The sequence below is a fragment of the bacterium genome, assembly GCA_035527515.1.
Lineage (GTDB): Bacteria > B130-G9 > B130-G9 > B130-G9 > B130-G9 > B130-G9.
Window position 1 is genome coordinate 1 of sequence record DATLAJ010000157.1, and the last position, 57,671, is coordinate 57,671.

General features: G+C 56.1%; 36 protein-coding genes (1 of these 36 running past the window's edge). 16 read left to right on the forward strand and 20 right to left on the reverse strand.

Annotation, left to right across the window (positions count from 1 at the left end; translation table 11 throughout):
- From VM163_12830 to VM163_12900, 15 genes are all read right to left on the reverse strand, one after another.
- Positions 1-546 (reverse strand): GWxTD domain-containing protein (locus tag VM163_12830; GenBank protein ID HUT04763.1); only part of this gene is annotated, 546 nt, incomplete at its 3' end.
- Positions 547-666: 120 nt separating this feature from the next.
- Positions 667-3,732 (reverse strand): M1 family aminopeptidase, encoded by a 3,066-nt coding sequence (locus tag VM163_12835; GenBank protein HUT04764.1) that lies wholly within the window; start codon positions 3,730-3,732, stop codon positions 667-669.
- A gap of 148 nt (positions 3,733-3,880) precedes the next feature.
- Positions 3,881-4,852 (reverse strand): hypothetical protein, encoded by a 972-nt coding sequence (locus VM163_12840; protein ID HUT04765.1) that lies wholly within the window; start codon positions 4,850-4,852, stop codon positions 3,881-3,883.
- A gap of 103 nt (positions 4,853-4,955) precedes the next feature.
- A complete protein-coding gene (locus tag VM163_12845; GenBank protein HUT04766.1) occupies positions 4,956-5,393 on the reverse strand; it encodes a biopolymer transporter ExbD in 438 nt (145 codons plus the stop codon).
- Positions 5,394-5,404: 11 nt separating this feature from the next.
- Entirely contained in the window at positions 5,405-5,833 is a 429-nt protein-coding gene (locus VM163_12850; protein ID HUT04767.1) for a biopolymer transporter ExbD, read from the reverse strand.
- Entirely contained in the window at positions 5,830-6,720 is an 891-nt protein-coding gene (locus tag VM163_12855; GenBank protein ID HUT04768.1) for a MotA/TolQ/ExbB proton channel family protein, read from the reverse strand. Before VM163_12855 ends, VM163_12850 begins: the two co-directional genes overlap by 4 nt.
- 147 nt (positions 6,721-6,867) lie before the next feature.
- The gene (locus VM163_12860; protein HUT04769.1) at positions 6,868-9,381 is read right to left on the reverse strand and encodes a TonB-dependent receptor; all 2,514 of its coding nucleotides are present in this window, start codon (positions 9,379-9,381) and stop codon (positions 6,868-6,870) included.
- A 245-nt stretch (positions 9,382-9,626) separates the two neighbouring features.
- Positions 9,627-10,304, reverse strand: a complete 678-nt coding sequence (locus VM163_12865) for a MotA/TolQ/ExbB proton channel family protein (protein ID HUT04770.1) — start codon at positions 10,302-10,304, stop codon at positions 9,627-9,629.
- A 58-nt stretch (positions 10,305-10,362) separates the two neighbouring features.
- The gene (locus VM163_12870) at positions 10,363-11,355 is read right to left on the reverse strand and encodes a tetratricopeptide repeat protein (protein HUT04771.1); all 993 of its coding nucleotides are present in this window, start codon (positions 11,353-11,355) and stop codon (positions 10,363-10,365) included.
- A 3-nt stretch (positions 11,356-11,358) separates the two neighbouring features.
- On the reverse strand, positions 11,359-14,439 hold the full coding sequence (locus VM163_12875; protein ID HUT04772.1) for a tetratricopeptide repeat protein: 3,081 nt from the start codon (positions 14,437-14,439) through the stop codon (positions 11,359-11,361).
- A 122-nt stretch (positions 14,440-14,561) separates the two neighbouring features.
- Positions 14,562-15,725: an HD domain-containing phosphohydrolase gene (locus tag VM163_12880; protein ID HUT04773.1), complete on the reverse strand. Its 1,164-nt coding sequence runs from the start codon at positions 15,723-15,725 to the stop codon at positions 14,562-14,564.
- The gene (locus tag VM163_12885) at positions 15,718-16,932 is read right to left on the reverse strand and encodes a response regulator (GenBank protein ID HUT04774.1); all 1,215 of its coding nucleotides are present in this window, start codon (positions 16,930-16,932) and stop codon (positions 15,718-15,720) included. The genes VM163_12880 and VM163_12885 overlap by 8 nt, the downstream gene beginning before the upstream one ends.
- Positions 16,933-19,005, reverse strand: a complete 2,073-nt coding sequence (locus VM163_12890; GenBank protein HUT04775.1) for a PAS domain S-box protein — start codon at positions 19,003-19,005, stop codon at positions 16,933-16,935.
- Between the two features lie 837 nt (positions 19,006-19,842).
- Positions 19,843-21,021: a radical SAM protein gene (locus tag VM163_12895; GenBank protein HUT04776.1), complete on the reverse strand. Its 1,179-nt coding sequence runs from the start codon at positions 21,019-21,021 to the stop codon at positions 19,843-19,845.
- A complete protein-coding gene (locus VM163_12900) occupies positions 21,018-22,502 on the reverse strand; it encodes a radical SAM protein (protein HUT04777.1) in 1,485 nt (494 codons plus the stop codon). Before VM163_12900 ends, VM163_12895 begins: the two co-directional genes overlap by 4 nt.
- 145 nt (positions 22,503-22,647) lie before the next feature.
- Between VM163_12900 and VM163_12905 the strand changes: the two genes are divergently transcribed.
- The 3 genes from VM163_12905 (at position 22,648) to VM163_12915 (ending at position 29,964) form a co-directional block, all read left to right on the forward strand.
- Positions 22,648-25,332 carry a PAS domain S-box protein gene (locus tag VM163_12905; protein ID HUT04778.1) on the forward strand — a complete coding sequence of 895 codons (2,685 nt, stop codon included), beginning with the start codon at positions 22,648-22,650 and terminating at the stop codon, positions 25,330-25,332.
- An 82-nt stretch (positions 25,333-25,414) separates the two neighbouring features.
- On the forward strand, positions 25,415-27,340 hold the full coding sequence (locus tag VM163_12910) for an ATP-binding protein (GenBank protein HUT04779.1): 1,926 nt from the start codon (positions 25,415-25,417) through the stop codon (positions 27,338-27,340).
- Between the two features lie 179 nt (positions 27,341-27,519).
- On the forward strand, positions 27,520-29,964 hold the full coding sequence (locus VM163_12915) for an ATP-binding protein (protein ID HUT04780.1): 2,445 nt from the start codon (positions 27,520-27,522) through the stop codon (positions 29,962-29,964).
- Between the two features lie 256 nt (positions 29,965-30,220).
- Here the strand turns inward: VM163_12915 and VM163_12920 are convergent, their stop codons facing one another.
- The gene (locus VM163_12920; GenBank protein ID HUT04781.1) at positions 30,221-32,920 is read right to left on the reverse strand and encodes a M1 family aminopeptidase; all 2,700 of its coding nucleotides are present in this window, start codon (positions 32,918-32,920) and stop codon (positions 30,221-30,223) included.
- A gap of 888 nt (positions 32,921-33,808) precedes the next feature.
- On the opposite strand from VM163_12920, the gene VM163_12925 reads away from it, so the two are divergent.
- The 9 genes from VM163_12925 (at position 33,809) to VM163_12965 (ending at position 45,559) form a co-directional block, all read left to right on the forward strand.
- Positions 33,809-35,755 (forward strand): serine/threonine-protein kinase, encoded by a 1,947-nt coding sequence (locus VM163_12925; protein HUT04782.1) that lies wholly within the window; start codon positions 33,809-33,811, stop codon positions 35,753-35,755.
- Positions 35,730-36,917 carry a LysM domain-containing protein gene (locus tag VM163_12930; protein HUT04783.1) on the forward strand — a complete coding sequence of 396 codons (1,188 nt, stop codon included), beginning with the start codon at positions 35,730-35,732 and terminating at the stop codon, positions 36,915-36,917. The genes VM163_12925 and VM163_12930 overlap by 26 nt, the downstream gene beginning before the upstream one ends.
- A gap of 288 nt (positions 36,918-37,205) precedes the next feature.
- Positions 37,206-38,270 carry a PIN domain-containing protein gene (locus tag VM163_12935; GenBank protein HUT04784.1) on the forward strand — a complete coding sequence of 355 codons (1,065 nt, stop codon included), beginning with the start codon at positions 37,206-37,208 and terminating at the stop codon, positions 38,268-38,270.
- A gap of 85 nt (positions 38,271-38,355) precedes the next feature.
- A complete protein-coding gene (ispD, locus tag VM163_12940) occupies positions 38,356-39,063 on the forward strand; it encodes a 2-C-methyl-D-erythritol 4-phosphate cytidylyltransferase (GenBank protein HUT04785.1) in 708 nt (235 codons plus the stop codon).
- Positions 39,045-39,536, forward strand: a complete 492-nt coding sequence (gene ispF, locus VM163_12945; GenBank protein HUT04786.1) for a 2-C-methyl-D-erythritol 2,4-cyclodiphosphate synthase — start codon at positions 39,045-39,047, stop codon at positions 39,534-39,536. The genes ispD and ispF overlap by 19 nt, the downstream gene beginning before the upstream one ends.
- Entirely contained in the window at positions 39,499-41,406 is a 1,908-nt protein-coding gene (locus tag VM163_12950; protein ID HUT04787.1) for an amino acid permease, read from the forward strand. Before ispF ends, VM163_12950 begins: the two co-directional genes overlap by 38 nt.
- A 604-nt stretch (positions 41,407-42,010) precedes the next feature.
- Entirely contained in the window at positions 42,011-43,933 is a 1,923-nt protein-coding gene (gene dnaK / locus VM163_12955) for a molecular chaperone DnaK (GenBank protein ID HUT04788.1), read from the forward strand.
- A gap of 88 nt (positions 43,934-44,021) precedes the next feature.
- Positions 44,022-45,164, forward strand: a complete 1,143-nt coding sequence (dnaJ, locus tag VM163_12960) for a molecular chaperone DnaJ (GenBank protein ID HUT04789.1) — start codon at positions 44,022-44,024, stop codon at positions 45,162-45,164.
- A 17-nt stretch (positions 45,165-45,181) separates the two neighbouring features.
- On the forward strand, positions 45,182-45,559 hold the full coding sequence (locus VM163_12965) for a helix-turn-helix transcriptional regulator (protein ID HUT04790.1): 378 nt from the start codon (positions 45,182-45,184) through the stop codon (positions 45,557-45,559).
- Positions 45,560-45,691: 132 nt separating this feature from the next.
- Here VM163_12965 and VM163_12970 read toward each other — a convergent pair whose 3' ends face one another.
- Together VM163_12970 and VM163_12975 are read right to left on the reverse strand one after the other, a co-directional pair.
- Positions 45,692-48,895 carry an AAA family ATPase gene (locus tag VM163_12970; protein HUT04791.1) on the reverse strand — a complete coding sequence of 1,068 codons (3,204 nt, stop codon included), beginning with the start codon at positions 48,893-48,895 and terminating at the stop codon, positions 45,692-45,694.
- Positions 48,892-50,151, reverse strand: coding sequence for a DNA repair exonuclease (locus tag VM163_12975; GenBank protein HUT04792.1), 1,260 nt, complete (start codon positions 50,149-50,151; stop codon positions 48,892-48,894). Before VM163_12975 ends, VM163_12970 begins: the two co-directional genes overlap by 4 nt.
- 690 nt (positions 50,152-50,841) lie before the next feature.
- Between VM163_12975 and VM163_12980 the strand changes: the two genes are divergently transcribed.
- Positions 50,842-51,627, forward strand: coding sequence for a glycosyltransferase family 2 protein (locus tag VM163_12980; GenBank protein ID HUT04793.1), 786 nt, complete (start codon positions 50,842-50,844; stop codon positions 51,625-51,627).
- 30 nt (positions 51,628-51,657) lie between these two features.
- Here VM163_12980 and VM163_12985 read toward each other — a convergent pair whose 3' ends face one another.
- Complete coding sequence (locus tag VM163_12985; protein ID HUT04794.1) at positions 51,658-54,144, reverse strand: N-6 DNA methylase; 2,487 nt, start codon at positions 54,142-54,144, stop codon at positions 51,658-51,660.
- Positions 54,145-54,210: 66 nt separating this feature from the next.
- Complete coding sequence (locus VM163_12990; GenBank protein HUT04795.1) at positions 54,211-55,626, reverse strand: MATE family efflux transporter; 1,416 nt, start codon at positions 55,624-55,626, stop codon at positions 54,211-54,213.
- Between the two features lie 475 nt (positions 55,627-56,101).
- Between VM163_12990 and VM163_12995 the strand changes: the two genes are divergently transcribed.
- The 3 genes from VM163_12995 to VM163_13005 all read left to right on the forward strand — a co-directional run.
- On the forward strand, positions 56,102-57,271 hold the full coding sequence (locus VM163_12995) for a DUF4062 domain-containing protein (protein HUT04796.1): 1,170 nt from the start codon (positions 56,102-56,104) through the stop codon (positions 57,269-57,271).
- A gap of 121 nt (positions 57,272-57,392) precedes the next feature.
- The gene (locus VM163_13000; protein HUT04797.1) at positions 57,393-57,647 is read left to right on the forward strand and encodes a type II toxin-antitoxin system HicA family toxin; all 255 of its coding nucleotides are present in this window, start codon (positions 57,393-57,395) and stop codon (positions 57,645-57,647) included.
- A 2-nt stretch (positions 57,648-57,649) separates the two neighbouring features.
- On the forward strand, positions 57,650-57,671 hold the beginning of the coding sequence (locus VM163_13005; GenBank protein ID HUT04798.1) for a type II toxin-antitoxin system HicB family antitoxin. Its footprint extends 191 nt past the window's final position; the window shows 22 of its 213 coding nt (coding positions 1-22); its start codon is at positions 57,650-57,652; its stop codon lies off the right edge, out of view.

A 57,671-nucleotide genomic window follows, 5' to 3' on the forward strand; every position in this document is an offset into this window, starting at 1 on the left:
CGACGTATCCTTGATCGAGCCCGCAAGCTCATAGTCCCCCGTCATGTGAAGATCGACGAAGAGAAACTGTATGTCGGTCCCCACATAGGGAATGTAGTCGTAAGACCATTTCTCGAACGGCTTGGAATACCACCCGCCCATGAGCGCGACGTCGCCCATCGGTTTCAACTCCACGTCATTCGGAGACCCATATTTGATGAATACCTTGCCTCGGTCGGTTTTCCAGCCCGGCTTCCTGCCCCATTGGAACTTCTTCTGAGCGTAGCGCAGCCGCTTATAGTGTTCGAGCTTATACTCGTTGATCGGTGTGTCCGGCGTCGGGTCTCGCCGTTTCCAGAAGTCCTGGACCCACTTGGCCCGCTCACCCGGCTTCAGCTCGACGAACTCGCCCAGCTCCTTGTCCGTGGCTACGTAGCGTATCTCGTCGAACGTCCTCTTGCCAGATGCGTCAAGGCTGTCGTATGCCAAGTAGGTAACGCCGCAGCCTGCGCACAAGAGCGCTGCCAGAAACACCAGGCAGAACCTAATAGGAAAGCGTCTCAGCACATCTCTCACCACCAGGGCAGCGCTCCGGCCGCGAGGTGGGAACCACCCGGCAGCAAGAGTCAAATGGGGGGCAGCGTTCACTGCCCCCCAGGAATAGGAGGAATGCAAATGACCAAGTCTCTATTTTATCTTGCTATACTTCACTTTTTTGATCTTGCGTGTCAGAACCGCGCCAAATTCATCAAGGACGATCTTTTTGGCCGGGCCGCGAAGCTTGAGTTCGAACTCCTCTATCGGCTTCTCGCCAGTCAGAAGAATCGGGATCGCATATTTCTCGCCTGATTTGTCATAGACCCAGATCGGGATGCGGACCCGGAACTGAACGTCAATGTGTTTGATCCTGATCTTCGCGGTGTTGCCGGATATCTTGTAGCCGTATTCATAGCTGGGGATCCCCGTCCCATATATCCACTGGTCGAAGAACCACTGCATGTTGTCCTTGCCGAACAGGGCGAGCATGTTGTCCTTGCCGATGGTCTGTTCAAGCACGTTAACGAAGTCGCTGGTCGTTGCTCTCTTCCAATACAGGGATTTCACCAGATTGCGCTCATAGGACATGAATGCCTTGTCACCGATCATCTGGCGGATCATGTGGACGAAATAAGGTCCCTTGCAGTAGAAAAGCCCGTACCACGCCAGCCGAGTAAGACGGCTACCGCCCAGCGTCATTGGTGCTTCCTCGCCCTTGGCATTCATAATCAACGCAACACGCCGCCAATCATTCAACTTGCTCATGTAGTCCGTGTCACTCCGGGAAGCCTGCATGTACATCGCGCACTGCTGCTCGGTAAACGCCTCAGACCACCACTGATCCCGCGGGTTGGCCCACATAATGACGTGCCCCCAATACTGGTGACCGGATTCGTGTGACCAGAACTCGGCGCCCCAACGACCGGGGTGCATCTCATGTAATGCGGCATCCCCCGCCGAGAAGAATGAAGTGCCGTCAAGAGTGAGCATGGTCGGGAAGCCCTGCCCGTAACCACTAAACACAGGCAACTGGACCGCCGCTATCTTCCGGTAAGGCAATGAGGTATAAAGCGCCTGTTGGAACCTAAGGATGCTCTCGAACTCCGTAACTATGCTGTCTGGGGCCATGGTCCTGCGTTCTTGCATACGGATCCTGGTCATATCCTTCTTAGACCTTCTACGCGGATCGTCATCCTCTGCGTACCTTTGCCGCTCTGCGAAACTGTCAAAATCCGACAAGGAGATGTAATATCTCATCTTCGGATAGTAATAGAGCGATATGTTGAGCGGCTCACCGTTGGGCTTGGTGACCTCAACTTCGCGGACGCTGTAGTTTGAATACACGAATCCGATCATCCTGATACATTCATCCGACACCCAGCGCGAGAAGTTCCTGTTCCCCTCGGTCCATCTCTCCTCTACTGCGCCAACCGAGACGGACGTATGGGGTGTCGGAACACCCATTACGATCGCACAGGGCGTGCACTGGAAGTATCCATAGCTGGGCGCCCATCCGGTATTGCCCGAAGTGTAGGCTGATGAGGTGAAGAGCCTTGCACACACCGGGCCCTCATATTCGGCCGTGAATTTCACTCGCTGGCCAAGTGCTAACGGCGGATAGACAAGATCAAGCGTCCCGAACCGAAGGATGTCCAATCCTCTGTCATCCACTACTTTGCTGATGTTCATTGGGATAGCAGGCCTGGTGGCGAGAGAAGAAACACCGATACGAAAGAACCTAGCGCCTGATCTAGTTATCTCAAGCTCGAGTGTGGCCCTGATCTTCGCAAAAATGGCGGTCTGGGCGTTGAAGAACTCAACTGCGCCCATGCTGGCCAGCAGATCAACTGTCTGCTCCTTGTAACCGATGTTAATGTCTATCCTTCGGTCAAGCTGTCGGGCCTCTTCTGTGGGCTCATATTCGGCCTCGCGCCGTGTGAGACTCTCCCTCTGCTCTGGCCGGTTGTACGCACAGACGCCCCCGCCTTTTTTCTCCTCACCTATCATAAAACGTTTCTCTCTGTGCATATAAAGCCCTATTTCCTCCTGATTCCCCTGGTCCGCCGGATAATCGTAGTAACCAATCCATTGGTACTTAGGGCCATATACGTATAAGTCGCACAGTTCGTCATAGTCAGGAAGCTGATAGAGCATCAACGTGTGCTTTTCACCCTCGGGCTGACCTTTGTAGGGCAGTTTGACGCCGAAGTTGGTTTTGGCCAACCAGTCAATCTCGCTCTTGATGAGCTTCTCGGCCTCTTCGAGCTCCCCCTTGTCCGTGATCTCGAACTTCTGCAAACCGCTGAGCTTCACATACTTGTCAAAGTTACAAGGTGCGAAATAAAAGGGTATCTTTGTGAGCGGGGCGTCCTTGAGCTCATCGACGCCCTTCTGGCGCGTCACCTCGGCGGTTCGACGCCTCAGTGAATCAACCTCCTGGCTCGTCTCCCAATCCTTCGCCAGCTTGGTCGGCGGCCTGTAATTCATCTTGCCCTTGCCGATTACCGTGCCCCCGATTATCTTCGTGCCGGCATAAAGCGGATAAAACCTACCTTCGTCGATCGAGATATGCATGAGATCATGATCAATTTTGATCTCTTTGAAGGTATAAGCTGTGTTCTTCTTCACGTACATCACATGCGCGCGCTCGAATGAGTATTCGATCTCCCGGCCAGTGACAGTCCACGCATCCTTCTTTTTCGCCAGCTTCATCCGCCAGACCTCTATCCGGGGGTCGTCGAACGTGCCGCGAACAACGAACAGCGTCCCAGTCGGCACGCCGTCAACCTTGGCTATGTTGAGATCATCCTTGCTGGGTATGATCACGCCAGGGCAGGTCTCGGGGTCCTCATAGACCTCGTCCTCTTCCCATTTCTTCTGCTCGTCAGTTAGCTCCTTCTTCTCTTCCTCCTTCCCGACCTCCTCATCTTCCTCTATCTCAGGTGCCTTCCAGGGGAACTTCACGGAATCTAGGCCGTCCTTCTCCAGCTTCTTCTCCAGCGCCTCGAACAGTTTCTTTATCGCGGCCTTGTCATCCTTGCTGACCTGCTTGCTCTCGTCGAGCCACCATGTGCAGCTTCTGTCCTTTGAGATGCCGGTGTAGGTCCCGCCATTCTCCTCCTCCGTCGCAAACGCCGCCTGGCTGAGGCAAAACACGCTGGCTATCACAAGAGCCAGCAAACCAAACAACAGAGCTTGACTGCTAGAAATACGCATCAGACTTCCCTCCCAAATCGATGTATAGGTTAATTCCCAATGTGTTCTACTTGATCACCATCGGTGAAACAATCGGCCTCGCCCTGCGGTTCTTGCTAGTCTGCTTGGACTGGCACGAGAATCACGAGGCATCGGCGGAGATAGTTATCTATTTTACTATCTTGAATGGCTCCTTCGTCTCAACTCCCTTGCCGGCCAGCTCATCGCTGACCTTTATGAACAGGGTGTAGTTGCCGACCTTGAACTTGGACTTATCGCTGCCCTTGTATGTTGGCGTTAGAGAGAATGAATAAAGATGGCTCTGGTTTGCGCCCTCGACTCGCTCGCCCTCGACTATCTGCCGCATGATCCGCTTGTCGCCCTCGTGCTTGAACTTGTAGGTGATCTTAAACCGCGGCTTGCCGGCGTTATCGACCTTCAAATTGTACACGTTGAAGTACACCGACAGCGTGTCCCCAAGACGATACTGGCGGCTCGGCTGAGGCGTAACCACCATGTTGAGCGTGGGCTTCAGAAAGCCCGATTGTTCCTCTTCTTTGGCCTTTTCAACATCTTTCGCGAACTCAATGCTGCTAAGTGCCAGCTCGCCCTTCGCTATCGATTTGACCTCGAACTCCCTCTTCTGGACGCCGATCTTGCCGCTGAGGTTGTCCTTCACGCCAACCTCGAACACGTAGTGCCCGGGATCGAGGTTGAACGACGACACGAACTTCCCAGCGAGTTTCGGGTCGGCCGCCTCCTGCTGGTTCTTTACTCTCGTCGAACCGCGATTGGCCGCCTCCTTGACGGTCTTGCCGTCCTTGTCGAGTATTCTGACGGCTATGATCAAGGATGTAGCCAGCTCGCCGGAGACGATCTGCTTGAACTCGAGCGCGGGGTTCGCTATCTCGTAGTAAACCTCGATCTTGGCGCCCGGCGCGTCGTAGAGCTTGAAGGCCACTATGTCTAGCCCGAAATCGATCTTCTCGCCCTTGTAGCTCTTGATCAGCTCCAAGGGATTGTCCGAGGCGGCAAGCTCAGTGCCTGTGGATGGTTCCTGGGCGAGCACCGCAGCAGGGGCGATGAGCGTCCCCAGAATGATCGCAATAGCTGGCAACAACACATGATAGAACTGTCTCATGGTTAACCTCCTAGTTATGATGAATAAAGCTAACGTGTCTTGAGTGCTCGCATACGCTTCATAAACGGTTAAACGATGTCCCGCGCTGAAGGGCGACCTGCAATTATGACCCCCCACCCTCATATCGCCCCCATCGCTGAATCTCCCTCTGGGTCGGTATCGAGATGTTCTTAACAGCCGCTTGCCTCAACTCATCGATCACCGATACCAGCGCCTGATACTTGGCCGAGAGATCGGATTTTACCAGGACGAACTTGTTGGGGTTCCGCGCGAGTTTCGGTTCCAGATACGGCCTTATATCCGAGACCGAAGAGGGCATTCCGTCGAGGCTAATGCCTCCGTCTCGGTTTATCTCGATCAGAACCGCCTCCGTAGTGGCAGCCTCCTGTACCTTCTGCTTCTTGGGGAGGCTCATCTCCAGCCCTCTAGTCGTCCCGAAAGCTGTCGTAACCATGAAGAAGATTATGAGGAGAAAAGCTATGTCAGCGGTAGAGGTTGAGTTGATCTCCTCGTCAATCTTCAGCTTGCTTTTGAACCTCATGTCGCTCTCCGCTAACCAGCAGAAGTCCGTACCCTCTGAATCGTCAACAGCGAGATGTTGCGCGCATTGACGTCCCGCAGCTGCTCCAGAACCTTGTCAATATATCGGTATTCCACGTCCCTCGACGCCTTGATCGTAAACTGTGTCTGAGGCGCTCGCGCGACCAGGTTCAGGGCAAACACTGTTATGTCGTCGATGCCCCGAAGTTCGGGGTTTCGGTCCCCCCGAGAGAGAAATGTGTTGCCATCGCTATCAATGACGATAATGGCAGCGCCGGGCACAGTAGCCTCTCGCTCGAGGCTCTCCGCCAAGTTCACCTTGGTCTTATCCACACTGAATGTGGTGGTAACGATGAAGAAGACGATGAGAAGGAAGGCTATGTCCCCCATCGAGGCGGACGGGATGTTAGCCCGAATGCTGCCTCTGCGCTTGAACCTCATTGCAGTTGGTCAAGTAGCTGGGACGTGCTCTCATCCATCTGAAGCGCTGTCTTGGCGACAACGCTTGTGAAGTAGTTGTAGGCTGCAAGCGTCGGGATAGCGATAATCAGCCCCGACGCGGTCGTTATCAGCGCCTCGGAGATACCTTGGGCGACGAGTCCGGGATTGGATAGACCAGCCTTCGCAATAACCCCGAAGGACCTTATCATTCCTGTTACCGTGCCAAGAAAGCCCATCAGAGGTGCAATGTTGGCGACGCTGGCCAGAACGGGCAGCCCTCTTTCCAATTTGGACATGGCTCCCGCACCTACTGTCTCGATGGCTCTCTCAACGTGTTTACGGCCCTTGTCCCAGCGAAGAAGTCCCGCCTTGATAACCGCCGGGATAGGCCCCCTACTAGCATCGCACGCGGCCATCGCGGCATTCACATCGCCCTTGTCAATTGACGTATTGACCCGCATCATGAACACACGCGCGTTAATGCTGCCCTTCCAGAACACTACGCCTCGCTCCACCATGAAGATAATGCCGATCAAAAGCGACAACAACAGCGGCCACATCACTGGCCCACCGCTCTTGAAAAGCTTGATCAGCCCCAGTCCACCTGCCTTCTCCGCCACCGGCGCCGCTTGGCTTGGCGTGGCAGAGGGACTTGCCGTCGTCGGCGTGCCTGTGGTTGAAACAGTTGTCCATGTCGCCACGGCTGAGGTTGCGGTTGTCGTCTCGCCGAAGGCGAGGCCCGGCGGCGCGCCAACGGATGACGTGCTCTCGCCAACCTCCCCAGGCGCCTGTGCCCAGCAATAGCACGCCAGAAGCAGTAAGGCGCAAAGCAGAGCCAATGACGTTTTTATTGGCGACCCCGGGCCTAATGTGCTCGGTTCTCTCACTAAGTTTCTCCCTAATGCTCTTTTGATAGCTTCCTCTCGCCGTATATATTCTCGCCGATTAGCCGGGAACACAGAATCTCGCAGTCACCAGAACAACTCGATCATAACCCTCGGTCAAGTGTCAGGCGTTTCAGGCCCCCTAGACCCCTAGAACTCAAACTTCATGCCGAACACCAGCCGTCGCCCAGCACCGTATCCCTGAGGTTCGTCATTCAGGACATCCATGTATGATACGTTACGATGGTCAAACAGGTTGTAGGACTGCACCATCATGGTCAATGTGTAATCTCGAACCTTGAACTCTTTCATCACTGTCAAGTCGAAAGTGCTGTAAAATGGTTCGCGATGCTCGTTGATTTTGTCTTGCTCGCGCGTCAGCTGATCAGTCTCCTCGTCCCTAACCAAATACTCCGATGTATAAGGATAGCCAGAGTTCCAGCTGTAAATCCCATTCAAGTATATGTTGTAAGGCAGCTCCGCGTTGAACGAAACGGCCAACATGTGGCGGAGGTCCCAGTCCAGCCAGGCCTCTTTGCCGGTCATCTTCCCATAATTGTCCACACCGATTGACTTCGCCTCCTGATAGGTGTAGGAGAGTCGGCCCTCAAAGGCTTTGCTGAAGGCTTTCTTGACCTTGACCTCGACCCCTCGGGACCACGCCCCAGCCACGTTCATCATCTGCCACTCGTAGATCGCGGGGTCAGGATTGACGTCCACGTTTTGGAGCAGATCCTGCATATCCTTCTGATAATAGGTTAGTCCGAGCGTAATGTCCGGAAATACCTCACGCTCCAGGCCAAACTCAAAGGACTTGTTGATCGGGTTGGAGAGCCCGGCTGCTCCTTTGTAGGAGTCGAAAGTCAAAGTTCCCTCCAGGGAAGACCTCGCCCCATACTCATTTACGTAATCACTTGGCTGGGCCATCGCATCCATAAGCGGGATGACCTGGAAAAACCATCCATACTCGAACCGGAGCTTCGTCTTATCATCCGGCGTATAGGTGATCCCCATTCGCGGGGAGAACTCCGACCCACCGTTCGCCTCCTGCCAGTCAAAGCGCAGCCCATAATTCAGAAAGATAGGAAGATCATACTTCTCGTCGAGGCTCCATCTGTCCTGAACGTAGGCGCCGCCATAGTTAGTTGTCCACGTGTCCGCGTCCATGAAGAAATGCCGTTTGCGATAGAAGCTGATCTGCCCGGGATTGGGCGACCAGGCATCCGGAGACATTATCAAGTAATATGGGACAGTAACGAGCTCGCCATCATAATGGATGTAGTTGACGCTTGTGCCGGCCCTAAACACGTGGTCGTCCTTGACCCATGTCAGGTTTGTGCTGAAATAACCGATATCGACGTCACGCCACTGCCAGTTGGGATAATCACCCCTGCCCCCATATTGCTTGTCAAAACGGAAGAGGGCCTCCTCCCATAAAACGACACCCGCAAATGGCTCGTAGTCGTGCCAGTCCTTGTCCTCAACCTTCGCCTCAAGATACTGCCTCCCCGCGCCCAGGAACGATTCAAGGACCAGCTCGGGGGTGAACGTGTGAGTATGGCTGACCGATAAGAAGTTGTAGTCAAACCTCATGGTGGGCATGTGGACGGGCTCTATCCAGTCAGAGCCCCCCCTGGTCTCAACCGTGTTGAAAAAGTATTGAAAAACGAACTTGTCATCAATCGTCGCCTGCCAAGTGAACTTCGCCATCCCGCCAAGCTCCTTCCACGTGCTCGCCGCGAAATCGTCCTGAGGCCAGTCAGCGGCCGGGAACATTCTCTTGTTGTCCTCGACCTCCAGCGAAATGAAGAAGTTGAGCTTCTCGGGAATCACCGGGCCTTTTAACGTAATGCCCGGGTTGTATGACCGCCATTCATACGGGACGCCGTCCAGCTCGCTGTTCTCATAGTTGTAATGGACATCACCATGGAATGTGTCGGTTCCGCTCTTGGTTACGACATTAACCATACCTGACATATTGCCACCGTATTCCGCGTCGTAGCCGCCGGTGATGACCTCCATCTTCTCGACAGCGTTCATGTTGACGTTTGTGCCATAGCCGCCGGTCACGGGGTCCTGAGCGTTCATCCCATCTACTTTGAACCCGACCTCGCCAGTCCGGCCGCCCCTCATGTGAATCTGCTGGTCGCGATCGACGAGCGTGCCGGGAAGTATCTTCAGTGCGTTCTGATAGGCGCGACCCTCGATGGGCATATCCTCGATATAGTCGCCTTCAATGACGTCAGAAGTGCCCGAGACCTCCTTCTCGATCAAGGGGCTTTGAGCGATGACCTCGACCTCTTTCTCCAGGGCCACACGCTGCTTCAGCTGAACCTTGACAACAGCGATCCTATCCATTGTAACGTTTATATCCGTGATCTTCTTCTTCAGATAGCCAATGTAAACCACCTCTATCGTGTATGTTCCTGGCGGCAAGCCAGCCCTAACAAACTTGCCATCCTTGTCCGCCGAGAAGGCATAGGGTTTAAGAAGTGCGGGACCGGATATCAAGATGTCGGCAAAGGGAAGTGGCTCTGCGGTTGAGGTGTCCCTGACCTCGCCTTTAATGATGCCTGTTATTCCGCATTGGGCCGGCATCGAAAAAACGAGACCTAAGAACAATCCCAAGAACAGGACGAACAAACGAAAAAACTGGTCTTTCACCGAAAAGTCTCCTGTCAAGTTAGTGATATGGTTAATGCTCACCGCCCCAGCGAGAGCAACCTAGCAACACTGATTAAGCTCAAAAAAGCCCCCAGTTAACAATCTCGTTACCCAACTATTAGGCTATTATAGCTTGAGTTCGGCTTTCCGCCGAATTCTATGAACATGGCCAACCCCTGTCAACAGTTTTGTTCAGGAGCGTTTCCCCAGCGGCAAATCGGGGGGATGCGGGGGGCATTGACCGCCTAATCTCCTCTGTCGATCTTGATCCAGTCATCCACCTCCAATGCGCCCTCCCGTTGCTGGCTCTCTCGCCCTTGTTTGTCCCGCGAGAGCCTCGAGACGATCCCCAATGTTATCTCCTCCATACGTAAAACGTAGGTGTTTGTCCGTTTGAAGAAATAGCTGTAGGCGATGAGCGTTGGGATGGCGACTACAAGTCCGGCTGCCGTCGTCAGCAGCGCCTCGGAGATGCCGCCGGCGAGGTCGGAGGGATTGGTTACGCCTTTGCTGGAGATGATGCTGAAGACCTTGATCATCCCCGTTACAGTCCCGAGAAGGCCCAGAAGAGGAGCAATGCTTGCTATGGTTGACAGCACCATCAGATACCGCGAGAGCTTATTCGCCTGGTCCTTGCCGACACTCTGCACTACCTCCCGGAGCGTATCGCTCGGCAGATTGCGCGATAGAATCGTGGTGTGGATCACCTTGGCTATCGGCGTCCGGCTCTTTCTCGAAAGCTCAAGCAACGCGTCCTCCTTGCCAGCCGAAACCAGCCGCTTCGCCTCACGAATGAAGGCCAGAGGAATGATCCGCACGTCTCTTAAGGCCAAGGACCGCTCGATAATTAAGGCCAGGGACAGCACCGAGCATATCGCGATTGGGATCATGACAGGCCCGCCGGCAATCAAGTAGTCGATCATCCGCTGTCTCCTCGTTTCATGCGACTCACTAAAGGTAGCATTCCCCTAATGCGCATGCTCATCTGTAAAGCCTGTCTATCAAAAGCAATCTCTCATCGCCAAACTTCCGCCTCATCTCGCTCAGTAGCTGCTCACGTCTTGTCCTGTTGAACTTGTGAGCCACATTAACAGCACCGTAAATAGTGCCAGAATAAAACACCAATGCAACTGACGATGCGATTGCTCCGCCCACATATACATCCTTGTGAAAAGCTTCGACCGACGCGGCTACGAACGCCGCGTTAAGGACGAAGGCCACACCGCCGTTCCTGAACTTGCGACAGTAGAAGTGCCCGGCTCCTGGCACACAGGCGCTCAAGAGGCCGGCGACCACGGGCGATTTCTGTTGGAGCAACTTACCGCTCGCTGCCGCCTCCGCAAGCACTTCCATCTTAATCCCAGCGAGCGCTGAGGCCTCGCTCGATGCGCGGGATAACCTCGTGAAAACTCTCGCCGCCTGAGCCCAATCGCCCAGCGAAAGGAATGTCCAGGCCAAAAGGTACGACGCATAGGCTCGGACGTCAGGGGCCCTCGCATCTCGGGAAAGCACAGTCAGCCGCGCTAAAGCACCGACGTAGTCCCTCTCGCTGAGAAAACAGACGGCCTGCCACAGCGACAACTCGTCCCACCTCTTTAAGAGGGTCTCATCGCTTAGCATCTCGCCAAGCCGCGTCTGCGCCTCGTCGAATTTGCCGAGCATAATGTAGCAAAGAGCGGTCTTGATCCTGCACCGCGCCGACAGCTCGAAATCGGGCTTAAGGTGCAGCAGAAGGCGATATTGGATGGCGGCTGTCTCGTAGTCTTTGTCCCGAAATAAGGACTCGGCGAAGTCGTAGATAATGGCCGGCGATGGGGCCGGCCGAAAAGGTCGCTCGGCCACGGGTCTCAGCCCTGCATTCTTGATCCTGTGGCTGGGCTCCACTCCGACCTGCGCTCCCACAAGTTGAGGCGCAAGAACGAGCACCCCCAAGAGGCCGATGAGGGAATCTCGACGGGCAAACTCGGCCAACATCAGCTAGTCAGAGCTGGGGAGCGACTTGAGCGCGGCCTCGGCCTTCCGGACAGCTTCGGTCGCCTGGGGATAATCTCTTATGACAGCCGCAAAGACCTTTCGCGCCTCGCCCGGCTGCTCGAGCTTGAGCAGGCTCTTGCCAGCCAGAAGGAGAGATTCTGCCGCCCATTTGGAATCGGGATACAGGTAACGGACTCGCATAAGCGCTGATGCGGCTCGTTTGAAGTTGTCCTGCAAGAAGAACGAGTAGCCCAGGAGGTAGGCATGGTAGGCCTTCTTATCCGCTGGGACACCCAGTTCCGTGGCCTTCGCCAGCCGCTCTCTGGCGGTCCCAAACCGCTTCCTGTCTATGAGCACCTCGGCCGCGACGATGAGCGCCTCCGCGGCGACGTCAGCGTGGCCGAAGCGGGCTGCCACATCATCGCATAGCCTCAGTGATTCGTCTGGGTTTGTCTTCTTGACCAGCAGAGCGTGTTTAAGGAGCGCAACGCCGGCGACCTCCGGGGCTTTGGGATACTCCTGGGCCAGCTTGGAGTATATCTCGATCGCCTTCTTGGTCTGTTTCAAATCTGCATAAAGGTGCGCCTTACGAAGACGCGCCATCTGAACTAACCGGTTGCCCTTAAAGCGGAAAACCAGCTGATCATATTCGCTTATGGCTCCCTCCTTGTCGCCCGCTGCCTCCATTATCTGCCCGATGCGGTAGAGGATCTTCGCGAGCTCGTCCTCGCCAGCGCCGGCCTTCGTCAAACTCTCGAACGCCTTATTATACTGCCGAATCGCTCCAAAAGACTGCTTTCGCTGGGCCAACTCCTCGGCCAGCAGCGACCTTAGCGCGCCCGCCGTCCGCCGATCCTTGAATCTCTCGATGAACTCCTCGATCCGGCGCTCGACCTGGGAGAGCAGGCCCTGCCTTTGTAAACAGAGAACAAGACCATATAACGCCGACTTCTGGTCCGCGGGTCCGGCCCCGGAATCAAGCGTCTTGCCGTAGCTCGCCTCGGCCATCTTGTAATCGCCCATGTTGTAGCTCGAATTGGCGATGCCGAGAAGCGCTTTCGGCACAAGAGGGCTTCTGGGGAAGTCCTTCAGGATGCCCCGGAACGCCGCGATAGACTTCTCGAACTCGCTGTCCTCGAAGTGTGCAGACGCAACAGCGTATTTCGCCTCGTCTAGGTAGTCGCAGCCAGGGAATCTGTCAGAGAGCGATTCGAGCAAGCTGAACGCCTCTTTCTTCTGCCCAAGACGCAATAAACACTCCCCCTTGATGAAGCCAGCGCCGCAGAGCACCGGCTCAAGGTCTGTCCTCTCCGTTGCCCTCTCGGAATACTTGACGCCCGACTCGTACTGCCCGAGGTGCATTGCACATTGAGCCATTCTGAGCCACGAAAGCGCACGATCATCGTCCGGCCGATCGCTCCTAGCCACTATCTCAAAATGCTTGAGCGCATACTCCCAACGTTCTTGGAGAAAGGCGGCAAAGCCCAGTCCAAGATGGGCGTCCAGCAAAAGGCCGGGGCCAACATTTGCGGAGCTTATCAGCTGTTGGAAACTTCCCTCGGCGAGCTTCGCCTGGCCCAGCTGAAGCTGCGCCTGACCGGCCCAGAACAGCGACTCGAGCTTTGCGCCTCCGGAGGGCTTGAGCGATAACGCCTCGTTAAACAGAGATGCCGCCTGCTTGTAGCGGCCGGTCGCAAAACTGGCCCATCCGCACCCTAAAAATGCGGCCGCCCTGACCTCGTCGTCGCCTGCTTTGTCGCGCGCCGATTTGAAGTGTTTCACCGCCTCATTTGGCTTGTTCTCGGACGCAAACACGAGACCCATGTAATAGCTCACGCGGGACATGAAATCCCGATCGACTTTGCAGCCGCTCACCGCGGTCATCAAGGCCTCTTTCGCTCTCTCAAAGTCGGAGGCCGTAAGCCTAACGGATGCCAGGTTGACCAGCGCCGGGCAGTAGTAGGGAGAGCTCGGATACCGCGTAATAAGCCGTGTAAAGCCGTCCTCCGCCTGTCGCAGCAGACCCCTCTCACGGTCGATCTGCGCCTTGGCGAACAGCGCCCCCGCGGCGACATTTCTGTCCCCGAAAAGCCCTGCGATTCTCTCAAAAAGATCGGCCGCCTCGTCGGCCCGGCCTGCGCTTTTAAGCGCTAGCGCCCGAACGTAATCGAAACGAGGCGCCATCTCAGAATCCTGGAAGCTCTCGGCGCTAGCCGCGCTCAAGCTCAGAGCATCCTCATACTTGCCCGCCGAGTAAAGCGACTCCAGACGCCAGAGGGTGTATTCGTTTCGCAGGCCGTCATTAGAAGCTAGCTCGGCCAGTCGCCTGAAGTCATCGGCCGCAGCCACAAAATCGCCTCTGGTGAATTGCAGCGCTGCCCGAGCATACATGGCCTCCGTGGTCTTCGCCGAGTTGGGGAACCCATCCAGAAGCTCGGAGAGGGCGCTCACAGTGCCAGGGATGTTCCCCACCTTGAAGCGAGCATAGGCCAGATTGCACAGCGCATCGTGCCGCAAAACTTGCCTCGGAAACCGATCCAGAAATGACTCGAAAGACTTCGATGCGGCATTATATTTGACCTGGGCAAGCGCAATCTGCCCCCTGAAAAAAAGCGATTCAGGTGCGTATTGGGAGCGCGGATACTCTTGCAGAAGTCGCTTCAACCTAGCGTCGCTCTCCGAGAACTTCCCCTTGCTGTAAAGCACCAGAGCGTAGCGGAAAAGAGACTCTTCCTTCGCAAATATCATCGAGACCGAGGCGCCCAGCGCCCAACCGAACAGGCACCCGCCTGACCGCGGGGCCAAGAGCGCTGGTTCAAGGTCTATTGTGGGGTATGTTCTGAGCTCGTGGATTCTGGGCAGGAGCGCTTCGCCGGCGTCCACGAGCGCAAGCTTCTCCCGAACGACCGGGGGCTGCTCCGGCATGATAAGGTATTTGGCCTGACCTGTAATTGTGAGCGTCGGGAGTTTGATGCCCTGCTTGGGTGCGGCGTCTTGGCCCGCGGCCAGCGAGGAGAACGCCAGCGCGGCCACTAGAGCGCCGCAAAGGGCGAGTCTGCGTGCTTTGCCTTCGTTGGATAACATGTTTGCACATTCTCCTTGACGTGTTTCGTCCTAACACAAACGAGGATAGGGCGCATGGGGTCAATTGCAACCCCCGATGGGCTGGGGGCCTGGCGGCCGGCCGGTTGTTGCGGTTACAGAGGTCAGGCCTGGCTTATGTGCGCGCTGTCAGCTCGAACGAGCACGCTGACTGAACCGTCAATCACGCCAATCGTGGCGAAGTTTTTAAGCCTCCAAAGCAGTGTCGCGGTTAGCTCGTGTCCCCTTGGGACCAGAAGGACTTTGTCCTTGGTTCTCACATCGGCGCCCAAGACCATGCCCGGAACAATCTCGTTTACGTTCAGCCGCCTGATCTCATATACAAGCGCCTCAGCAACTATCTTGCCCAAGGCCTCCAACGCCCTGAGGTCGTATCGGGCTCTTCTTCTTCGCAACTTTTGTAGCGCCTCGACCTGACTTGACCCGGACATCGTGTAGTTATCGAAATCAAGTGCGAGCTTGAGCAGCCTCGAGCCGAGCGGAATGTCCTCTCCACTCACGTTGTCCTGAGGCACGCCGGAGCCATCGTAGCCCTTCTCCTGATAGGCGATGATTCTGGCAACGCCTCCGAGCCGAGGGATGCTCTGGATCAGCTCCGCACCGATCGCCGGATGCGCCTCGAACATCTGCTTTTCACCGTCCGTAACCTCATCGCTTCCGTAAAACTTCAGCAGGACCTCGTCAGGCACGGTGACGCAGCCGATCTGGGACAACATCGACGCCACGTCTATCTCCCAGGCGTTGTTGATCCCGAGGCAAGACATGAGCTCTTGCACCATGCGACGCACTCTTTGGGCGTGCCCGAACGACTTGGTTCTCGTCAGCGCCAGCACGTCGCTTAGGACCTTGACGCTTCCACTCAGCGTCTTCTCGAGAAGCTCTTTCTCCGCCGTGATCAGCCGGTATTGCTCGACGCCTGCCTGGAGCGATTTGATGAGCAGGTCCTTTGGACAGGGTTTCGTCAGAAAACGAAAGATGCTGCCCTCATTGACCGCGTCGATAGCGGTCTCCATGTCGGCCTGACCTGTGAGCATCATCCTAACCGTCTCCGGTGCGATCTTCTTGACCTGCCTCAAGAGATGGATGCCGTCGATTCCTGGCATCTTCATATCAGCGACTACGACGGCAAAGGGCTTACCGTCAACGATCATATCGAGCCCTGCTTGCCCGCCTTCCGCGGTCGAGACGTCGAGTAGCCCGTGCAGCTGGCGCCTGAAGCTCATTAAAATATTTGGCTCATCATCTACGAAAAGCACTCTGTCAGGCATTGTCATTCTCCTTATCCGTTATTTGAATCGATGTGGCTCGCCATGCGTCAAGCCGGTCCGAAAGCCCGATATCCGAAAGGTGCGACAGGTCGATCTCGCCCTCAACGCATCCCTTGCCCGATCGCACCTGATGTTCCATGGCGTTTGCCACATGCACCGCCGTAAGAGTCGCGAACTGCGCAGCCCGGCTATCGCTCGGCCGGTGATGGAAGGCAACCGCCTCGACAATGGGGTCAGGCAGGCCCCAAAGGCCAAGCAAGTAGGCGCCCACGTCCGGATGCGCCGCCCCGAAGACCTCCCGCTCTGCGCTTACCACGGACATGTCTCCTTCTTGCGCTAGCTTCATGGCCCTAGCATACTGGTCAGGGAGATTCGTGGCCAGAACGAGCTTTCCGACATCGTGAAGGAGCCCGGCCATAAAAGCGTCGTCCAAGATATCTCTGGCCGCATTTTCCGCACTGGCTATCGACTTGGCAGCCGATCCCACAACTATGGAATGCTTCCACAGCTCTTCAACGAGGTGTTCTATCTGCTTGTTACCCTTGAACTGCGAGAAGACGCGAACCACCAGGACCAGCGCTCGGACCGTCTGAAGGCCGAGCAGGTTCACCGCCTGTGTGGGGCCAGAGATATGGTGACTGACCCCAAAAAACGCGGAATTGACCAGCTGCAATATCTTCGCTGTCATGCTGACGTCGCTAGAAATTATCTGACCGATCTTATTGATCGAGGGAGATGGCGATCTGAGCTCCTGCATGAGCTTAGTATAGATTGAGGGTAAGCAGGGCAGCGATTCCATCATCGTAACTAGTGTCTGAAGAACATCGTTCGAAATAAGCTCCCTCAGCGCAAGCGTGCGGTCTATCGTACTTTTCATAGTTGCCGCATCGCACGGTTTTGAAAGATATTGGTGCGCCGGCTCGACCGAGCGAAGGATTGTCTCGCTGTCGGACTGCCCGGACAACACGATTCGCGCAATCTGGGGATGTCTATCTCGAACTTTACTCAGCAGCTCGGCGCCGTCCATCGCCGGCATGCGCATATCGCTGACGATGACATCGAATTCCTTTGTGTCTAGCGACTCCAGGGCCTCCTGACCACTTTGGGCGAACTCCATGTCCCACTCGCCACGCAAGCTGTGTAACATTCGCCGAAGCCCCTCAAGAACGCGTGGCTCGTCATCCACGAAAAGGATTCGTCGCATCATCTACTCCTTGTTGTGCTCTTTCTGCTCTGAACTGATCGGCAGACCGATGACGAAGGTAGTGCCATGGCCCTTCTCCGACTGGATGTCGATCGTCCCTCCGTGTTTATCTACGACAACGGAGCGAGCAATCGTCAAGCCCTGTCCAGTCCCCTTGCCGACCTCTTTGGTCGTGAAGAACGGGTCGAATATCCTGCCCCTGATCTCATCTGGGATACCCCCGCCTGTGTCGCTGATGCGAATCTCTACAATATCACCCTCTTGTCTGGTCGAGATAGTGATCTTGCCCTTGCCGTTCGACCCATCACCAACAACGTCCCCGATCGCGTGGGCCGCGTTGACTATGATGTTTAGGATCACCTGGTTGATCTCACCAGGCAAACACTCAACAAGCGGCAGGTCCGGGTCAAGCTCCGTTGCCATCTCCGCAACGTATTTCCACTCGTTGCGCGACACGGTGATAGTGTTTTCGATCGCCTTGTTGATGTTTGTCGCGACCTTCTCCTCGGCGGGAGGATGGGCAAACTGCTTCATCGCGTGGACGATGCTAGATATCCGCTCGATGCCCTCAAGGGCTTGCGCTATGGCCTGGGGGATTTCCTGGCTCAGATACTCCGCATCAACCTCCTGGGCGAGGGAGCGAATCTTCGCAACAAGTTCGGGCGATGTAGCTCCGTCCTGAAGCGTCCCCAATAGGCTGTCGTATTCACTCAGCAGCCTATTGAGGTCTGTGAACCCATCTTGGAGAAACGATACGTTGTCGCCTACGTACTGAGTGGGTGTATTGATCTCGTGCGCGATGCCTGCCGCCAATTGACCGATCGACTCGAGCTTCTGAGCCTGCAAAAGCTGCGTTCTAAGAATCTTCTGTTCCGTGGTGTCCCTGAAAAAGACCACGGTGCGCTTCTTTCGCACGACCTCCGTGACAACCAGGTCCAAGTCCGCATAAATGATGGTGCCGTCTTTTCGCAGGAACGGAATGTCCTTCTCATGCGCCTTTTGTCCAATGGCCCTGGCCTCAAACTCGCAGAGCAGAGAGCTCGCGGCGTCTGGCGGACGAATGTCGCTGATGTTAATCCCTTGCAGCTCTTTCTCGCCATATCCAAGGGTCTCGCAGAAGGCTGGGTTGGCGCGAATGACCTCTCTCGTCTGTGAATCAATTATGAGCATTCCCTCGGGGTTGGCCTCAAAAAACGTCTTGTAGGTAGCATTCGACTCCTTCAGGGCAGCTTCCGCCTTCTTGCGCTCGGTAATGTCTCTAATAATGCCCACAGCGCACCATTTGTCCTGGATCTGGACCGAAGACATCGAGAGCTCAACCGGGAACCTGGTGCCGTCTTTTCGCAAACCATGAAGCTCAAGCGTCTTTCCCACTGCCGCCCCCTTCCCAGTGTGCTTGAACCTGGCAAATCCTTTTTCGTACGCTTCGTGATACTCCACCGGCGCAAGAGTGTGGTGCAAATCCTTGCCAAGAACCTCACCTGCTTCATAGCCAAACATGGCCTGCGCCGCCTCATTCCAATAACTCACGTTCCCGTCATTATCCATTATAACAATCGCGTCTTCTGCCGACGTCGAGATCGCGCGGAACTTCGCTTCACTCTCGTGCAGCGCGCGCTTGGCTCGCCTCTCCTGAGCAATCTCCGTTTTCCAATGTTCAACCGCCGCACGACGCTTTTGGTTAAGTCGGAGGATAAACACGCCTAACAAGACAAGAAACAGGCCAACGACCGCCAACCACGGCCAGTACTCCGTCATGACATTCTGCCCCGAAAACACTCCACTGTGCTCGTCCGGCGCAACCCGTGCCGATTTGAGGCGCTCGCGCTCTAATTGATAGTTGCCTGGGATTGTCCCGCCCGCCCATCCGTCGGCCGCGTTGAGCGCAAGACTCTCCTGCCCATGGTCCGCCTGCACCCCACCGAATAGGGGCACTGGCTGCACCATTATCGCGAGGCACAGCAATGCCAAGACAACACAACCCACGCAGCCTTCAGCCCCGCCGGCCCGCCGATACACTTGCCCAGTGCTAAATCGCCTCGACTGACTGATAATACTGATAATAATTGAGAGCATCACCCACCCTCCTAGATACGTATTGCGTTTCACCTTGCTGATGATCCATTAATCGATCTCCACTCGTAGATTCTTAAGTTCGATCTCACGGTACTTACTGCTTCCGCGATTACGTACTGCAGCCTGTTGACAAGGACGCACCGGTCGCTTGCTGACGTTACTTGCGGAGCCTGGATCTGGGATGCCAGATGACACGATTCGCGTCGAGAAGATGACCGACTTGCCTGTTGGGCAACCTCGAGCCTCAATTATATGCCCGGAAGGCTAAAGGCATTTGTGAGGCAATTCCCGTTGGAACGGGCAGAATCCTCGCAAAAAGGCCGGTAACCTCCGCGTACTGATGAAAACGGCACGAAGCGAAATGCGTTGAGAACCCCCGATCCAGCATCTTTGGAAGGACGAGATGGACCTTTACAGTCGCTTATGCAAGCGACCCCAAGACACCTCGCTAGTCACCATGGAGAAATGGGTTTCAAGCAAGGGGCTGGATCAGAAGGTTCTCAACGATCGTCTGGCTTGCTGCTGTCTGACAACCCATTCTCTCCGAATATGATATATGCAGTATTTGTGCCACAGGGACAAGAATATCTATATTGAGCGGTGCTTAAACATCTGGAGTCCCCTATATAGCCGTGATTGGAGCAGAGGCATCTTACTCCACAGGATATGGCGTGCGCCGTGTAGGGCAATTTGTCGCGCTTGTCCGGGAGTGAAGCGTAACATATCCTGACGCATTTGAAGGATCATTATGTCTTTGGCCTGTTTTACGGTGTTTGTGCTATGTAACAGAAGGTGACATGGCAGGAACAGACTGCCAGCCGGCGCCAGTACACGTAGCTATTCGGCAGGGACTCTCGGACCTCGCCCGAGACGCCCCCTCAACGACGAGGCGAAGTCGAGCGCTTCCTTGATTGTAATTGGCTTTCGCTTGCGGTAGTTGCCTGCGAAATGGCTCGCCGTCTGTGCAAGTGGCCAGATGTGGCGAAAGGTGTTGGAGACCTCCATCCAGCAAGGGTGCATGCAGCCTGGGCACGCGCGTCTGAGGTTTCTCCAGTGGTCCTGGGCTCTCGGGGACTCGAAGCGGGATATGAAGCCTGGCGATAACAGTGAATCCTCTGGCCTAAACTCGTGGCATATCGAGAACCTGCCGGCCGGATCGACGGTGAAGTACAGCGTTCCGGCATCGCAGATGCCACAGTGGCGACCGTTTTGCAGGACGAACTTTCGCATCTCTTGGAGGAAGCGGGTTGAGTTGAGTACTGTGCCTCGCCTCTTGCGCTGAAGGAGAGTGTTCATGGAGTTGATGAACGTGGTTCGGTCTGCTACGGAGAGCTCAAGTTCTGGCGCACAGTCGGAGAACCTCAGGCCGGGCTTTCTCTTGGGTGCAAGCTCGGTCGGCATGAAATTGGCGCGGAATCCTATAAATGAGGCGAACTCCTCGAGCAGGGGGAGCTGATCGACGTTGATTGAGGACACGCAGGTGGACATGATAAGTAGCGAGCCGCGTTTTCGCACAATGTTCGAGAAAAGGACCATGTTGGAGACGACTTTTTCCCACAGGGCACTGTCGTTCCGGCAGATGTAGGCTTCCTCTTCTGGAAACAGGGTATTGAGCGAGACCGAAATGGAGTCAATGCCAGCTTCAACAATTGCTCTTATCTTCTTTTCACTCACATCAACGGCATTCGTCATGAGCCGCGTGATCAGGCCCTTTCTCTTGAATATCCGTGCGACCTCGGGAAGATCATCACGCATGAACGGCTCGCCACCGCTCAAGCTCACCACAACTACGCCCATGTCGTAGAGCCGGCTCGCTAGCGTTTCTATTTCGTCTAGTCCGAGCTCATCCTCCTTGTTGGCGCGGCGCCAAACGCTGCACATCCTGCACCTTAGGTTGCAGCGGTCGGTTATCTCGTAGATGACATAAATGGGCTGGCGCCTCGTGAGCAGCGCCTTTGTGAGGCGATAAAAAGCCCTTGCAGCGGGATGAGCGTCGAATAAGCTGCCTGCTTTCACTGAGGTGTCCTCTGAAATCGCTTGCTCCTGGCAAGGAACGCCATCAGCGCAATGAACCCCTTGAAGATTCGACATAAGTCGCCCCATGAACGAACCTTGGCAAGCTTCCGCAGGACATAAGACGGCCTGAAGTAGAAGGAGCGCTTGGCCAGCAAGAGCATCTTGCGTATCTCCTCCTCGTCCCTGTAAGCGAAGGGCACGAAGACCGGCTCGTAGCAATCGTAACGAGAGAAATCCATATTCAGCCTTCCGTACTTGTGCGCCTCCTCAAATATCTTGGTGCCGGGGAACGGCGTAGTTACGTGGAAATCCGCATAGGTGGGGTTTATCTCTAGTGCGAACTTAATCGTCTCCTTGGCCATCTTGGGCGTCTCCCCAGGAATCGCTATCATGAACGAGGCCGTTGTCTCTATGCCCGCTTCGTTCGTCCACCTGATAGCATCCCGAGCCTGTTCAAGCCTTGTGTGTTTGTTCAGCAGGTCAAGAAGGCTCTGGATGCCGGTCTCGATCCCATAAAACAACCGCCAACAGCCAGAGCGGCGCATCACCTCCAGTAGGCCCGGGTCAACCGAATCAATCCTCGTCGCTGCTGACCAGGTAACATCGACTTTCTCCGCGATCAGAATCTCGCAGAGCCTCAGCAGCCATTTTTTGTTGGTGGTCATCGTGTCGTCCCAGAAGAATATCTCCCTCGCACCGTAGTCGCGCTTGAGCTCGCATATCTCGCTGACGATGTTCTCCGGGCTCCTGAGCCTCAGCGTCCTTCCCATGACGGCCGTGTTGTTGCAGTAAGCGCAGTTGTAAGGACAGCCCCTGCTGCCCATTATGTGAACCGCCGGAAGCCGGCTGTACTGGTGCGGCAGCGGCACATACCTTTTCATCGGCAGCAAATGCCTGGCAGGGAACGGGAGGGTGTCGAGGTCCATGATGAGCGGGGGCCTGTGGGTCGCAATCGGAGGTTCTAAACGTCTGCGAAAGACGATGCCCGGTATCTTGGACAGAGTCGCCGCGTCCGCTAGGAATGCCTCTTTGTCCCAATTGGCAGCGGCAAATGCCTCGACCAGCCCTAAAAGAGGTATCTCGCCCTCGGGATAGACGATAATGTCAAACTCTGGCGATTCGGCCAGCAGCTTCTCCTTGAACGTTGCTGCATGATGCCCGCCGAGGACGATAAGGACTTCGGGGAACCGGGACCTCACCAGCGCTGCCAGCCGCCGGTTCGGGCCGAACAGCGACGTGATCGAAGTGAACCCTATGACTTTCGGCTTGATGGCAGAGACTCTCGCAAGGACCTCATCTTCCGTAAGCTCGAGGGCCAGGGCGTCAACGATGCTGGCGGAGATACCGTGCTTTAGCAGGGACGCCGCGAGCATCGCGAAGCCAAGAGGCGGCGTGTATGTTTTTATTATCTGCCTTGTTCGCGCCTCTTTCTTGGAATAGCTGCACGTTATGAACAGAACGTCGGCCTGCTGGACAGGCATAAGTCGATTATCCTCCTGTGCCGAAATCAAATGCACAAAGTGCTGGTATCATAGCCGCACTTGGCTCGATTGCAACCGGCCGGAATGATTGACATCCACCGGCCCTAATAGTTAGGGTAGTAATATGTAGATATTGTGGGGACCGGTGCGAGACATCGGCAACGCCAGGGCAAGAACAATGGTCGAACCGTCGTTGCAGAACTTTCTCGACGCGATTCAAGATGGAATTGGCATCATGGACTCGCAATTCAACATTGTGCGAGTCAATCGCTCGATGGGAAAGATGTATTCCAGCAAGGCTCCATTGGTCGGCAGCAAATGTTACGAGGTCTATCAGCAAAGAGACAGCCCCTGTCCCTTCTGCCCGGCGCGCTCAACACTCGAAACAGGCGAACTGCAGACCGCGGTCGTGCCTTATCCCTCAGAGAAAGAGCCTACCGGCTGGATTGAGTTGTCAGCCTTCCCGTTGAAGGACTCAAATGGGGATGTGATTGGCGTAATCGAACACGTGAAGGACATCACGAAGCGCAAGCGGGCGGAGGAGGCTCTGCGGGCGAGTGAGGAGCGTTTCAGGGCAATGTTCGAGACCGTGAGCAGTGGGATCGCTGTATATGAGGCGGTCGATGACGGCAAGGATTTCGTTTTCAAGGACTTCAATCGGGCTGGGGAGGAGATGGAAGATGTATCGAGGAAAGATGTTATCGGCAGAAGGGTAACTGAGTGTTTCCCTGGGGTGATGGAGCTCGGGCTTCTTGAAGTGTTTCAGAGGGTCTGGAGCACAGGAGTGCCGGCGCATTTTCCGATCGGCCTCTATAGGGATGAGAGAATTACCGGGTGGCGCGAGAATCGTGTTTACAAGCTGCCTTCTGGGGAGATTGTTTCGATTTACAATGACATCACGAAGCGCAAGCGGGCGGAGGAGTCGCTTCGGGCGAGCAAGGAGCGGCTTCAACTCGCCCTGGAAGGGGCCGACATGAGCACGTGGCACTGGGATGTGCAGACTGGCCAGCTCAGTTCCGGGGTGGGATGGCCTAGCACCCTTGGATACTTGCGAGGCGAGATCAGGCGGCATGTTAGAAGCTGGGAAGAACTGATCCATCCAGAGGATGCAGCGAGGCGTGCTGAAACCCTACGTGCCCATCTCGATGGAAAGACGCCATTCTATGAGGCGCAATACCGGGTCCGTGGCAAATCGGGTGAGTATCGGTGGATCGCATCCCGCGGCAGAGTGGTCTCTCGAGACGAGAATGGGGCTCCTATCCGGATGGCGGGGAGCAATCTGGACATCACGGAGCGCAAGCGAGCGGAGGATGCCCTGAGAGCGAGCGAGGAGTTGTATCGAGCGGTGTTTGAGAACACTGGGACTGCTATGCTGATCGTTGAGGGGGACACAACGGTCTGGATGGCCAACAGCGAGTGGGAGAAATTGAGCGGTTATTCCAAAGACGCGATCGAGGGGAAAATGAGCTGGACGGTCTTTGTTGCCCCAGAAGACTTGGAGAGAATGAAGGGCTACAACGTCGCGAGGAGATCGTTAAGTGGTGAGGCTCCGAGGCAGTATGAGTTCCACTTCGTCCGCAAAGATGGCGACATCAGAGATATTTTGTTGAACGTTGATTTGATTCCGGGGACTTCAAGGAGCGTTGTTGCATTGTTGGACATAACGGAGCACAAGCAGGCAGAGGAGCGTTTGCTTGAGGCGCAGAAGATGGAGGCGATAGGCCGGCTCGCCGGTGGGGTTGCACATGATTTCAACAACATCTTGACTGCGATCATCGGCAACTTGGACCTAGTGAGCATGGACATGCCTGAGTCAGACCCTTGCCTGGAGGATATCAAGGAGGTGCGGGCCGCAGCGATCAGCGCGAGCGATTTGACGCGGCACCTGTTGGCATTCAGCCGTAAGCAAATAATCGCTCCAAAAGTGTTAAACCTCAATAACGTCGTCCGAGGCATGAACAAGATGTTGAGGCGCCTGATACGAGAGGACATCGAGATACAGACCTACTTGCCGCCGGATATCCCATCCATCAAGGCGGACGAGTCGCAGGTTGAGCAGGTTGTCTTAAACCTTGCTTTGAACGGGAGGGACGCGATGCCGCATGGTGGCAAGCTTATGATAGAGACCGCAGTAGTTTCTCTAGACAGGAATTATTGCAGCAAACACCCTTACATGGAGCCGGGGCAATACGTGATGCTGTCCGTAACGGACACTGGGGCGGGAATGGACCAGGAGACGGTCTCGCACGTTTTTGAGCCGTTTTTCACGACGAAGCAGATGGGCAGTGGCACTGGCCTGGGGCTTTCGACGGTGTATGGGATTGTGAAGCAGGCAGGAGGCAGCATCTCGGCGAACAGCGTGGAGGGCAAGGGGAGTTGTTTCAAGGCGTATTTCCCGTCTGTTGAAGAGAGGGCCGTCCAGCCGAAAGGAACTGAGGCCACATCTGGTGCATTCGAAGGAAGGGGCGAAACGATCCTCGTGGTCGAGGATGAGCGAGCAGTGCGAGAGCTCGTGGAGCGAGTCCTAGCTAGAGCTGGCTACAAGGTCAAGACGTGTTCCGGGGCCGGAGAGGCAATCGCGGTCTGCCGGGAATTGGGGGAAACAACCGACCTGTTGTTGAGCGATGTCGTGATGCCTGACATGCCGGGCAATGACCTGGCGGATATAATCCGCCGCCGGTATCCCGATCTCAAGACATTATTCATGTCCGGCTATGCCGAAAATGTGATTGTCCACAGGGGCATTTTGGACGCGGGAGTGAACTTCATAAATAAGCCTTTTGCCTCGGAGGAGCTGCTCAGGAAAGTGCGCGAAGTGCTGGACAGCTGACCCCGCTCGCTCCTCCCATGATCGGCTGGAGTTGTTCTGTTAGGCATTAAGTGGGGCGGCTGACTGAGGCGAGCTCCTGGGATTGCGGTCTAGAGCGGGGTCTTCAGGCCTTACCTATCCTGTTGCCAAAAGAACTCCAAAACGTAATACTGGTAATATGGACTTCCGGGAGATGACGAACCATCCGCTGGTCAAGAGGGCCAGACGGATCAAGCTTGAACACAAGATAATGTTCTTGTCGGTTGCGGCGGGAATTTTCGTCTGGGTTGTGTATTCCTTTGTTGATGGGTGGTTTTTTTTCGGCGGCTCGTTTGTCGATGGTCTTATACGGCCGGGGTCGATGCGCGAGCTACAGAAGCGGCTGTTCACGACGGCCAGTTTTGCTGCGTTTGGGGTGCTGGTTTCGAGGCTTCTTGCTATGCGCAGGAAGGCTATGGAAGCCACAAAGCGTGCAGCGGAGGCGTTGCAGAAGAGCCAGATGCGTTACAGGCTTCTTGCCGAGAACATATCGGACGTGATCTGGGTGTTTGACATAAAGACAAAGCAAGCTACTTATGTCAGTCCCTCCGTAACGCAGCTGTTGGGTTACTCCGTGGATGAGGCAAGGTCCCTCAGAAAGCGGGACCTCTTCGCTCCTGCTTCGCTGCCAGGCGTTCTGGAGATGAGTTCCGAGAAAATTGCTGAACAGATGGCCAAGAGCGAGTCTTCGCTCACATTCGAGCAGGAGATGCGGCGCAAGGACCGGACGCCTGTCTGGACGGAGACAAGCCCATCTGTCTTGAACGACGACAGCGGCGAGCCCAAAGAGCTTATCTTCGTGATGCGCGACATCTCCGAGCGGAAACAGACGGAGGAGCGGCTGCTTCAATCGCAGAAGATGGAGGCAATTGGCCGGCTGGCCGGAGGCGTTGCCCACGATTTCAACAACATCTTGACGACGATCGTCGGGAACCTTGACATAATAGGGTCTGATTCCTCGCTCGCCGGCAAGTCTCGGGTGCTAGTGGGGGAGGTACTCACCGCTGCGAACCGGGCGAGCAAGCTCACAAGGCAGCTTCTTTCGTTCAGCCGGCAACGTGTAACCGTAGCCGAAGTCCTCAATCTCAATGACGTTCTGAGACAGATGAACTCTATGTTGAAGCGGCTGATACGCGAGGATATCAAGATAGAGTTTGACCTGGAGAAGAATCTTGCCTCGATCAGAGCGGATTCGGTCCAGATGGAGCAAGTTATCATGAACCTTGCCGTCAACGCGAGAGATGCGATGCCTCATGGCGGGACACTCTCTATGAGAACACACTCACTTCTGTTTCGCCTCCGGCGCAGAACGTCGCATGGCTATGTCGATCCCGGGGCCTACGTGGTCCTGTCGGTGTCCGATACCGGCGAGGGGATCTCGCCAGCATCGGTCTCGCACATCTTCGAGCCTTTCTACACTACTAAGCAGATGGGCCGGGGCACAGGTCTGGGTCTGTCCACTGTCTATCATATCGTTGAGCAGTCGAGCGGGCGCCTCGACGTTATGAGCGAGCTGGGGAAAGGGACTTGCTTCAAGATTTATCTGCCTGCTGTTGGTGAGGATGCGATGCGGGTTGAGAACGTTGTGGAGGTCAGCGAGCCGCAGCCGGTAGTTCAGGGGCGAGGTGAGACGATACTGGTGGTTGAAGACGAGCTCGCCGTGATGGACCTCATAGAGCGAGTTCTCACGATGGCGGGCTATGATGCGAGAACTGCCGCATCGGGCGGCGAGGCAATGGCGATGGCCCAGGAGCTCGGCGATGGGGTTGCCCTGCTGCTGACGGACGTGATTATGCCGGAGATTCAGGGCGAGGAGCTTGCCAAGATCATAACGAGCCGCTGTCCGAGCACGAAGGTCCTGTTCATGTCGGGCTACACCGACGACGCCATTGAACACGTCAGCGGGCCTGCGAAAAAGAAGTGGTTCATCAGTAAGCCTTTCACCCCGGATGACCTACTGAGGCACGTCAGAAGAGTGCTCGACGGTTGAAAGGGCGCAGCCCCCGGGGGGCACCCGATGTGGCTCGATTGTCGGTCTGTTCGATGTGCCCGTCGTCTCTTTTGAGCCCTGTTCCTACTTGAGCTTGCACGGCACAAGCTCCTTCAGTAGGATGCTGTTTCGTTGTTCTGAGCATTGAATCACAACGGTGAAGTTGAGCGGAAGTTGAGATGGCAGAGATTGAGATCGATGAGTTGAAGCCTGAGGACTTACGATGGTCCTTTAAGCAGTTTGATTTCTCGCTAAACAAGGCCGAGGACGCCGAACCGACGCAGGGGACTGTCGGTCAGGACAGGGCAGTTGCCGCGCTGAAGACAGGCCTTGAGGTCCCCAGCCGTGGCTACAACGTTTTTGTTTGTGGGTTGAGCGGAACCGGCAGGAGGTCTGCGGTCAAGGAGATCGTCAAGCGCATCAACGCCGTTTCGCCGCCGGCTCCGGACAGATGCTACGTCTATAACTTCTCGTCTCCGGATAAGCCCGTTCTCATAGAGCTTAAGAAGGGTCAGGCCAGGGAGCTTCAGAATGATATGGACGAGCTGGTCGAGCAGCTCAAGAACCAGGTGCCGCGGCTGTTGGAGGACGAGTCATTTGGCGAGGCTAGCCAGAAGCTCGAGGACGAGGTGAAGGCCAGGGGGCGTGCACTGATTGATGAGTTCGAGAAGAAGCTTGAGGGGACGAAGTTTACGGTTGCCCAGGTGAAGGTTGGCCCGCTCGCCGTTCCAGACGTTTTCCCAGTCTTGGATGACAAGCCGGCAACTCTTGAGGATTTTGAGCATGCCGTCGCGGAGGGCAAGGCCCAAGTTGACGACATGGCTGCTTTCAAGACCCTTTATCAGAAGCTCAAACGTGATCTCGCCGATGTTCTCAAGCGCATCCGGCGACTCGAGGCCGAGGCGCTGAGGCGGATGAAGAACCTGACGATGCGATTCGGAGAAGCCCTGATCGAGGGCACTATTGGGGACCTCAAGGAGAAATACGGTAACGGGAAGCTCTCGAAGCACCTGAGCGCTGTCGGCAAGAGCATTGTCGAGAACCTGAATCTGTTCAGGAGTGCCGGCGAGGAATCCCATGGGGTTGCAGCCGCTTCAGAAGAGAAGTCATACGGCGAGCCGGACCCGTTTCTGCACTATCGCGTAAACGTTCTTCTGGACAGTACGGACATAGAGGATAGGCCCATCGTTATCGAGACAGAGCCAACGCCCAGAAACCTTTTCGGCATCATTGACCTCGAGCTTGAGCAGCCGGGCCAATGGCGCACCGATTTCATGCAGATCAAGGGAGGCTCGCTCCTGGCAGCGGATGGTGGCTACCTCATTGTCAATGCGATTGACATCCTGACCCAGCCGGGCGTCTGGGAGCAGCTGAAGCGCGCGCTGAAGAACCAGCAGCTCAGAATATCCGTCCCTGAATTGGGCTTCCCGTTTGGGCAACACTCTTTGCAGCCGGAGCCTATCGAGCTCAACGTCAAGGTGATTATGATCGGCGATGCGGTGATGTTCGACATACTTTACGGGCTCGATGATGATTTCAAGAAGATATTCAAGATAAAGGCCGAGTTCGACACACAAATGCCACTTGAGCCGGAGAACGTAGCCCAATTCATGTCCGTCGTCTCCAAGATAAGGCACGGCCAGAAGCTCATGCGCTTCAGAAAAGGCGCCCTAGGCACTGTGCTGGAGTATGCGATCAGAAGAGCTGGCCGTAAGGATAGGGTCTCGACGCGCTTTGGGGAGCTCGCTGACTTGATGAGCGAGGCGAACCTCATCGCCCTGAACAAGGGTACAAAATCGGTCTCCGAGGAGCACGTGCAGGCCGCGGTCGATGCGGCCATCAGGCGAAACAACCTCCTTGAGACAAAACTCAAGCGTTTGATCGAGGATGGGACGATCATGATCGACACTGATGGCGCAAAAGTCGGTCAGGTCAATGGACTCGCTGTCTTCTCCACCGCCAACTACACGTTCGGGCAACCTACAAGAATCACCGTATCCACAGCGGCCGGCGACAGCGGTATTATCAATATCGAGCGCGAGGCTGATCTCTCCGGGAGCACCCACGACAAGGGCGTCCTCATCCTAGCGGGCTTCCTGCGGCACCGGTTTGGCCAAACAAAACCGCTCAATCTCTCCGCCAGCATCTGTTTCGAGCAGTCCTACTCGGGCATCGATGGCGACAGCGCCTCGTCAACGGAGCTCTATTGTGTCCTTTCGAGCCTCTCAGGCGTGCCGATCAAGCAGGGCATCGCGGTTACTGGCTCGGTCAACCAGAAAGGGGAGGTCCAGCCCATCGGAGGCGTCAACTACAAGATCGAGGGGTTCTTTGATGTCTGCCAGGCCAGAGGACTAACAGGCAAGCAGGGCGTCGTGATACCGCGCCGCAACGTTGAATCCCTCATGCTCCACCGGGACGTCGTTGAGGCCGTCGCCGAAGGTTCGTTCCACGTCTATCCTGTTGACACGATCGATGAGGGCCTTGAAGTGTTGACCGGCGTGCCAGCCGGCAAGGCCGACGCGAAGGGCAAGTTTCCCAAGGGCACGATCAACTACCTCGCAGACCAGAAGCTCGAGAAGCTGGTCAAGGCTCTCAAAGAGTTCTCCCCGAAGGAGAAGAGCTGACGCGGCAAAGATTTGCAGAACTATTGAAACACTACCCGGGATTCCCCGCAGGCTCATACTGCTGGTATGCGGCGCTCTTTGAGCAGGGCACGTCAGACCTGCTCGGAGAGGTCAGCGCCGCCGAGCGGGTGGCTTCACGGGGGCTGGGTCATAATCCGTTACCGCACATCGTAGGGGCGATTCACGAATCGCCCTTTTTTGATTTGACCGACTCGCAAAGGACGGCTCGTGAGCCGCCCCAACGAATCTCTATGCCTCAGTTGGCCTTTACTTCTTTGACGTCCGAAAGGACATTGTGGAATGGGTCGAGCTCGACGGTCTTTGGCTTCGAGGGGACAGTCAGGACGAACTCGTGCTCCTTCTCGTGCACAAGCTTCCTCGAGAGATAGCGCTTCCCGTCCTTCGTGAATATCCATATCGGGAGCGGCATCTTGAAGAGTTTTTTGCCGACCTGCTTTACTTTGAAGGTTACCTCCCAGAGACCACTTTTGGACTTCCGCTCGCTCCAGGAATACTCATATTCCGGGTAGCCAGTACCATATATCCACTCGTCGAAGAACCAGCCAAGCGAGGGCTCACCACCAAGCTCGATCAGCTGCTCACGGCCAAGAGCCAGCTCGCATACTTGCCGAAAGTCGGAAGTTGTGGCGCGCCTCCAAGTAAACTGCTCGACGAACGTGCGAAGTATCCTAATCATCGCCTCGTCCCCCACCATCATGCGCAGCATGTGCATCACGTAGGCGCCTTTGTGATACATCAACTCGTAGCCAGCGCGCCAGCCCAGTCGTGCATAGCCGAGGCATATCGGGCCGTTGTCGTCGAGCCGCTTGGCGTTGTAGGCCCAGTCCTTCAATCGACCCTTGACGGAGTCGTTGTCCCGCGCGGACTGAAGATACATGAGCGTGGACATCTCCGCGAAGCCCTCCGAGAGCCACTGGTCCGCAGGCGAGAACCACCCGACGATGTTACCCCACCACTGGTGCGAGACCTCGTGGCAGTAGAGGCCCGCCTGCCAATCACCGACCCCGATTTCATTGCCCAGATAACTCGCCGACGAGAAGCCTGTTACGGTCAGCAAGGTTGCAAAGCCCCTGCCATGGCTCCAATTGACGGGACAGACAGCGAGCTTTGAATAGGGGTATTCCCCAAAGAGCTTGCCGTAGAACTGCAAGCTGCTCGCTATCTCGGGCCACACGTATTTCCTTGCCAATGAGCCGTCTTCGCCAAAAACCCACAAGGGCTTGCCAGCGACGTCGAAATCAAAGACTCTGAAGTCCCCAGCCACGAAACCGGGAAACCTCACGCAGCGACCCCCGACCCACTTCTTGGTTCGATACCCGTCAGCAACGGCCTCACTGACAACTCTCCCAACGCCAGCGGCCCTGAACTTCTCGGGCACCGTAATGGCCAGATCGAACTGCGTGCAATCCAAATAGCCTGTGTCAGGCAGCCAACCGTCCATGCAGCTCGCGATCTTGCCGGTCGTTATGCCGAAAAACCTCTTTATCCAGATGGGAACCTGCCACTCACTAAACTCCACCCCCTCCGCATACAGCACGTTCATCCGCCCGGCCGCGCAATCGACCGGATCGACAGGAACTAGAAGCTCGGAACCCATGTCGAAGAAGAGGATGTCGTTGCCGCCGGCGTCCGTCAGCGCGGTCGGGTCAAGTCGCCAGAACTCGAAGACCGCCTCGGTCGCGTTGGGCTTGAGCGTCTCATACTCAAAGATTATCCGGAACTTGCCCTTCTTCACTCTGTCCAGTTTGCCCTTTTCGAACTTGACGTCCACCGACCAGGACGTTGTCTTCACCCTGTCCTTGCACTCGTGCTGAAGCTCATGCCGGGTCTTCTCTTTCCTCTGTGCAGCGTCATCATACTCACAGTAGGTCTTGAACCACCTAAGCTTGTTCTTAGAAAGCTGCCTCTTGCGCCTGCCGGCCAAGCGAACCTCGCTCACGGCTGACGGGTCATAAGTGTAGGACAGCAGATCGTGCTTGGTCGTGTCGAACTCCAAGTAGAAGAAATCCGGAGTGCGAGGGACCAAGCAGATGGGACGCTTCTCCCCGCCGAACGCCGCGCCATAGCGACTCATGGTCGGGAGGAGCCGCTCGAAAAAGGCCTTTCTCGCCCCGCGCTGAAGCTTTGTGTCCTTGACAGGATGCAGGTCGAGCTTGTCGAGGAATGTCCTCATCCAGTCCGGATGCCCCCAGACAATTGTGTCGCCGAAAGCACAGCCCTCGAGTTCTTTTACTTTCAAGTGGTGCTCGAGCTGCTGCGTCTCCCGGTCGGAATCCGGGACGTCCGACGCGAGCTGCTTGGGCGGCTTGTAGAAGAGCTCTCCCACGCCGGAGATGAAGGCCGCCAGCGGCTTGTCCTCAACTTTGACCAGAACCAGCTTTCCTCTCTTGATCGAGAATCGCATGCAGTCGTGCGCAAACTGCATCTCCTCGAACTCAAAGACGTCCCTATTGAACGACTTGCCGGCCGCAGGCTCTTTCTGATCAAACGGAATACAAAGCTCATCAAACGACTGGATAACATCCTTCGACTTGGCAATGTACCCCGCCTCGCCCTGTTCCCACGAAACGCGCCAGTTCTCGACCTTGAACCGCTCTCCCACCTTTTTTGACCCGACGAATATGGTGCTTGTTACCCGTCCGCCGTCAGTCCGGACCTTGGGCTCCTCGCCGATCTTGGCGGTCCGGGCGTAGTAAGACGTAAAGTCAGGCCGCTTGATCGCCTCGCCGGCGTTTCGCTTACTCGGGTCCCAGGGGAACGTGATGCTGTCAGGACCATTTTGAAGCACGGCCTCTTGAAGACGCCAGATAGCTTTGAACAGCGGCTTGTCTTGCGGCACGGCATCACTGGTTTTGGCCAGACCCAAGGAAGGCAAGATGACGAGCGCTACACACAGAAGGCCGAGCATGATTGACGAACAGCTCAGTCGGGACATTCAATAACCCTCCCCAAATCGCGCTGTTAGGTGAAAAGCATTTATTGACACTAATGATAGCCTAACGAATACAATCTGCCAAATCAGAAATGTAGAAGGGGTTTGACCCTAGATTGAATGAACTATAAGGAATCGGCTGCACAGCCTCAGAAAGAGCGACCCTATCTGACGCGCTTGTCCTGGCGAGAGGCGAAGTCGCCACCTTCGCCTCAACTTGCGATACTCTTCCTCGCTTCAGCAAGCCTTGCCAAAACGTTAATGAGGAAACTCCCAGAAATAGCAGGACTTTTCGTATTTTTTGATTAAGGAGTGTTGTGTTGTTGGCTGTGGTTCTTGGTTTTGGTCAAGAGCAAAAGTGGAATTAGGATTGACGTGATGCTGACGTTTCGGTTCCCCGAAGGGGGGCCACAATAGTAGCCGTAGGTGGAACCTACGGAATCCGTTCACGTCGGTATCCTCGCGAGCCCGAATGGGTCGAACAGCCCGTCCACAGGGCTATGTTCAGCCCTTTTAGGGCTGTTTTCCTTTCCTCCTCTGACCCTGATCCGTAGGTTCCACCTACGGCTACTCACGTTCATCCCCTTCCGGGGATGCCGGAAGAACGCCGTCAGTTGAGCAGGCACGGGCACGATTACGAAAACTCCTCATAAGAATGCGAATTAACTTGTTGGACAGCCTCTGGAAGTCAGGTTCGTGCGAGTGATTTTAAGAACGTAGAATTGACATTAGTGTCGAGGTTAGTTATCTTTTTACTAAAGATATAGAGCTTGCTACCTTAGCGTGTGCGCTGCAGAATCTACAACGAGGGGCTTACTTTTATCTCGATGATAGATGGTTGAGGTCGGGGGAAGGTGAGTTGGTCTCGTTGAGTGTTCTGGAGGATTGGCAATGATTGGCAAGTGGGTGGGCTCCTATGAGGTTAAGGGCCTGATTGGCGAGGGCGAAAGCTCGATAGTCTATCGCGCTGTTCAGCCCAGTCTAGGCCGCCCCGTCGCGATCAAGAAGCTGAAGCTCTTCCAGACGTCCGATCCTTCCGTGCGCGAGCGTTTTCGCGAAGAGGCGCTTGCGCAGTCGAAGCTGAGTCACCCCCATATAGTCGTGCTTTACGATTTCGTGAGGCAGTATGACAGCTACTTCATAATAATGGAGATGTTGAAAAGGCGGACACTTCGGGAAGTGATCTCGGACGATGGCCGGGTTGCTTCTGACAGGCTGATACCGACGTTTTGCCAGATTCTGGATGCGATAGGGGTTGCCCACAGATTAGGCGTTTTGCACGGGGACATAAGGCCGAGCAACGTTTTCGTGTGCGAGGATGGCTCCCTGAAGGTGGCGGACTTCGGTGCTTCGAGAGTAATCGGCGTGAGCGCGATGCTTCCCGGGAGCTCCATTCCGGGGCGGGTCAGGTATTTGTCTCCGGAGGAGATCAGGCGTCAGGCGCAGGATGAGCGTTCGGACATTTACTCGCTTGGGGCGCTGTTGTTCGAGATGGCAACGGGCCAGCCTCCGTTTTCAGGCACGAGCGCTTTCGAGATCATGGAGCGACATGTGAAGGAGGCAGTGCCCTCGCCTCGTAGTATTGTCGGCCAGGTGCCTCAGGTGATCGAGGATGCGATCTTGAGGGCGCTTCAGAAGTCTCCTGATAAGCGGTTTCAGACCGTCAAGGAGTTCGAGGCGCATATCACGGGCGACACGATATATATGGAGGTCACGAGACTGAACAAGCGGGCGTTTAGTCTCTACAACGAGACCCAATACCGTTCAGCAATAGCGATTTGGCAGGAGGTTCTGAAGCTTGACCCGAGCAACGCCAAGGCACAGGGCGGGATAACAAGGGCTCATTCCCACCTCGGAGAGCCCGAGGGGCAGGGGCTTTTCGAGGCGGCGCTTGAGGTGCCCAGGGCCAAGCCATCCGGGGAAGGTGCGCGCAAAGAGAGCTCGAGAATGGGAAGGCATAATAGGACGCTCCGAGGGGCAATCTCGGTCCTTGTTCGTGCCATAAAGTCTCCGCGGTCGCTTCAGCGGGAGCCGCTCTTGATGTTTCTTTTAATCCTGATGCTTGGGGTGGTTTTCCTTTCAGGGCATTTGATCTTATTGCTGAGTAGCCCTGAGAGAGCGGAAGGGATTAAGCTCGCTGTTTCTAGGCAGGGGGATTTGCTTGAGCGCGGGATCAATGCTCCCTCGTCGGGTCTTGGGCCTAGGAACGTTCATTCCGACCGGCAGGTATTAGCGCAGGACCTGGCAGCCGAGGGGAAAGCGCTTTGTAACAAGGGGGAGTGGCGGAGGGCATTGGTGAGCTTTGAGAAGGCGAGCGAGCTTGCGGAGGGAACGATTCCTGGTCTGGTGGAGGATTACTCTGCTTGCTGCGTCCAGTTGGGAAGGGATAGGGTGAGGGAGGACCCAGACACTGCGCTTGAGTTTCTCCGTAAGGCCATTCGCATAAACCCCAATTCGTTTGAGGCGTTCCTTGAGGCTGGTCGGATTTGTTCCCGGAGACATGAGTATCAACGAGCTATCTCCAACTACAAGAAAGCTCTTTCGATCAATCCAGACCTTCCGCTTGCGCACTTCAATCTGGGGCACGCATATCTCTCGATGAAGCGGTATTCGCAGGCAGTGGCAGAGTTCAAGGCTGTGATAGGCAGTGGGTCATCTCTGATGTGCGATGCCTACATCAATCTTGGTGTAACCTATCACAAGATGGGGCGGCTAAAGCAAGCGGTTAAGGTTTTCTCTGAGGGTTTGAGGGCTTGTCCTAAGAGCAAGAACTTGAAGCTAAAGCAGGACCTGGTCCTAAGGCAGTTAAGGGATGCTTCGAGGAAACAGCAGCGATAGTTCAGGGAACACTCGTGATGGTTTGAGGTCGATTTGCATCGCCCGCGGCCTCAGCCTGCTTGTGATCTGCGCATGTCTGGCCGGCTGCGGCGTATCGTCATATCACCGGGTGCGCTCTGACCCGGGCATGTTCGTTCGTCGGACATACGTGAACCAGACTTATGGTTTCCGCTTTGTCGTTCCTCTGGGGTGGGTCGCCGAGAACGCCCCGTGGTATGCGCATGGAACGCTGGTCACTTTCCAGGCCAAGGACAACGCGACTTCCGGCAAGGTTGTGGTCTTCAGTTTCAACCCAAAACGCCATTTGACCAAGCAAGAGAAGAGAGATAAGATGATCGCCTCGCTAAGCCGTCAGCTTTATCCGATGCACCAAGTGGGAAGCCGTAGATTGATAATGCCCTGGGGCGATGTGCTTGAGGTGATCTACGATCAGCAGGTCGAATCGAGGCATTGCATTTGCAAGGTTTGGCTGGTAACTAACAGGTCCTTGGGCTATGCAATTGTCTGCCGGACCTCGGGTTTGCTTTACGTGCTTGTGAAGGATGAGATCAACAGGCTCTTTAGCAGTTTCAGATTGCTCGAGGCCGAGTCTGTTGGGGCGGAGGTGAAGGTCGCAAGTGATTTGAATAGGAAGGATTTACGGGACTCGATTGCCTCGCTCAAGAATCGCTATGTATTGGCGGTCAGGCGTGTGTTGGATGCTTCCACGGGTGATGGGGACAAGCAGGTGATCGACGGGCTGAGCCGTGACCTCGAAGTCTGGGAGCGGGACATCACAAAGGCCAAGCAATTGCTGGCAAGGGGAGGGCTCGAGCAATGCGCAGCGCTTCAGAATCAGCTTGCCAAGCAGCTGGCAGCGATAAACAGGACTGCACTTAAAGAGGGCTATATACTACATACGATACGCTGCAAGGGGGAGACACTTTTTGCGATCTCCAAGTGGTTTACGGGCGAGGCGAGAAACTGGCAGGGAATAAGGGATTTCAACGATCATCTCGATCCAAACGCGTTGAGGATAGGGGATGAGGTGAAGATACCGCTTTATTTGAGCCTCAAGACGCGTGATCCTATGAAGTGTAATGAGCGAGAGAAGCCTCGTCTTAGGCGGAAGCACAAAAGAGACAAGAGAAAGGAGGAGATGGAACCAGTCGGGCCCAAGTAAGTTCTATTATTGTATTGGACGTCAGACTGCGGGCTGAGAGCCGAGGAATAGATAGCATTTGGACGCAGATGGTCTGGCTAGGAGATGAAGCGGTGATTGCTGCGCTTGCGCATTGGTATATTTAATCTTTAATCTGTTGCACTTCTGAGCCGGTCCACAGCCAAGACATGATTGGGGATCCCTATTTTTGTGCGTCAAAGTAGTGTAGAGACCAGCTAGGTCTCGCAGCTTTGGCATCTTGGTGAGTGGCCTGAGCAGAGAGGGTGTTTTTTCATTGGAGGTTTGTAGATGAAGTACGTAACCAAGATAGTGTATCTGGCCGTTTGCATTGCGGCCGGGTATATCTTGGGAATACAGCTTGCGGGAGCCTTTCCCGGCTACCGCTTTTGGGGCTACACGGTTGGAGTCGCGATTGGCCTGATCGTCTGGCAGCTTTGTATGATGGTTGAGCGGCTTGCAGAGAGGAACCCATTGAGGACGATTTTGGGTGGGACAATTGGGTTGTTTCTGTCGCTTCTGCTCACTGGGTGGTCTTATAGGTTGATAGGAGAGCTTGCGGGCCCTGACATGCTGCCTGGGCCTTTCAAGTTCCTTCTCGGCATGGGCGTTCTGTATCTTGGAGTCAGGATCGGGGCGCTTAAGTTCAGGGAGCTGACTATTGGAAGCCTCAGGTCTTTCTTGCAGGGCAAGGCGGCCGACGAGGGTAACAAGATTCTGGACACTAGCGTGATCATCGACGGGCGCATCGCCGATGTGTGCGAGACGGGCTTCGTTGAGGGTAAGCTTATCGTCCCACAGTTTGTGCTCAAGGAGCTCCAACACATCGCCGATTCCGGCGATCCACTGAGGCGCAACCGTGGCCGACGTGGTCTGGACATACTGCATAAGCTCCAGAAGAAGTCCGACGTGCAGGTGGACATTGTTGACACGGACTTCCCATCGATCAAGGAGGTCGATGCGAAGCTCGTGCAGCTAGGCAGGAGAATGAACGCCAAGCTGGTGACCAACGATTTCAACCTCAACAAGGTGGCGAGGCTCCAGGACGTAGTGGTTCTCAACGTCAATGAGCTGGCGAACGCGGTGAAGCCCGTTGTTCTGCCGGGCGAGATCATGAATGTCTCCATCGTGAAGGATGGCAAGGAGCACAACCAGGGCGTCGCCTATCTCGACGATGGGACGATGGTCGTCGTTGAGGAAGCCAAACGCTACATGGGTAAGGTCGTTGAGGCAGAAGTCACCAGCGTGCTTCAAACAACCGCTGGCCGGATGATCTTTGCCAAGACAGGCGAGCACAGCGCCCCAGATTCCTCGAAGCGCGGACGCACGCAGCATTCGAGGAACAACCGGGCGTAGGTGCCTGAAGAGGAGTCGCATTGTCCTGCCACACAGATGAGGCATGGCAAGCAATCATGAGCGAGCGTCTAGCAGGCGGCAAGTGATGTTTGTATCAGCTGTCGTGGTTGCAGGTGGCTCAGGCATAAGAATGGGTTCGGCCGTCCCGAAGCCGTTCGTCAGAATCTGCGGCGTCCCGATGGTTTTTTACTCGCTCCAAGCCCTCGAGAGCTGTGATCCAGTATCGGAGGTCGTTCTTGTGCTCTTCGAGGGGGGCAAGCAGCGCCTCGCTTCGGTTGAGGGCACAGGGCGGTTCACGAAGCTTAAAAAGGTGATTCGGGGCGGCCCGCGCCGGCAGGACTCCGTTTACAGTGGCCTGCGGGCGTGCGACGAACGCGCAGAGGTCGTGGTGATACACGATGCTGCCCGACCGATGCTCGAGAGCGACTGGGTAACCTCGCAAATCGAGGCGCTCATAGGTTATGCTGGTGCAGTTTATGCGACGCCGATCACCGACACGCTCAAACAGAAGTCGGCCGGAAACGTCATCGAGCGCACTATCTCGCGAGAGAACCTATATGCGGTGCAGACTCCGCAAGTTTTCAGGAAAGAGTGGCTGCTTAGGGCGCATGAGCAGGCAAGAGCAACGAGCTTGGCCGCCACCGACGACGCTCAGTTGGTCGAGGCGATAGGTGGCAGGGTCAAGGTCCTACAAGGCAACCGCTGGAATATGAAGGTAACCTTTCAGGACGATCTTGTCGTTGCAAGCGCGCTGCTAGAGGCAAGGAGCAAGGAATGGTTCGCTTCGGAATAGGCTTCGACTGCCATCGGCTTGTGACTGGGCGAAAGCTCGTGCTGGGCGGCGTAGAAATCCCTTATTCTAAGGGCCTTCTAGGCCATTCTGACGGTGATTGCCTCTGCCATGCAATCGCCGACGCGCTTCTCGGAGCGGCCTGCTTGCCCGACATCGGCCAGCAGTTCCCGGACACCGACGCCCGCTACGAAGGCGCATTCAGCCTTGACCTCTTGGCGAGGGCGGGCGAGATGCTGGCTCAGGCGGGCCTTGCGCCCACGTTCATAGACTGCGTTATTGTCGCACAGGAGCCGAAACTTGCGCCGCATTACGCGTCGATGAGCAATGCGATCGCCGGCGCCCTTGACCTCGCCGCCTCCCGCGTGAGTGTGAAGGCCTCGACCACTGAGGGCCTGGGCTTCATCGGCGCAAGCGAGGGCATCGCGGCCATTGCGATTGCGACCCTGGCCGAGAAGCCCAACTGCGTATTGTGAGACAGGAGATTCGCCGATCAAGCTAAAAAAAGGCCTGGGCCTACCCGGTGTATTCTGCATGGGGGCTGGGAGCATGATCAGCTCCGGCCTGTTCGTGCTGCCTGGCATCGCCTTTGGGGTCTGCGGGCCGGCTGTTGTTCTGGCATACGCACTCGCGTCTGTCCTCGTGATACCGTCAATGCTGTCAAAGGCAGAGCTCGCGACAGCAATGCCCAAAGCCGGCGGTAGTTACTTCTTTATAGAGCGCAGCTTGGGACCGCTGGCGGGGACGCTGGCGGGCCTGTCAAACTGGCTCTCAATCGCATTGAAGAGCGCCTTTGCGCTTCTTGGAATCGGTGCATTTGCAGCGCTTGTCTATCCGGACCTTACCTCGTTGCAGGTCAAGCTGGTAGCCATCGTCTTCTGTCTCATTTTCACGATCCTGAACCTGCGGAGTATAAAAAGTGTGGGCAGGGCCCAGATAGCCCTTGTCCTCATCCTTCTCGTGATCCTGCTTATCTATGTTGGTAAAGGAGTGGGGCATGTAAATGTCGAGCGGTTCGCCGATTTCATGCCCAATGGATTTGGCGCGGTTTTCGCCACAGTCGGGCTGGTTTTTGTATCTTTCGGTGGGCTCACAAAGATTGCCAGCGTTGCCGAAGAAGTACAGAATCCGGGGAGAAACATCCCGCTTGGGATGTTCATGGCTTTCCTCGTTGTGAGCGCGTTTTACGTATCAGTTGTGTTCGTGACAGTGGGGCTGGTCGAACCGGATACGCTGTCCGGGTCCCTAACGCCTCTGTCGCTTGGCGCTGGCGTCTCGATGGGCCGCCTGGGAACCGTGGCGCTTGCCATTGGGGCCATCCTGGCGTTTGTTACGACCGCTAACAGCGGGATCGCAAGCGCCTCCCGGTCCCCGATGGCGATGAGCCGGGACGGCCTACTGCCCGGATTCCTTCAAAAACTCAGCCCCGTTCGCAGAATACCTTATCTGTCCGTTGTCATCACATCGGCATTCATCGTGCTGGTTATCGGTTTTCTGTCCATTGAGAATCTCGTCAAGACTGCATCGACCATGATGCTGATCCTCTTCGCGCTCGTAAACGTGGCGGTCATCGTGATGCGAGAGAGCAAGGTACAGGGCTATCGGCCGGTGTTTCGCGCGCCGTTCTATCCCTGGACACAGATTGCCGCAATCGGGCTGTATGGTTTCCTGATTGTCAAGATGGGGCTTCTGCCCATAATCATCACGGCACTGTTCTGCCTGGCAGCGACCGGCTGGTATGCGGCCTATTGCAGAGTCTGCGCAACAAGACAATCGGCGCTCGTTCATCTCGTCGAAAGGCTCACGTCAAAGGAGCTAGTCGATGGTTCACTCGAGAGAGAACTGAGAAAGATCGTTCTGGAGAGGGACGAGATCGTCGAGGACCGCTTCGACCGGCTGATCAAGGAGTGTCAGATCATAGACATCGAACGGGCGGTTACCGGCGAGGAGATGTTCTCGCTCGTCGCCGAGGCACTTGCGCCTCGGCTGGGGCTCGCCGCGCCTCAGCTCGAGAGGTTATTCCTTGAGAGGGAGAAGGAATCGAGCACGGTCGTTGGCCATGGGATCGCTATCCCACACATCATAGTCGATGGAGATCACCTCTTCAGTATGGCGTTGGTTCGCTGCCGGCAGGGCATTGAGTTCTGCGGGGAGACGCAACACGTGCATACAGCTTTCATCCTCGTTGGCACGAGGGACGAGAGAAACTATCATCTGCGGGCGCTAATGGCGATCTCTCAGATCGCCCAGGAGAAGGGATTCGAGCAGAGATGGCTAGCCGCTACCAGCGTAGAGAAGATGAGGAATGTCCTGCTCCTCTCTGGACGGAGAAGAGCAGAGAAGTAGCCGAAGCCTCAAGAAGCCCGGGACCTGGCCCGGGCTGCGACTTACGTTCAGTTACCCCTGGGTGTGATTCTGAGTTGTAGGTGGGTGATTTATTGTCCAGGAGTTTCCCCAAAACTTGGCTTGAGTAGGTTGTGTTATGGGCTGTGCTGTGCCGATTTGGACGTTGAATAAGTGGAATTGGCAAGCTCGGCTGATGTGGCCCTGAAAGGGCCTGACGTGAGTAGCCCCGTGTGCAACGCGGGGTCATGGGCGTGCCCAAATCCGTCTTGGTGACCCTAAAGGGGTCGCACAAATTCAGAGATTAACGGTATCGTTCGACCCCTTTAGGGTCGGTTTTCAGGAGGTTTGGGACAACCTGTCCGCAGGTTTCACCTGCGGCTACTCACGTGTTCCCCCTACGGGGAAAGTATCCACGCCAGGGGAAGCTGGCATACGCCCATAACCCATCTGTTCCCGCTGTCGGGAGAGGAATGGGGGAACTCCTCATTTGCTGTCATTTTGGTTGCAAGAAACTTGACAAATTGCGACTCAGGTTTTATAGTGCTTATGAATGGCTACAATACGCCAATATGAAACACAATAAACTTTAGGAGGCAAGGACATCATGGGAAAGATAATCGGCATTGACCTCGGGACGACCAACAGCGTCGTCGCCGTAATGGAGGGCGGTGAGCCGGCCGTGATCGCGAACGCCGAGGGCGGTCGAACGACGCCATCCGTGGTGGCATTCACGGATAAGGGCGAGCGGCTTGTGGGCCAGATCGCGAAGCGTCAGGCGGTAACCAATCCCACGAACACGGTCTATTCGATCAAGCGGTTCATGGGCCGGCGGTTCAATGAGGTTTCAGAAGAGATGACGATGGTGCCGTATAAGGTAGTTACGGGGCCGAATCAGGACGTTCGAGTGGTAGCTCAAGGGAAGAAGTTCTCGCCGCCGGAGATATCGGCCCTCATTCTACAGAAGATGAGGCAGTCGGCGGAGGATTATCTCGGCGAGAAGGTTACTGAGGCGGTCATCACTGTGCCGGCCTACTTCAACGACAGCCAACGTCAGGCGACGAAGGACGCCGGACGTATCGCTGGGTTGACGGTGAAGCGGATCATCAATGAGCCGACAGCTGCGGCGCTGGCCTACGGGCTCGACAAGAAAGAGGACCAGACGATCGCCGTTTACGATTTCGGGGGGGGGACGTTCGACATCTCCATTCTGGAGGTAGGCCAGGGCGTAGTTGAGGTAAAAGCAACGAACGGCGACACGCATCTTGGCGGTGATAACCTAGACCAGCGAATAATCGACTGGCTGGCGGCCGAGTTCAAGAAGGACCAGGGGATTGACCTCTCTGCTGACCAATCGGCGCTTCAGCGTCTGAAGGAGGCTGCCGAGAAGGCCAAGATGGAGCTTTCAACGGTGGCGGAGACGGACATCAACCTCCCGTTCATAACGGCTGACCAGAGTGGTCCGAAGCACCTTAGCATGAAGCTTTCGAGGTCGAAGTTTGAGAGCCTTGTTCACGACCTTCTTGAGAGGACCATCGGCCCCTGCAAGAGAGCACTTGAGGATGCGCGACTCTCTACTAATCAGGTGGACGAGGTGGTTCTGGTGGGAGGCTCGACGCGTATCCCGAAGGTTCAGCAGATAGTTAAGGACCTGTTCGGCAAAGAGCCGCACAAGGGTGTGAATCCTGACGAGGTCGTGGCGGTTGGCGCGGCCATTCAGGGCGGTGTTCTGTCCGGCGACGTCAAGGATGTGCTCCTTCTGGACGTTACCCCGCTGTCGCTAGGGATTGAGACACTGGGCGCGGTCAGCACGGTTCTGATCGAGCGGAACACGACCATCCCGACCAAGAAAAGCCAGATATTCTCAACCGCTCAGGACAACCAGACAACGGTCGAGATTCACGTGCTTCAGGGCGAGCGCCCGATGGCCGCTGACAACAGGACTCTGGGCAGATTCCAGCTCGTTGGCATCCCGTCCGCGCCTCGTGGCGTGCCGCAGATCGAGGTAACGTTTGACATCGACGCGAACGGCATCGTGAACGTCTCTGCGAAGGACCTTGGGACTGGCAAGCAGCAGCAGATCACAATAACCTCTTCCAGCGGTCTTGACGAAGCTGAGATCAAGAAGATGGTGAAGCAGGCCGAGTCACACGCAGATGAGGACAAAAAGACGCGAGAGAAGGTTGACCTGAGGAACCAGCTTGATGGGTTGATTTTCCAAGCCGAGAGGACGATCAGGGACAACAAGGAGAAGATTCCGATAGCGGATGTGAATACGGCCGAGAAGGCGATTGAGACAGGTAAGAAGGCGTTGGAGTCTGAGGATACTGAACGGATCAGGTCCTCGATGGAGGAGATAACACGGATATCTCACAAGATTGCCGAGGAAATGTATAAGACGGCTACGCAGCAACAGCAGCAGCCCCAGGGGCCCGGCGCCGGGGCAAGCCAGCAGACTGCATCTCAGGAGGAGCCAAGCGGCAAGACAGAGGACAACGTGGTCGATGCGGAATACGAGGAAGTTGACTAGACCGACTTCTGACGGATTTCGGAGAGCTGGCGGGGGCTAGCGCCTCCGCCAGATTCGTGTCGGCTTTATTCGATGTAGGAATCAAGCGATGAGAGACTACTATGAGACTCTGGGCGTTCGCCGTGGCGCCTCAGCCAAAGAGATCAAATCCACGTACAGGAAACTAGCCCGGAAGTATCATCCAGACGTCAATCCTGGCGATAAGAAAGCTGAGGCAAAGTTCAAGGAGGTCGCGGAGGCGTATCGCGTCCTCTCCGACGAGAAGCTCCGGAAACAGTATGACCAGCTCGGCCACGAGATGTTCACGAAAGGTTATGCCAGCCAGACCGGTGGTGCCGGCGCTCAGGGCTTTGACTTCAGCAATCTCGATTTCAGCGCGTTCGGCCGAGGCGCAAAGGGCGCTTCCGGCTTCGGGAGTTTCCGGGACATGTTTAGCAGCATTTTTAGCCAGGAAAACTCCTTTGGTCGCGGAGCGGGGGCCGAAGCTGCGCCCAGAAAGCCGCAGGATATTCACTACAGGATGGAGATCGGTTTCATGGACGCTGTCAGGGGCCGCAAGGCAGTTATCTCGCTGAGACGAGAGGTCCTTTGCAGCGCGTGCAAAGGCACGGGGACCGGTCCTGGGTCAAGCTCGACCTGCCCGACTTGCGGGGGCACGGGAAAAACTCAAAGCGCGATGCCTGGCTTTGGTAACGTGGTGCAGGTCTGTCCACGGTGCGGAGGGAGCGGGAAGGTTGGCAGCCCGTGCCGCGACTGTGGCGGAAAGGGAGCAACGATCAAGACCGAGCGCATTAGGGTAACGGTCCCTTCCGGGATCGATGATGGAGGCAAGATCCGCATACCCGGAAAGGGCAATGAGGGCCCCGGCGGCGTTTCAGACCTGTACATCACTTTCAGCGTGCAGCAGCATCCCCTTTTCACTCGGAAGGGCCCGAATATCTACTGTGAGGTGCCTATCTCAGTGCCCGAGGCGGTGCTTGGCGCGAAAATTGAGATACCGACCATAGATGGCAAAGCCAACATGCGAATCCCGCCCGGCACGCAGTCTGGGCAGACGCTTCGCCTTTTAGGCAAGGGCGTTCAGATTCGCAAATCGGGGGCTCGCGGTGATCAATATGTAACGGTCAAGATCGTTGTGCCAAAGAAGATGAGCGAGGAGATGAGGCAGCTGATGAGGGAGTTCGGCAGGTTGAGTCCAGAAAACCCAAGGGCCTCGCTTGGCGGCTCTTGAGATTCGAGGTGTTGGAAATGGATGACGAGAGCAAAGAGTTCTTCTCTATCGGTATTGTGGCCCAGATGATGGACGTTCACCCCCAGACCTTGCGGCATTACGAGCGACGGGGACTCGTGGTGCCGACCCGAACCGAGGGCAACACTCGGCTCTACTCGCGGGAAGACGTCACGAAGCTGAGGATGATCCTGAGGCTGGCCAACGAGCTGGGCGTCAACCTCGCCGGCATAGAGGTCGTCCTCAACATGCGTGAGAAAATCAAGGACCTGGAGGCCGAGCGGAACCAGATTGTACATGCCATATTTGAGGCTCTCTGCGAGGAACTGCAGAGCACCGGCTCTGAGGTCAAAAACGCGCTCATCAAGGTGCAGTCCGGGTTTCTGGCCAAGTCTTAGCTCGCGGAGGAGGTTATCCGCCGATTACACAGATTGTAGGGGGCTTGCGTCCACTCTTGCTAATGTCGCGATTTCATACGGGAAGGCGGGCAATTCGGCGAGCCCCTACCGGCTTCTCCGCCCTCGTTTGCCTCAATCTGCGTAATCTGCGGACCATCCTCTCTTGACCGTGCCGTCGCTCAGTGTAAAGACCTGCGTCCCAGGCGCGACCTTGCGAACGAGTTCGAGCGTCTCCTGATGACAGCTGAAAAGCAAAACTTGATGCGTCTTCGCTAGCTCATAGATGACTTCCGCCGTGGCGCGAGCCCTATGATAATCGAAGTTCACTAGCACGTCGTCCATGACAAGCGGCAAGCTCTCGTGCTTCTGCGCAAACTCTTGCACAAGCCCAAAGCGCAGCGCAAGGAACAGCTGCTCCTTGGTGCCCTGGCTCAGCTGACTTATCTCGCGTCGCTCCTGTCTCGGGGTGAGAACATCAAACGTCGCCTTCTCGCCTAAAGGCCTTATTATTCTTGCATACCGGCCGTGGGTCATCTTCTCGAAAAGCAGACTGGCCTCCCGAACGACGCCAGGCTGACGCTCGCGCTCGTAAATATCCTGAGCCTGCCGCAATATCTCTCTCGAAATACGAAGAACGCACCACCTACGAGCGACTTGATCCAGTTTGGCCTTCAATTCCTGCTCCCTGAGCCTAAGCTCGGACGACTCATCCTCCGCCTCGAGCTGTGCAAGCTCCTTCCTGAGCGAGCCCCGCCGGTCGAGCATTTCCTCCCTTAACTTGTCAACCTGCTCCAGCTCCTCTTTGAGGTCATCGCGCTCAACCTCCAACTCATCTTTTGAGGATGCTCGAAGCCGCGCCTCGAGCTCCTCAAGCTTGCCGGGACCTGCGATACGCTGAAGCTCGTTGTGATTCCGCCGCGCCTCGTCCTCGAGCTTTTGACGGCGCTCGTACCACTTGGCACGCTCCTGAAACTCCTCTACGCTTGCGGCGCCGCCGCTTTCAAGAAGCTCGCGGATGCTCGATTCAAGATCGCCGATCTGCTTATGTAGGTCGCCCACGCGCTCTGTGGTCTCCGAAAGCGACTCCTCGATCTTCTCGCGCATGGCCTTATTCTCCTCGGCCCTTCTCAAATCCTCGGATAATGCGTCCAGAAAAACACCAGGATCATCGCCACTTCGGAGCTGCCTTAGGCAAGCACGAGCGATTTCCCCCACATCATCCGAGTACTTGTGGACCACGCTGCTCATGAGCTCTATCCGATTCGATAGCTTCTGGGCCTCATCATCGATGGTTCTGCATGTATCGATACCGGAGAGGACCTCGAGCGCACCAGAATGAGATAGGTTCTCCGAAAGCCCTGCATTGACAAGCCATTCTCGCCATTCTGCCCGGGTTGCGTTAAGAACCTTCAGGGCATCGTCGTGCTTTTTGGCCGCGGCCTCCACCTGCCGCTTTCCCTCGTCCGCCGCTCTCTGGGATGCCTCCCACTCAGAGCTCGCCTTGCGCCAGTCCCTGCACTCCTCAAGCGCACTCTCCGCGCGAGCGGTCTCTCGTTCTATGTTACTTTCATCCAGCTGATACTCAATGCCCATAAGAGATTTATTTTGGCGAATGCTAGCCTCGATATTTTCAAGCTCCTTTACGGTGGTTTCTCTCTCATGCTGGATGTCCCTAATCCGGGATTCAACCTGCTCAATCTGCCTCTCCACGAGTGCATCTGTTACCCTTTGCTGACGCCAAGCTCGGTGCAGGATGTAACCGAGAATCAGACCGACAACTAAAACCGTAATGGCAAGAGCCGCACTCTCTCTGAACGTGCTTGCGGCAACGACAATACCGGCGACCGGGGCCAAGAACGACAACCATCGAAACGATGTCCGAGATGGCTCATTTCTTCCAGCTTGCCAGGGCAAAGTCTGGGTCTGAAGGTCGGCCTCGCGTTTTTTGAGGTTTTCGACCAAATCCGAATGCCTGAGCCTTTTGCCGAGCAACCTTTCGATTTCTTTCAAGCGCTCTTTTCGGTCAAGTAATGGTTTCTCTTCCTTAGCTGGGGGTTCGGGAATTGCCTCGAACGCGCCTCTCAGCTCATCCGCCTTTATTAACGCTGTCTCAGCTGCCCTTGTCGCAGCATTGAGGGAGTTTCTGGCGTCGCTCTCTTTCTCGCGAGCATCTTCAAGCTTTCCCTGACGATCTCTGATCGATTCCCGCCTGCCAACCGATACGTCAAACGAGAGGAGCTTCTCCCGGTCCCAGTCCGGCCCAAGTTCTGACAGCTTATCGCTGAGCCGTTTGCTTGCATCTCTGTACTCCTGTTCTCGGGCCGGCAGGTCCCTCACGGCGTCATCATAACGGTCTCTGCCCTTCTGGAGACGGTGTATCGCGTTTGCTTGCGCCAGCAGGGGCTCATCCACATCTATCTGCTCCAGCTTCTTCTTCTGATTCGCCGCCCTCTGGACGCTGTCCCCGAACTGCGCCTTTGCGTCTTCCAGACCCTGCTGAAGCCTCTTGAGCTCCGCCAGACCATCAGCGAGGAATCGCTCGACCACCGGAACCTTCTCAAGTTCCGACCTTGCAGATTCTAAAGCGATCCAAGGGTCCCACGCCATTAAGCACCGCTCTAGCGCCTTGAGCCTGAGAGACAGGTCTCTTCTTTTCTGTTCCAGCCGTTCAATCTCCTCCTCCGATTGGGAGAATCTGCCCTTCAGATCGTCATACCTTCCAGTGGCGTCCTCGATTGCCCTGAGCCGGTTGCCTGCGTTGTCCAAGTCCTTCAGAACCTGGTTTATCTCAGGAGTTCTGCCGCCTTTCTTGAATATCTCGCTCATCCGATTATCCAGCTCGGCATAGAGAGCAGGCAGCGACCTCCTCAGACTCCCCATTCCCGCACTGTAGATGACGCCCTTAACCTTCTCGCTTGTCAGCTTCGAGAGCTCCTGAAGCTCCATCAGGCTGAACGCAAAGATGCTCTCGAACAGGTCCCGCGTAGCAGAGCCGAGCAGATTCGGCATGAAATCCTCGCCCGCTGCCGAGCCGTCCGGACACGTGATTGAGACCTCGCCCGCCACCTTGCGAGACGCTGTGCGCCTGACAACGTATTCCTCGCCAGCGTCGGTCAGCAAGGCCAGAGAACCGCCGTAGTTGCCCCCCCTAAGAGGTTCGTACCTGTTCGCCTTCCCCCCCGGAAAGCCAAATAGCATGGACCTGATGAATGCCAGCAGAGTGCTTTTCCCGGCCTCGTTATCACCGAAAAACACACAAAGCCCGGGCGGCACGTCGTCAATCTGCTGGCCGCAGAACAGGCCGAAACCATCAAGCCGGAGGCCCCTGATCCTCACTCCTGCGCTCCCAACAGCTCATCCAGCAACAACGACTGCGCAGATTGCAGCATCTCAATGACAGCCTGGTCGTCAAAACGCTCGAGATACCTCCTGACGTCTCGATGATTGAAGAGCTCATCGAGGCAGCCTCCAAGCTCCCTCAGCCGCTCGCCATCAGTCTGATGCTCACGCACGAGGCGCAGGCAATCCCCAACGATGTCCTGCGACTTCATGCGAACGTCGATGTCCAGGTCCGGCCCGGTGCTCAACCTAACGTCCGCAATAAAGACAGCGGGCGCAAGCGACGCTCCGATGCGCCGAATCTCCTCCAGATACTCATCCTGGCGAGACGAATTGCACAGTTCGGAGTGCATTGGCCCCCTGCCGGTAATAGTCAGCCGACAGATTGTCGGCCGGCCATCGGACGCGTTGTGAAGGTCCGAAAGGCATCGCGAAATCTCATCAATAAGGCCATCGATGTCCGCTATGCCCTCGATCGAGAAATCTGCGCTTTGCCATCGGACGACGTCGGTTGGAACGAACCGCGCCTCAACACCGCCGGAATCATCAACCGACACGAGAAAGCATCCCCTCGGGCCACTTTCGTTGATGTGCCTGCCCTGAGTGTTGCCGGAATACGCCACATAAGGCCCACGCTCATTGAGTATCTGACGATTGTGGACATGACCCAGCGCCCAGTAATCGAGACCCGAAAGCTCGAGGTCCTGCCGTGTGCAGGGCGAGTAGTTCTCGTGGCCACTGGCGGCGCCAACGTTGCAGTGCAGAAGACCGACCTGAAACAGAGGAGAATCCTGCCTGCTGAATCTTGCGGCCAGGTTGTCCCTGACCTCGGCCTTGCCAAAGCTCACGCCGTGGATTATCGCCTGTGCTTCGCCATCCCGCTCATAGACCACCGACTCAACGCGCTCTGCGCCAAAGACGTGGACACGGTCAGGCCATTTGAGATTCGCCTTCCACCCATCAAGCGGGTCGTGATTGCCGTGCACAACGAACGTTCGGATGCCCGCCTCGTCCAGCCGCTTAAGACCGTCGCTAAACCGCAATTGTGCCCGCAGGCTGCGGTCCTTGGCGTCGTAGATGTCGCCCGCCAGAAGCAGAAAATCAACGTGTTCTTCGAGGCACAGACCGATGACGTTGTCGAAGGCCTTGAACGTGGCCTCGCAGAGGAGCTTCTGCACATCGGGCGCCGCCTCAGCAAGACCCACAAAAGGGCTGTCGAGATGAATATCAGCCGCATGAACGAACTTCAACACTCGCCATCACCCCCTCTGAACACCACGAACCTGAGCACAGGAACTTCCAACAGAATCATTGCGGGCAGAAGCCTTCAATGACCATTGGATCATTGGCATTTAACTCGCTATTGGTCAAGGTTGCCTGAGTCGAGGAGTTTTCGTAATCTTGGGGAGGATAGTGTTGGGTTGTTGGCTCCGGGTCTTGGTTTTGGTCAAGAACAGAAGTGGAATTAGGGTTGCCGTCACGCTGCGTTTCAGTCCCCCGAAGGGGGGCGACAATAGTAGCCGTGGGTGTAAACCCACGGGATCCGTTCACGTCGGTATCCTCGCGACCCCAAAGGGGTCGAACAAATGCAGCGGCCAAAGCTATCGTTCGACCCCTTTGGGGTCGCTTTTCAGGGTGCTTGGGGCCGCCTGTCCGTAGGCTGGGCCTGCGGCCGGCGCCTACGGCTATTCACGTTCATCCCCTTGCGGGGATGCGGCAAGAACGCCGTCAGTTGAGCAGGCCCGAATACGATTACGAAAACTCCTCTGCCTGAGTCCCGACACCTCGCGAAATCAGAATGACTCAATGAGCTCAGTTGTTGTGGTATGCTGAGACAATAGCGTGGCCGTGGGCAGCGCGAGATGAGAAAGCCGATTTGTGGGATGTATATCCATTTGTGAACGCCATTAAGGGCGCATCGATCTCGTGAAGTGGTGTAGGATATGTTGAACGGCAAGAAGATAGTAGTCGTAATGCCGGCCTTCAATGCCGAAAAGACGCTTCTAGACACCTACAATGACGTTCCCAAAGATGTTGTCGATCAGATAATACTGGTCGATGATGCCAGCTCCGATGCGACCGCGAGAATCGCCAAGAAGCTCGGTCTTTTAGTGTTCGTCCACGATCACAACTTGGGATACGGAGGCAACCAGAAGACGTGTTACACCGAAGCTGTTGAGGCCGGAGCGGACGTTGTCGTCATGATGCATCCTGACTACCAGTACACGCCCAAGCTGATCACTGCACTGGCAGCGATGATAGCCAGCGGGGAGTTCGACGTTGCGCTTGGCTCGAGGATACTGGGAGTCGGCGCACTTGCCGGTGGCATGCCTCTGTATAAGTATTTCTCGAACAGGCTTCTCACCTTTGTCCAGAATGTTTTCTTGAACCATAAGCTCTCCGAATACCACACCGGCTTCAGGGCATTCTCGCGCGAGTCGCTTCTCAGGCTGCCTCTGCTTGAGAACTCTGACGATTTTGTGTTTGACAACGAGATACTTGCGCAGGCCATATTCTTCGGCCTCAGGATTGGCGAGGTCTCCTGCCCCACGAAGTATTTCGCCGAGGCATCGTCGATCAGCTTCAAGCGAAGCGTGAAATACGGCCTCGGCGTCCTCTGGACCTGCATCCGCTTCATCCTCCACAAATGGCGCCTCGCCCGCTTCCGCCTTTTCAGCAAAGACGGCCAGCGGATCGCCACAAAGCATGGCGCCCATGGTCCATCTTGAACTGCAGAGCCCACCGCGCGCCTCAGAAGCTCATCCGTGCAGCCTTTGACAACTGGAAGCACTAATACCAAAGCATTTGCCGGCGAGGCGGTCGAGCGCGGGCTGGGCTGCGGACAAGAGCTCGAGCTGCCCCTGGTCTGCGGCGTGATGGCATGTCCTTGAGAGCTGCGCGAGGTCGGCGTGGAGACTCTTGCTCGCATCGTATTCGGGGATTTTGACGTATTCCATGATGTGCGGCGGGGCGAAGCTCTTGCCGCCGGCGACTGAGTAGCTGCGCACCAGGAAGTTGACGAGCGAGGAGTTGAGCATCGCGCAGAGGTAGTGCGCCTCGTCCTCACTCCTGCAGGCGACGAACGCATGTGTGTTGTGGGGCAGGACGGGTTTTTCGCCCTCGAACGGCAGGACAGCAGCCTCCATCTTGGAGCCCATTATCCGCCAGCCGACCCGCCATCTTTCAAGCGTGTAGGTCCCGACGTTGAACATCGACCAGAAAGGGTGGCGCTTTGGGGTGAAGTATTTCTTGAACGCAGCCCGTTGCCTGAGCTGCCGCTCAAACCGGCTGAGGTACATCAGCGTTTGGGGGTATTTGGCCTTCATGGTCTCCTCGGCGATGCCTCTTCGCGTCTTGGGGTCCTGGGCAAGGATCACGTGCACAGACGGGCGGGCGTCCCATTTCCTCAGGTCGCGGCCCAGAAGATGTGCATAGACGAGGTCCGGCTCGATAACAGCCCTGACCTTTTTGACCATGATCTTCCCAATGTCGTGGATGTTCTCGATGACGAGATCGCCGTTCGGAAGCGACTCAACAATCCTGACGATGAAGCAGCCGGAAAGGCCCGCGCAGTTCACGCCCTCCCAGGCCTTGTAGGGCGACGGGCCGATCATCTTGCGGATCGGCTCCATAAGACCATAAGGCACAGTCAGCCAAGAGGACCCCAGCCTCTCCTTATCAACCGGTGAGGCTACGAGCTCCGACCGCTCGGCGAGGTCGATGGGCGAGGCGCGGTCGGCGGGTAGTGTCGTCTGGCCACCCCGCCTTTTGCTCCAGACGGTGTAGGGCACGGGATAGCGGGTCGGGCTGTCTGAGCGTTCGCATATTAAAAGCGCTGTGCGGTTCGCGGCGTCGGGAAATGGCGAGAGGGCTGTCAGGTCGTGCACAGCCTTCACGTTTATGAACACTGTCCCCGGGCGCCCGCGGAAGAAGAAACGTCGGAAGCCCTCGCCAGCGCCTCGTGTCTTGAAGGCGCTCTGGGTGATCAGAAAGCCGAGCTTGCCGCCATTCTTCAGGAGGCGGTCAACGGAGCGATAGACGAATAGCATGGAGAGGTCCTTCTTGGCGCCGCCCATTTGGCCCTTGTTGCCCGCAAGCGAGAAGAGACCGTAATCGCTCCAGAGCGGTTTCGTGGCCTCGCGATACTCTTTTGAAAGGTTGTCCCAGAGCACCCAGGGGGGATTGCCTACGACCAGGTCAAAGCGACCTTCGTTCAGTTCAGTAGCGGTTCTGGACGATAGGCCTCCAGACTTCCGTTCTTCGTCCTGTTCTGTGATTAAGTCGAACGTATGAACTGGGATATCGAGGCAGCGATCAAACGGCAGCATTGAGCGAATCGTGATGATGTAGTTGGCTTTTGCGGCGAGGGTCGCCAGTGGGTTGACATCAACACCGACGATGCTGGGCAAATGACGCTTTCTCGACGAGGCTTCACGGGGTCCAGTCGGTGCTGCGCTCAGAGTCCGGCCGAGGGCGCGCGTCAGAAAGGCGCCGGAGCCGCACGACGGGTCGATCAGCTTCATAGACGGGTCGCCGTCGTATCCAACGCTGTCCAGAACGAAATCCACTAGCCACTCCGGCGTGTAGTACTCGCCGAGTGAGTGTCGGAGCACACGTGGGATGAGCGAGGCGTAGAGTTCCCCGAAGAGCTCGTGGGCGTCAGCGCTGCCGTCCGGACGCGGTCCCAGCTCGTAGCTCGACAGCCGCTTGGTCATCTCTCGGAATAGGAGGTTCGCGCGGTCCGGAAATGCGCTCGAGTACCATCCAAAACAGTCGTCCGCGGGGAAGTTGCCTATGCCGACCTTTCGGAATGCGTGTCCGTTCTCGATTGACAGGAGCTGGTCAATTGAGGGCGAAAGTGGCTCGTAGTTGGACTGAATCGCGCTTTCGAGACGGTGCGAGACTGCGTAGGCGGCGACTGCCTTGACCACGAGGGCGTAATAGGTCTGGACAGCGAAAAGCAGCTGCCGAGGCGCTGCATTGATGTGGCGAAAAGCCCGGCCAAACGGTGTGGAATCGGGATCAGCAAGCAGATTCTTGGCCCCGGACGGGAGGGCCTGGCTGGCGTTCCATGCCGCAAATAGCTCCTCTTCGTCGCTGCCTTCGGCCAGTGCGTCGCAGAGGTCTTGAACTGCGCGCTTTGCGATCGGCCCTTTTGGCCCGAAGTCGGCCGCTATCTGCGTGCTATCAAGCCGCTTGCGCTCTGGGCTGGGCGATTGTGTTCGGGCAACTGCTCGTTTTGTCATGTCGCTGGACACAAAGCTCCTTTGGCGCATGTCGGCCTGTATCGGCCCGTTGTGGGAGCGCTCGGCCTAGACCGAACGCTCAAGCCACCTTCCTTTTCTGTACCACGAGGCGATCAGCAGTGTATCGAAGACGCTCCCAATTATGAAAGCCCACCATATCACCGCCTCGGTCGCGGAGAAGGCGTAGATGGCGACCGCCATTAGGCTGAGCCGCAGTGCCTCGGCCAAGAGCCCTATTACGGTCGGCGGCAGCGTGTCCCCGGAGCCATTGAAGGCGCTGACGAGAACGAGCCTGACCGATTGGAGCAAGGCGGAGAAGACCATGATCTTGAGGGCGATGACAGCCACCCTTGCGACCGCTGCATCGGCCGTGAACGCGCCCATCAGCTGAGGCGCAAAGATGAAGATGCCCGCACCTATGGGCGCACACATCAAGAACGCCACCACAGTTGCGGTCTTCACGGTCTTAAGTGCCATTTGCTTGCGACATGCGCCCAGGCAATGGCCGACGATCGCCGACGAGCCAAGTCCCATTCCGACTGCGAAGATAGTTGTGAAACCAAGTATCTGGCCCGCGAAACCGTATGCTGCAACGACGGTCGTGCCGAACAGTGCGACGAAGTACGCGGTTGCGAACCCGGCAACGGACCTCGCGATCCCCTCGAGCCAGGGAGGCGCGCCGACCTTGAGAATCCTCGCCATGACGTCCAGGTCAGGCATCCAGCCCTTTAAGAGTCTAAACTTCACGCTCGTTTTTGGTGAGTGCAGCATGAGAAAGCCGGCGATGCAGCATACGAGAAGCGATATTCCCTTCGCGATGGCTGAACCACTGACGCCAAGCCCGAGGCCAATCCCGGCGCCCTTGCGGAGTATCTCCCATCCGCCGATGTGCAGCGATAAGGGCGAACTGTCGAACATCATGAGCGGTGCAAGGATTATGTTCAGCCCGGTTGTGAGAAACATCAGATGCATCGCGCGCCGTGCATCGCCCATCCCCCTGAACGCCGTGAACATGCTCCACGAGACGAAGTTGAACGGCAGACCGATGAATATCCAGAAGCCGTATTCAGAACCGAGCGCGGCCACTAGTGGCTCGGCGTTCATCCACAAAAGAACCGAGCGAAGAAGCCAAAGACCCGCTCCGCCCGCAAGAATGGCGAACCCGAACTTGAGCAAGAGCGTCTGCTTGATCGCATTCTCCGTTCCCTCGTAGTCCTTCTCCCCGAAGCGCCTCGAGATGACGGATACTGAACCTGAGCCGACGAGGGAGTTGGTCGTGGAGAGAACACCTGCGAACGCCCCAAAGAGCGTCATCCCCGCCACGGCTGAGCTGCCGATAAGCCCCAAGAAATAGATGTCGAACAGCGCACAGACCATAGTCGTGCCGAAGCCGATCATCGAGGGAACGCCCATTGATATGACGTTGTGAAGGACGCTGCCCTCGGTCAGGTCCCTGGGTCGAACAATTCCTACTGGTCGCATAACTCCTCCAAAGAAAGCCGAAGGCTATTGCTACAAACCCGCAACGTCAAGCCAAGTGCAGCAACGTTCTAATCCGGATAATTCATAAACCAATCTGAGACGGGTTAAGTTCTCCGGCCTGAGGAATAACCACCGAGACACAGAGTCACAGAGAGAGCGAGCCCTATGTATGCGTGCTCTACGTAGAGGCTGTGTTTGAGGAGGGATCAGAGCTGTTGCCTGAAGGCACGAGGGAATGAGGCCCTGTCGATGGTCACAAGTTGCATAAAAACCGCCCGCTCGCATGAATGATTCACAAGCGGCACAATCCGCAATTGGTTGGAACGGAACGCTCGCGATTGACTTTGTGGCCACGAATGTTGTATCCTTGGTGCCAGATGGTTATAACAATGAAGAGAAGGCCTAACAAACAGGATGCAACCGACGGGTTACAGCCGGCACTAGGCCGCAACCTCCGGGAGAGAGAGGAGATGAGATGCCGATAGCACACCAGCCATCAGTATTCGTCAGTTCGACCTGTTATGACCTCGCTCAGGTTCGCCATGACTTGCGCCTCTTTATCGAGTCGCTCGGCATGATGCCAGTTCTATCTGAGTTCAATTCGTTTCCGGTTGACCCAAGCCTTGATGCCGTGGGCAACTGCCTGGCAGCTGTCAAAGACAAAGCAGACGTGTTTGTCTTGATTATAGGGGGCCGATACGGATCGGAGACTGACACCGGTAAGTCCGTTACCAATCTCGAATATCTACAAGCGAAAGCAAAGGGCATCCCACGATATGTATTCATACAAAAGGGAATCCTTGCGAATCTTCCGGTCTGGCAGAACAACAAATCTGCTGACTTCACTTCCGTAGTCGACTCAGCAAAGCTCTTCGAGTTCGTGGAGTGGCTCCGTGATCCTGAGGAAACTTGGACTTTCCCTTTCGAATCTGCCCAAGACATTATTGATACTCTTCGGAAACAAATGGCATACCTATTCAAAGACGCGCTCGATATCCGCAGCAAGGTGATGGGTTCGGGCGTATCCGAATCGCTGCAAGATCTATCGGCAAAAGCATTGATGCTCGCCGTTCAAAAGCCATTTGCATGGGAATACTTGCTCTTCGCGCAGGTTTTTGCCGATGAGGTCGCCCGTTCGTCTGCCATCAAGAGGGATTTGGAGTACGGTATTACCCTTGGCCGAGGTGTTCGTCTGGGTGACCTCCAAGGATTCCGCGATTGGACTCAGATCAAGTCCGGGGAAATGATCTCCTTGGTCAAATCCGCAGACAAGATGGTCAACGTTGCTCTCGCAGAAGCTCTGGGTGCTCCAGGAGATGTCGGAAAGATTGTCTACGTGGCACGAAGGTTAGGGCAGGTCTACCAGCGACTGATTGAGTGGTCTTTGGAGTGCAAGCAGGCTGAGGTGGAAGAGGAGTTCGCTGGCGCTCTCACCGTCCTTTACGGGTGGTCACAGAAGTTCCTTGCTCAACTAGAAAACTGGTCACGGACTCTGCCGGATGAGATCAGCAGTTCAATATCCCGATATCAGAAGACGAAGGAACCCGAATCGTTGGTTCTCTCTCTGACACTGACACCTCCGGATGTGAAAGCTTTCTCGGAAGAGCTTCGTCGCCTGGAGGTACGTTTCCGGACATCCTATTGAACCTATCTCCCGAACAGACAGGTCCAGGCCAAGCGTCTAGAGGCCCACCCCTAGGACTTCGTTGCGCCAGCAGCGCCTTCAGCGTCTTGCTCGGGTTTGGCGGTTGTGTTAAGTTGTCGTCATGGGCAAACACGAGAAGCTGTACCAGCACATACTGATGCGTCGGTCAGACGCGAACATCCCTTTTGACGGGCTGTGCGAGCTTCTCAAGCGACTTGGTTTTGAGGAACGGGTGAGGGGCGATCACCACATCTTCACGATGGAGGGGGTCGAAGAAATCCTCAATCTACAGCCCAGAGACGGAAAGGGAAAACCATACCAAGTCAAGCAGGTCAGGCATGTGATCTTAAGGTATAACCTCCTATTGGGAGAATGAGCATGGATGCAAGATACGAGATCA

Bases quoted from the DNA above. Each gene is read 5' to 3' on its own strand.
- VM163_12835 (HUT04764.1), bottom strand. From the start codon at position 3,732: ATGCGTATTTCTAGCAGTCAAGCTCTGTTGTTTGGTTTGCTGGCTCTT.
- VM163_12840 (HUT04765.1), bottom strand. From the start codon at position 4,852: ATGAGACAGTTCTATCATGTGTTGTTGCCAGCTATTGCGATCATTCTG.
- VM163_12845 (HUT04766.1), bottom strand. From the start codon at position 5,393: ATGAGGTTCAAAAGCAAGCTGAAGATTGACGAGGAGATCAACTCAACC.
- VM163_12850 (HUT04767.1), bottom strand. From the start codon at position 5,833: ATGAGGTTCAAGCGCAGAGGCAGCATTCGGGCTAACATCCCGTCCGCC.
- VM163_12865 (HUT04770.1), bottom strand. From the start codon at position 10,304: ATGATCGACTACTTGATTGCCGGCGGGCCTGTCATGATCCCAATCGCG.
- VM163_12870 (HUT04771.1), bottom strand. From the start codon at position 11,355: ATGTTGGCCGAGTTTGCCCGTCGAGATTCCCTCATCGGCCTCTTGGGG.
- VM163_12875 (HUT04772.1), bottom strand. From the start codon at position 14,439: ATGTTATCCAACGAAGGCAAAGCACGCAGACTCGCCCTTTGCGGCGCT.
- VM163_12880 (HUT04773.1), bottom strand. From the start codon at position 15,725: ATGCCTGACAGAGTGCTTTTCGTAGATGATGAGCCAAATATTTTAATG.
- VM163_12885 (HUT04774.1), bottom strand. From the start codon at position 16,932: ATGATGCGACGAATCCTTTTCGTGGATGACGAGCCACGCGTTCTTGAG.
- VM163_12890 (HUT04775.1), bottom strand. From the start codon at position 19,005: ATGCTCTCAATTATTATCAGTATTATCAGTCAGTCGAGGCGATTTAGC.
- VM163_12900 (HUT04777.1), bottom strand. From the start codon at position 22,502: ATGCCTGTCCAGCAGGCCGACGTTCTGTTCATAACGTGCAGCTATTCC.
- VM163_12915 (HUT04780.1), top strand. From the start codon at position 27,520: ATGGCAGAGATTGAGATCGATGAGTTGAAGCCTGAGGACTTACGATGG.
- VM163_12920 (HUT04781.1), bottom strand. From the start codon at position 32,920: ATGTCCCGACTGAGCTGTTCGTCAATCATGCTCGGCCTTCTGTGTGTA.
- VM163_12925 (HUT04782.1), top strand. From the start codon at position 33,809: ATGATTGGCAAGTGGGTGGGCTCCTATGAGGTTAAGGGCCTGATTGGC.
- VM163_12930 (HUT04783.1), top strand. From the start codon at position 35,730: ATGCTTCGAGGAAACAGCAGCGATAGTTCAGGGAACACTCGTGATGGT.
- VM163_12935 (HUT04784.1), top strand. From the start codon at position 37,206: ATGAAGTACGTAACCAAGATAGTGTATCTGGCCGTTTGCATTGCGGCC.
- ispD (HUT04785.1), top strand. From the start codon at position 38,356: ATGTTTGTATCAGCTGTCGTGGTTGCAGGTGGCTCAGGCATAAGAATG.
- ispF (HUT04786.1), top strand. From the start codon at position 39,045: ATGGTTCGCTTCGGAATAGGCTTCGACTGCCATCGGCTTGTGACTGGG.
- dnaK (HUT04788.1), top strand. From the start codon at position 42,011: ATGGGAAAGATAATCGGCATTGACCTCGGGACGACCAACAGCGTCGTC.
- dnaJ (HUT04789.1), top strand. From the start codon at position 44,022: ATGAGAGACTACTATGAGACTCTGGGCGTTCGCCGTGGCGCCTCAGCC.
- VM163_12965 (HUT04790.1), top strand. From the start codon at position 45,182: ATGGATGACGAGAGCAAAGAGTTCTTCTCTATCGGTATTGTGGCCCAG.
- VM163_12980 (HUT04793.1), top strand. From the start codon at position 50,842: ATGTTGAACGGCAAGAAGATAGTAGTCGTAATGCCGGCCTTCAATGCC.
- VM163_12985 (HUT04794.1), bottom strand. From the start codon at position 54,144: ATGACAAAACGAGCAGTTGCCCGAACACAATCGCCCAGCCCAGAGCGC.
- VM163_12990 (HUT04795.1), bottom strand. From the start codon at position 55,626: ATGCGACCAGTAGGAATTGTTCGACCCAGGGACCTGACCGAGGGCAGC.
- VM163_12995 (HUT04796.1), top strand. From the start codon at position 56,102: ATGCCGATAGCACACCAGCCATCAGTATTCGTCAGTTCGACCTGTTAT.
- VM163_13000 (HUT04797.1), top strand. From the start codon at position 57,393: ATGGGCAAACACGAGAAGCTGTACCAGCACATACTGATGCGTCGGTCA.